Consider the following 57671-nt stretch of genomic DNA (forward strand, 5'->3'; position numbering starts at 1 on the left):
GCCTTCTGGGTGCGTGATGTAGCCTGCCTGTATTTCAATTTTTCTTAATTCGTCGTATTGTCTTTCATCTAATCTCATGTTTTACCTCCGTTACAATATACATTCCGCGCGGGTGTCAGCGGGGTTCTCCTATTAACTTTGACAACCTCGATCCGTTCTAATCGCTTGGAATAAAAAAGAGGCAGCGAATGTGCATGCCTCTTTTTCTCCATTATATCAATGTGTGACGTTAAAAACTACCTGTATTCACTTGTTCTGGTCTTGAAACTGGCTTTGTGAGTTCTGTTCCTTTTTCGTTCACAAGCTCTGCCTTTCCGTTTACCTTCACAGACACGCTTTTCACATCTGGCAGCTCTGTTAATGTCAGCACAATGCTATCAAGAACTTTTTGTGAAATGACCTTTTTCTTTTCATCTGCACTGCCAAAAATGGATTCATTGAAATCTAGTGTCACATGACCGTCTTTTACTTTCGGGACATCATTGAGCTTCACATCTTGATCAAAGTCTGTCAGCAATTGGCTTGTTTTGCTTGGCCCAGAGACGAGCTCATCAATGGCTGCTGTAATTGGATCATCATCGTCTTTTGGCGCTCTTTTGGTCACCGGGACATAGTACGTCTGTTTGTCAGATTCAGCTAAATAGTAGACGGTCACAGGCTTTGTCGATGTCATATCAGCCGCAGCCTCGTGCTGAATATTAATGCCGTCCTCTCTGCTTAAATCATCTGAAATCGGCGTCCCATTCACAGGCATCTCTTTTAATTCATGGCCATTCATCTTTAATTTGACTTTGGCTACTGAATCAAACTGCGTTAATGTCCAAGTGACCGATTGCAAAATGCGCTGTTCGTCTTCTTTTTTATAGTTTTTGAATTCATTTGAGAAATCCACAACCGCAGTGCCATCTTTAATATCGACAGATACGCTCGTGTCCGCCGGCAGCACGGCTCTGAATCCATTTGGCATCAGGTTAGAAATCGGTCCCCCGTCTACGAGGTATTCAAGTGTTTGTTTCGCACTTCCTTCGTTTTTCGGTAGCGGAATGGATTGAGACACAACATACCCATTTTTATCAATTAAATATAATTCTCTCATGACGGTATCTGCTTGCTTCTCTTCTTTTCCTTCTTTCGCTGTTTGTTTCTCTTCTTTATTTTCTTTCACAAACGTGACATTTTGTGGTGGATCAATCTCTGTTTTCGCTTGGTCTGTTTGAAACAATCCGCATCCTGATAAAAGCATGGCTGACGCAATACACGTAACAGCTGCTGTAGTTCCTTTTTTCAGCATACTTCACCCTCCTCTAGTGGTTTGTACTAGTATGTATACGAGCTCCCTCAGAGGATTAGACCCTTTTCATAAAAAAATAACCCACTTCCATGAGAAGTAGGTTATTGCTGATATACGTGTTCAAGCGAAACCGTTTCGACCTTTCCTGGCAGGTAGCCGAACCAGTCTTGAGCGATATTTTGAAAGTTTTGCTGCTGCCCTGTTGTATAAAAAGTATGAACAGGCTCTTCCTTCGAATCATTTAACAGCCCTTTATATGAAAGAATGGTGCTCGCTTCTCTCGCAGTCTCGTCTCCTGAAGAAATGATGTTGACGCCACTGCCCATAAAGCGCTGAATCGGTTCTTTTAAAATCGGGTAGTGCGTGCAACCAAGAATGAGCGTATCAATGCCTGTTTCTTTCATCGGTTCAAGAGAAGCCTTTACGACTTCATCTGCTGTATGATCTAAAAACGTACCACTTTCCACAAACGGCACAAGCATTGGACATGCCAGACTTTGAACAGTTAGTCCTGCTTTTAAAGAAAGCAGTGCTTCTTTATAGGCTTCACTTTTGATCGTATTGGCAGTGCCGATCACGCCAATATGCTGATTGTTTGTCACTTTGATCGCTGTGCGGGCTCCGGGCTGGATCACGCCAATGACCGGGATATCAAGTGTTGCTTTAATTTCATCAAGTGCTATCGCCGTCGCAGTATTACACGCAATGACAAGCATTTTAATATGGTGGTGTCTTAATAGGTAGTGCGCCATTTCCCATGTATATTGAAGAACCTCTTCTTCTGCTCGAGGGCCGTATGGACATCGTTTTGTGTCGCCTACATAAATAATTTTTTCTTTTGGCAGTTGTCTCATGATTTCCTTCGCAACGGTTAAACCGCCTACGCCGGAATCAATCACGCCGATTGGTTGATCCAACAAAATCGCCTCATTTTCTTTTCATTTGCTGCTGTAGTTTCGTTAAAGATTGGTTGAAAACGATGGCTTCTTCTTCTGAGAAAGCCCCTAGAAGTTCACTGACGTATTCTTGGCGTTTGACAATCACTTCTTGAATGATCCGCTCACCTTCAGGTAATAAATGAATGCGAACCACGCGGCGGTCAGACGGATCTTTCACCCGTTCAACAAGTTCACTTTTTTCCATTCGATCAATTAAATCGGTTGTCGTGCTGCAAGCCAAATACATCTTTTGTGATAGCTCACCTATTGTCATATCTCCGAATTCATAAAGCCACTGAAGCCCTACAAATTGAGGAGGTGTAATCGTATATTGATTCAGAATTTCTCTACCTTTTTGCTTAATGATTGCAGCAATATGGCGCAATGATTTTTCAATTTCTGCAACATGGCCTGACTCATTCGTTTCCATTTCATTGATACCTCACTATAGCATCTCACTTTGATTAAAACGTACATTCCTATTTTCCTCGTTTTTCAAAGAAATTGCAAGAAGAGACTCATGGAAACGATATAGAAATAACCGGCTCCTCCCTGGTGCGGAAGGAAAACCGGCTGACGTTAGAGCTCTAGCTCACCCATACGCAGAAGCTCGACTACGGCCTGTGAACGACCTTTAACTCCTAGCTTTTGCATGGCATTCGAAATATGATTTCGAACAGTCTTTTCGCTAATAAAAAGCTCGCTTGCAATTTCTTTTGTTGTTTTATCTTGGACGAGCAATTCGAATACTTCTCTTTCTCTTTTGGTTAATAGCGGCTTGGATTGAAACTCTTTCTCCTTCAAGTATTGTAACCCTCCTTGCTAAGGTGAGAGCTCTAGTCTCTATAGAATGGGATTCTGTATAGTCGAGATATCATATGCCGGGTACTTGAGGTAGGTGACGTTAAAATCGAGAATTCCCGCAGATCAGCGTCCAATTTCCTCGCCTTCAAACCGCACAAAAAAGGACGAGTCCCCTATAGAGACATCGTCCTTTATCAAACAAGCTTTTAAAATATCGAAATGGCTCCTGTTAAAAGAGCAATAAGTGTTGTAAACAGGGCTGTGAGTACGGTCCATAGCAGTGCGTACTTTTGCAAATCACCAATATCTTTATTCAGCATACTCACAAGCAGTAATGTGGAAGCGACAAGCGGACTCAGTAAATGGACAGGCTGTCCGATAATAGAGGCGCGCGCAATTTCCACTGGATCAATTCCGTAAGCTGCACCGGCCTCAGCTAAGATTGGCAGCACCCCGAAATAATAAGCATCATTTGAAAGAACAAATGTAAATGGCATACTCGTCAACGCGACAATGAGTGGAAAAAATGAGCTGTATGAATCTGGAATCATGTAAATGACCAAGTTAGCAATGGACTCCACCATTTTTGTTCCCGAAAAAATGCCTGTGAAAATTCCTGCTGCAAACACAAGGGTAATGACCGTTAAAGCATTTCCTGCATGCGATAAAATCCGCTCACGCTGATCTTCAACTTTTGGATAGTTGATCATAAGCGCAATGACAAAGCCAATGAGAAAGAGTACAGGAATCGGTACGATATCCAATACAAGTGTGGCCATGACAGCAATCGTCAGGAAGAAGTTGACCCAAATCAAGTTTGGTCTCTTCATATCAGCTACGCCATCTTCAATTGATGCCGCCAATTCAGGAGAGATCGAGACCTCTTCTTTATACTGAATCTCGGCAACCCCAATGCGCTTCCGTTCTTTTTTTCCAAGAACATACGCTGTAAAAAGGATAAAAAGACCGCCCCCTATCATCGTCGGGAGTAATGGAATGAAGAATTCCGCTGCATCTAAACCAAGTGCAGCAATCGCACGAGTAGCTGGACCGCCCCAAGGCGTCATTCCACTCATAATGCCTAGTGATAATAATGAAATCGTCCCTAAAATCAGCGGGTTCATCCCAATTCTTAAGAAAAGTGGCAGCATAGCTGATACGGTAATCATGTACGTTGTGGTCCCATCACCATCTAATGCAACAAGCATAGACAAAATCGCTACCCCAAAAGCAATTTTGACCGGATCGCCTTTCACAAGACGTAAAATCAGTTTGATCAATGGGTCAAACAATCCAGCATCCAGCATGACACCGAAGAATAAGATGGCAAATAACAATAAAGCAGCAGATGGTGCAACGGTCTTGAGTCCATCAAGCATCATGTCCCCTAATCCGCTGTAAAATCCACCGATTAATGCAAAGATGATTGGCACAACGGTGAGAGCCACCACCGGATGCATACGTTTTGTCATAATAAGAAATGTAAAAGTCACGACCATCAAGATCCCTAAAATAGCTAGCACTTCATATCCCTCCATCCTCTTCTTTACACGATCCACAAGCGCCCCTTTTGCACTTGCGGCCCGAAATGTTAGCGCTTTCTATTTCAAGGATATAATAGCTTTTTTTATAATGAAAATATCGATTTTTTCGTCTATTCAATAAATTTTTTTTATAATTAGCCTTGCTGACTTCTTAAAAACTCAATGAATGCTTTCACAACAGACAAATGAAGGGAATCCGGCTGGTACATGAGCCATGTATCTCTTAAAACAGGCTGTCCATCTTTATACGAAAGACCTTTTACAAATAGCTCATCACTTGGTCTGAGGCAAATTTCCGGGACAATGGCATAACCTAAACCATGCTTCACCATCTCTTTTGATGTATCTTGCCTGTCTGTCTCCATTGTCACAAGCGGAGGCATCGTGAACGTCTCCTGCCACCATCTGTTAATCAATCGTTTTAATGAACTATCCGTGTGATAGTCAATGAGCGGCAGCTTAGGAAGATCCTTTAGCTGTATTTCTGATTTTGAAATGATACAAAGCCGTTCTTTATCAAGCAAAAATCGCTCTCCATTCCAGTCGTAATCTCCTCTTAAAATCCCTAAATGTACACTTGATGTACCTAATAAATCCATGACTTTTGTGCTCCATCCTGTGTTCACCATAAATTGAACATGTGGATACTGCTTAGAAAACTCTCTTAAAATTTCCGGCAGTTTATATTGAGCAAAGTTACTCGACACCCCTAGTCGGATCGTTCCTTTGACCTTTTTTTGCATATTGAGCATGCCATCTTTCGTTTGCTGGAGCTGCTTGAGCATGTCATTTGCGTATTTAGCCAAGTATTCGCCCTCTGATGTAAATTCAATTCCTCGTTTTCTTTTAAAGAAAAGCTTCATGTCAAATTCCTCTTCAAGCTGTTTCAATCGATAACTTAAGGCAGGCTGCGAGACAAATAATTTTTCTGCCGCTTTTGTGATGTTCTTCTCTTCATATAGCACCTTTAAAAACCGCCAATCTTTCTCATCCATTGTGTGCCCTCCTTTTGACCTTGTTATAAAAATAATTTATCGTTTTCTCTTAAAATAATGTATTTAACTTATTTCTTATTATACTTTACCATTTTGATTAGATAAATAGTAACTAAACAATTGAGGGTGAGATCAATGAGAAAAGTTCCAATCACAATCATGCGAGGCGGTACAAGCAAAGGGGTCTTCATTCAAGCCAATGATGCACCATATGAACACGATGAGCTCGAAGCATTTTTATTAGACATTATGGGCAGCCCTGACCGGCTACAGGTTGATGGAATCGGGGGCGGTAATTCTTTAACAAGTAAGGTGGCCATTATCGATAAAGCCACTCGTCCAGATGTGGATGTGAACTATACGTTTGCACAAGTCAGCATCAATGAAAGATTTGTCGACTTTAAAGGAAACTGTGGGAATATCTCATCAGCAGTTGGGCCGTATGCCATCATTAAAGGACTTGTCGAAGCAGTTGAGCCTGTCACAACAGTACGTATTCTGAATACCAACACGAATAAAATCATTGTGGCAGAGGTAGAAGTCGAGAACGGAGAAGTGAAATTTGAAGGACAGGCAGAAATTCCAGGAGTGAAAGGAACAGGTTCTCCCATTTATTTATCCTTTGAGAAACCTGAAGGCGCTGTCACAGGTAAAACCTTTCCGACTGGAAACAAAATGGATACGATCCAGACAAAGTTTGGAGAGATTCCGATCTCAATCGTTGACATTGCAAATCCAATCGCCTTTGTCCGTGCCAAAGATATTCAATTAAAAGGAACTGAATTGCCTGAGGAGTTTACAGACGAATTGCTGGATGATTTAGAAGAGATTCGTTCCATCGCTGCTGAAATGTGCCACTTTGCACCAAAAGAACTGGCCACATTACAGTCTCCAGCTGTTCCTAAGCTTGCAATTATTAGCGAGCCTGCTGATTATGTAGATACAAATGGAATATTGAGAAGAGCAGCAGATATGGACATCATCGTTCGGATGCTATCGATGCAAAGACCGCACCAAGCACTTGCCATTACCGGATCTGTCTGTGTGTCAGCCAGCTGTTTCATGGATCAAACGCTTCCGGCACAGCTTTTTCAAGGTCAAGATGATACACTTCGAATTGGTCATCCTGCTGGTATTATGCAAACTGAAATTGATATCTCACAAAACAGAGTAAAAGTCATTCGAACCGCAAGAGAAATTCTAGATGGAGTGGTCTTTACAAAAAAAGACTACATGGTTCAACCTCAAATAAAAAGAGAAGCATAAATGAGACGTCATCTTGTCGACAAAGAGCTAAAATAAACTGATTTTAGCTCTTTGTCTTTTTTTCAGTGTGAAGATCTTAAAGCAACTCCGTTCTAACACCGAATGCAACGGTTTGTCTCCACACTAATCGAACAAGAAATTGTCTACTTGGGCGGTGCATCAATATCTCCTGCTGAATGGGCTTTTATATGTCCTTGATCATCTTTTAACTGAATATGACCATAACGGTTCACACCACAGCAAATCCCTTCCTGCCATGTTTGCTTTTCACGATCTAATGAAATACGAAGCGGTTGATTCAGCCGATATAATCGTTTGTTATAGAGGGCTATGAGGGCTTCAAATCCTTCCATTTGCCAGCGTGCATGGTATTTTTCAAAGGCCGCTGCCAAATCTTTCACTAGCTGGTCCGCTTTCACCTCAGTCAGTTCTGATAGGCAAACGGTTTTATACGGAACGTGCTCGGGCTTTGTCTCTACATTGATGCCCACACCGATGTAAATGGCGCTGCGGTCTGCTTCAATTAATGTGCCAGATACTTTCGCTTCATTAATCAATAGATCATTTGGCCATTTGATTGCCAGTTGATCCTCTGCTCTCATGAGTGGTTTGAGTACATCATAAATGGCGAGTGCCGTCAGCGGGGCAATCGTTGATTGGGTGGAGATATCTACTGGCGGTTTTACTGTCATCGTGACAGCTACATTCCCTGTAGGCGTTTCCCACGGTCTGCCAAGCCTGCCTCTCCCTGCTGTCTGTTGCCGGGCATATACAGCAAATGAAGGGGTTTCTCCTTGCTGAATAAGCCTTTTCGCTTCATTATTTGTACTATCAATGGTGTCGTATTGAAAAATCTTCATGTGCTCTCCTTTTGTTTCATCTTCATATGATCTTTTTATTATAACAAAATGAAGCATTCACCCGTGATTCTTTAATGTCGCTGGGCCTGAAAAGTCTCTTTTTCCTCTTCTGTAAACGGTACAGGGGCACCGGTGTCTTTACTTATTTGCACCATGGTGACTGAGCCTGTAAAACACGGTTCTTGCTGTTCATTTTCTCCTAAATAATGAAGGATGAGAGAGCTTGATCCAACCTTTTCTGGCTTTACATACACACGCAGCCTCTCACCGATTTCCACTTGCTTGATGTAATCACATTGAAGGTTTGCCACGACCGTAATCGTCTCTCTCGCTCGCTTCATTCGTTTATCTACAATTCCCGTTTTTTGAAAGAAGGCAATCCGTGCCTCTTCAAAATACACAAACGGGGTGACATTGTTCATGTGACCAAACATATCCGTTTCTGAAAAACGGACGGTTGTTTCCACATAAAATCGAAACGATGCCCTCCACTCTTCAAATGGTTCTTCAATATATGACGGCAGCCTCATTTGATCCACTCCTTATTCGCAAACAAAACGCCTCTCCCGTATTGGAAGAGGCGTTTGTTATGTTTTTGCATCCAGCCTCTTGTAAACACTCATCATGATTGGCAAGGAGGACTGAATGTGATGTTATTCTGCGTGATCGCTTCCGAAGAAGTTACGGAAAGCTTGTAATGTTGTATCTCGGTTAAGTGCTGCAATTGATGTTGTGAGCGGGATTCCTTTCGGACAAGCCTGCACACAGTTTTGAGAGTTCCCGCAGTTTGCAAGACCGCCATCACCCATAATTTCTTCTAAGCGGTCAGACTTATTCATTGCACCTGTCGGATGTGCGTTAAATAGACGAACTTGTGAAAGCGGTGCAGGGCCCATAAAGGAAGACTTATCATTCACGTTTGGACAAGCTTCAAGGCAGACACCACATGTCATACACTTCGAAAGCTCATACGCCCATTGACGCTTTTTCTCAGGCATTCTTGGTCCAGGTCCAAGATCATATGTGCCATCGATCGGCACCCATGCTTTGACTTTTTTCAATGAATTGAACATACGGCTTCGATCAACCTGCAAGTCTCTCACAACCGGGAAAGTTTTCATCGGCTGAAGACGAATCGGCTGCTCTAGCTTGTCAATTAGTGCTGTACATGACTGGCGGGGCGTTCCATTAATGACCATGGAACAAGCGCCGCATACTTCTTCAAGACAGTTCATGTCCCAGTTAATAGCCGTTGTTTTTTCACCTTTTTTATTGACCGGGTTACGTCTGATTTCCATGAGTGCAGAAATGACGTTCATATTCGGACGGTAAGGGATTTCGAATTCCTCATCATAAGGCTTGCCATCTGCTGTATCTTGACGTGTGATAATAAATTGAATCGTGTTTTTTTCACTCATCTTATTTCTCCACCTTTTTCTTCGAGTAATCTCGTTTACGAGGTGCAATTAACGATACATCGACGTCCTCATAGTGGAATGCAGGTTTTTGGTTTTTCCCTTTGAACGTAGCCATCGTTGTTTTTAGGAATTCTTCATCGTTTCTTTCTGGGAATTCCGGTTTATAATGTGCGCCTCGGCTTTCATTCCGGTTATAAGCCCCAATCGTAATGACGCGTGCCAGCTGAAGCATGTTGTCAAGCTGACGCGTGAAGGCAGCGCCTTGGTTGCTCCATGAAGCTGTATCGTTGATGTTAATATGCTTATAGCGCTCCATCAGTTCTTCAATCTTCTCATCTGTTTTTAAGAGCTTCTCATTGTAACGAACGACTGTAACGTTGTCCGTCATCCATTCTCCAAGCTCTTTATGAAGCACATATGCATTTTCTGTGCCATCCATGCTAAGGATGTTGTCCCATTTCTCCTGCTCTTTCTTCACGGCACTGTCGAATGTTGCAGATGATAAATCTTCTGCAGACTTTTCAAGACCGCTAATGTATTTCACAGCATTTGGTCCAGCAACCATTCCGCCGTAAATCGCAGAAAGCAATGAGTTTGCACCAAGTCTGTTTCCGCCGTGCATAGAGTAATCACATTCTCCGGCAGCAAACAAGCCTTTGATATTCGTCATTTGATCATAATCAACCCATAATCCACCCATTGAATAATGAACAGCCGGGAAAATTTTCATCGGAAGCTTACGCGGGTCATCACCCATGAATTTTTCATAGATTTCAATGATTCCACCAAGCTTAATATCAAGCTCTTTTGGATCTTTGTGAGAAAGATCTAGGTACACCATGTTCTCTCCGTTGATGCCAAGCTTTTGCTCCACACATACGTCGAAAATTTCACGCGTTGCAATGTCACGCGGTACAAGGTTCCCGTATGCTGGGTACTTTTCTTCTAGGAAGTACCAAGGTTTTCCGTCTTTGTATGTCCAAACACGTCCACCTTCACCACGAGCTGATTCACTCATGAGACGCAGCTTGTCATCTCCTGGGATCGCTGTTGGGTGAATTTGAATGAATTCTCCATTAGCATAATGAGCACCTTGCTGATAAACGATCGATGCAGCTGATCCAGTATTAATCATAGAGTTCGTTGATTTACCGAATACGATACCAGGACCGCCAGTTGCCATGATGACAGCATCTGAACGGAAGGATTCGATTTCCATTGTCGTCAAGTTCTGCGCGACAATGCCTCGGCATACTTCCTCGTCATCTAAGACAGCGCCAAGGAATTCCCAGCCTTCATATTTCGTCACAAGCCCCGCTACTTCATAGCGGCGAACCTGCTCATCTAGTGCATATAATAACTGCTGACCTGTTGTCGCACCAGCAAATGCTGTACGGTGGTGCTGTGTTCCCCCGAAACGGCGGAAGTCCAGTAATCCTTCTGGTGTTCTGTTAAACATTACACCCATACGATCAAGTAAGTGGATAATGGACGGCGCTGCTTCACACATTGCCTTTACTGGCGGCTGGTTAGCTAAAAAGTCTCCGCCATATACCGTGTCATCAAAATGCTCATAAGGTGAATCTCCTTCACCTTTTGTATTGACCGCTCCGTTAATTCCGCCCTGTGCACAAACAGAATGCGAACGTTTCACAGGTACGATTGAAAATAGTTTAACAGCTGTTCCCGCTTCTGCTGCTTTGATAGTTGCCATGAGACCAGCTAAGCCGCCTCCGACAACGATGATGCTAGAATTACTCATTGTAGCCCCTCTCCCTCTTCTACTAATCTATTTCCTCTTAAACAAAAGCGAAAATTGCTCTTAGCCCTACATATGAAAGCGCTATAAATATACCTAATGTCACATATGTGGAGATTCTTTGTGAGCGTGGTGAAACTGTAATTCCCCAGCTGACAGCAAATGACCACAAGCCATTAGCAAAGTGGAAAATAGTAGATAAAACACCGACAATATAGAAACCTAGCATAAATGGAGAGCTTAAAATATTCGCCATCATGTCATAGTTTACTTCAGCTCCAAGCTGCGCTTGAATGCGTGTTTCCCATACGTGCCAAGTGACAAAAATCAATGTGATGATACCTGTAATCCGTTGCAGTCTGAACAACCAGTTTCTTAAGTAACTGAAGCGAGACGTGTTGTTTTGTGCCGTAAAGGCTATGTACACCCCATAAACAGCATGATAGATCAGTGGTAAGAAAATCACGAACAGCTCAAGTGCATATCTGAATGGAAGCTGTTCCATAAAGTGTGCAGCTTTGTTAAACGCCTCTGGTCCATTCGTCGCAAAGTGGTTAATCACTAAGTGCTGTACTAAAAATAGACCGACCGGAATGACGCCAAGCAAAGAATGCAATCTCCGATAAAAAAATTCTTTGTTCCCCGACATTACTTTACCCCCTAGTAAAAAAAGTGCAATTGCTTGAAAATTGTCTTACCCCCGCTTCTTTCAATTGTAAGCACTTTATTCAAATTTATTGACAATTTCATTTTACTCCTATGTCAAAAAAGCGTCAAGAAACCGCGTACATAAATTAAAATTTTCCGAAATTTAAAAGTTTTAAATCAAAATTCGTTTTACTACAATAAGAATTTCTTAGACTTCAGGGAAAACTCTGTCATCATATGCCCACATAAGCTATAATAAATTGTTGAAAGAGGGGAGCCATACAATGAATAAATTCGAATCTAACTTAGAACAGCTAAAAGAAATTGAAGTCAATGGATTTGCCTACGAGCTGATACGCGAAGTTCTGCTGCCTGACATTCTTGGTCAGGATCATTCATCTATGATGTATTTTGCGGGTAAACTGCTTGCTCGTAAATTTCCTCAAGAGTCATGGGAAAAGATCCCCGAATTTTTCCATGATGCCGGATGGGGAACTCTCACGATGGTCCATTCTAAAAAACAGGAAATTGAGTTTGAGCTCGAAGGTCCACTTGTATCGAATCGACTCAGCTATCAAAAAGAGCCATGCTTTCAAATGGAAGCAGGTTTTATCGCTGAACAGATTCAGCTTCTCAATGAGCACGTGGCTGAATCCTATGAACAAGTAAAAAAGCGTGCTGATAAAGTCATTTTAACCGTTAAATGGGATTTAAGAGACCCTAGCTAACACTGTTTATGAAAGGCGATGACTTCGTGTCACGCCTTTTTTATATACCCTTCTATCATAGCACAGTTGACGTACCGGTTTACGCACGTTTTTCTTTCTTCATATGCTGATGATTTCCAATATAAAAATGAGGTGTATCCTTTCATGGGATACACCTCTTTTGAAGATTTAAGAATGAGCTGCGGCGCTCACCTTTGATAATTCAAACGCATCATGAAGGGCTTCTACCGCTTTCACCATATCTTCACGATCAACGACTGTTGAGACTTTGATCTCAGACGTACTGACCATTTTCACTTGAATGTCTTTTTGAGCTAACACAGCGAACATTTCAGCCGCAACGCCTGGGTTTGAGACCATACCAGAGCCAACGATAGATACTTTGGCTAATTTGCTTTCTGTCTCAATCTGCTCATAACCAAGCGCACCTTTGTATTCTTCTAATACTTCAACTGTTTTAGACAAATCATCCGTTTTCACAGAGAAAGAGATGGAGGTCTGATTGGTGCTTGTGACAGACTGAATGATGATATCGACATTGATATTTTGCTTCGCAAGTGTCGTAAAAATAGTTGACAGCGTTGTTAAACCACTTGAAAGGCCGCATACCGTCACGCGTGTCATCTGATCTTCAAATGCAATGCCTCTTACAATTAAATTTTGTTCCATGGATGATTCCTCCTCAATTAACGTACCCGATTCATTTTCAATGCTAGAACGGACTTCTAGTGGGATTTGATAATTTTTCGCAAATTCGACCGCTCTCGGATGCAGCACACCTGCTCCTAAATTGGCTAACTCAAGCATTTCATCGTATGAAATGCCTGCAAGTTTTCGCGCAGACGGTACATAACGAGGATCTGTTGTAAACACACCTGGTACGTCCGTATAAATATCACATTTGTCCGCTTTGAGTGCCGCAGCTAGTGCCACTGCTGTCGTATCTGATCCACCACGCCCAAGTGTTGTAATATGTAGATCATCCGCAATTCCTTGGAAACCTGCTACAACGACGACTTTTCCCGCACTCAGTTCTTCTTTGATTCTTACTTCATCTATGTCCACGATTCTTGCATTTCCGTGCACCTTCTCTGTTTTCATCCCAGCTTGCCAGCCTGTAAAGGAAATGGCATCATAGCCTTTTGCTTGGAGCGCCATCGCTAATAATGAAATGGTCACCTGCTCACCAGTTGTCAGTAGCATATCCATTTCTCTTTTGCTTGGATCATCTGTGAGTTCTTTCGCTAGGTCTACTAGAACATCCGTTGATTTGCCCATCGCAGACACAACCACGACCACATCATTTCCTGCCTCGCGTTCAGCGATGACTCTCTCTGCGACATTGCGAATTTTTTCTGTCGAGCCAACAGATGTTCCACCAAATTTTTGTACAATTAGTCCCATGTCTACCACCCTTTTTCAAAAGATCACGTGTGAGAGAAGAGGCTGCGGAGACTGCTCTTTTCACTGCAAATAAAAAAGCAATGAGAGAACAAATCTCCCATTGCTTTAAAATCATCATCAAACGATGCAAACAATGAGATAGCCCTCCAAGAAATACATTCTTGACAGCCCTACATTTCTTCAATGTACAGCCAGCGAATAAAATGAGTGGATTTTATTCACTTCGGCGACGCTCCCCTTTCAGCCCTCTTCCTAGATCCCCTCGATCTCTGAAGGCTTACTCTTGAAGTTCGCACCTCTATCTTCAACAAACAACACGTTCATTTATTAAATTAGTCACATCTTAACAGACTTTTGGAAAAAGTACAATCTATTTTTTTAATGCCTCCATTAAAAGTTCAGCCGTTTGTTTCGGAATACCAGCGTCCTGAAAATCCTGGATAGAGGCTTCTTTCATCTTTTTCACAGAGCCAAAATGTTTAAGCAACTGCTTTTTGCGCTTTTCCCCGATACCTGGGACATCGTCTAGAATAGACTGGAATGCATTCTTCCCGCGCAGCTGCCGATGAAAACTAATCGCAAATCGGTGCACTTCATCTTGAATACGCTGCAATAAATAAAAGGCCTGACTATTCCGCTCCAGCGCAACAATTTCAAGCGTATCACCCATCATAAGATTCGATGTCCTGTGTTTTTCATCTTTCACTAGACCTGCCACAGGAACAGACAGATTTAATTCATTTTCGAGCACATCTATGGCTGCGTTGATTTGTCCTTTTCCTCCGTCGATTAAAATCAAGTCAGGAAGCGGCAGTTCATCCTTTAACACACGGGTATACCGCCTTCTAATGACTTCACGCATGGAAGCATAATCATCGGGCCCCTCAACGGTTTTAATTTTGTATTTTCGGTATTCCTTTTTATACGGCTTCCCGTCTTGGAAGACAACCATAGCGGATACGGGGTCTGCTCCTTGGATATTGGAGTTATCAAACGCCTCAATCCGGTATGGCATATAAATATTGAGTGCATCGCCAAGCTGCTCCACTGCACCAATTGTCCGTTCTTCATCACGCTCTATAAGCGAGAACTTTTCTTTGAGAGCAATTTTGGCGTTTTGGTGGGCAAGTAAAAGCAAATCCTTTTTCTTTCCTTTTTTCGGCTGATGAACATTCGTTTCAAGCAATTGCTCAATCATCTCTTGATCGACGCTGTCCGGCACCAAAATTTCTTTCGGCAGAAAGTGGTTGTTTTTTTCATAAAACTGCCCCATAAACGTGAGAAATTCTTCCTCAGGGTCTTGATACATCGGAAATAGGCTGACATCACGTTCGATTAATTTCCCCTGTCTGATGAAGAAGACTTGGACACACATCCAGCCCTTATCATAAGCATAGGCAAACACATCACGATCGGATAAGTCACTCATCGTCATCTTTTGCTTTTCCATCGTTGAGTCAATGTATGCGATTTGATCTCTCAGTTCTTTTGCCCGCTCAAATTCTAATTGTTCGGCCGCTTCTTGCATCTTTTCTGTTAATTCTTTCTTGATTTGCTGATGTCCTCCGTTTAGAAATCTTGTGATTTCGTCGACGAGCTGTTTATTCGTTTCTTCAGAAATGTCATACACACACGGAGCAAGACATTGCCCAAGATGATAATAAAGACAGACTCGGTCAGGGAGTGTCGCACATTTTCTAAGTGGATATAAACGGTCGAGCAGCTTTTTCGTTTCTCTTGCTGCTTGTACGTTCGGATATGGACCGAAGTATTTCCCTTTATCCTTTTTCACATTGCGGGTGACAATCAGCTTAGGGTGACGTTCATTCGTAATTTTAATAAAAGGGTACGTTTTGTCATCCTTGAGCATGACATTGTATTTCGGGTCATATTTTTTGATTAAATTCAGCTCTAAAATAAGTGCCTCAATATTTGAAGAGGTGACAATGTATTCAAAGTCTTCGATTTCACTGACAAGCCGCTGCGTTTTGGCATCATGAGATCCTGTAAAATAAGAGCGGACCCTATTTTTTAATACCTTTGCCTTTCCCACATAAATGATCGTATTTTGTCTATCTTTCATTAAGTAACAGCCTGGTTGATCAGGTAAGACTGACAGCTTTTCTTTGATCAATTTGTTCATTTTTTCATCCGTCCTTGTTTTCCTCTTTCACTCCTTCTAGTGTATCACGAACATTTGTTTTATACCACGATGAAAGAAAAGCGGCTCTCTATACGAGAACCGCTTTTGAGATCATGCCACGTGGGCATAGATCGGTTTATAGATGTTTGTTTACAAGCTCAGCTAGTGCTTCTTTTGGTTTGAAACCAACAGACGTTTCGACGACTTCACCGTCTTTTAAAACAAGAAGTGTTGGGATACTCATAACGCCGTATTTACCAGCAGTTTCTTGGTTATCATCCACATCAATTTTTACAATTTTCATTTTATCGCCCATTTCTTGATCAAGTTCTTCAAGAACTGGAGCAATCATTTTACAAGGTCCGCACCAAGGTGCCCAAAAGTCTGCAAGAACAACACCTTCTGCAGTTTCTTGTGAAAATGTTGCGTCAGTAGCTTTTACGATTGCCATTATTCATTCCTCCAATGTAAATTATGCTTTTTAGTATAGCATCTACCAATGTGACTTGCGAATGAAATGCTTACGAATCATTTTTTATGAAATGAATTAAAAAACAAACCGTATGATCGCACCAATAACAACAATCGCACCGATGATCATCAGAATGGTTCTAAGCATATGACATAACTCCCTTTCCGCTTCATTTACAATGTATGATGCCCCAACATTCTTCTCATCAAACATTGAAATATGCGATCAAGCCAGATCGACGGTCAACATTACAACCGACATAGGCGGCAGATCAATAGTCAGCTCGCCGTGCTTAACAGCAAATTGCCGAAAGTCCGCGGGCTGAATGGAATGAGGATCATCGAACGTGTTGTGCGCATTCATCCGATCAGCAGTCAGCACACGGCCAGCGACCTTCGTTTTTGTATCGATTCCCTCTATCGCAAGAGATACGTCTGCTTTTTCATGGGGATTCACATGACATAAACTAATATGCATCTTGTCAGATGATCGCGAGGCTGACACACTGACTTGAGGGATTTTTTCACCCCGGCGTTCATATGAAGGGGCATTCAATTCTACTTCAAGCGCTTCTTCTTCTTGATGCACTTGAAACATGTGAAATACGTGATAGGTAGGTGTCAGGAGCATCTTTTCGTCCTGCGTTAACACCATCGCTTGCAGCACATTGACGGTCTGGGCAATATTCGCCATATGAATCCGCTGGCAATGGCGATGAAAAATATGAAAATGCAAGGCACAGACTAGAGCATCTCTTAATGTGTTTTGCTGATACAAAAACCCTGGATTTGTCCCCGGTTCTGGATCATACCATGTCCCCCATTCATCAATAATCATCCCGATTCGCTTGTCTGGATCATAACGATCCATGATCTCTCCGTGATCTACAACAAGCCGCTCCATTTCAGACGCCTTTTTCAGCGTTGTAAACCACTCATCCTCATCAAAATCGGTCGCTGACCCTTTCTTCTCCCATGTTCCTGGGACCGTATAGTAATGCAAACTGAGCCCATCCATCCAAGGCGCTGCGCGCTCCATTAATACTTTTGTCCAATTCACATCATTTGAATTCGCACCGCATGCGATTTTGTAAATGCGCTGACCAGCAAATTCTCTCACATACGTTTGGTAGCGTTTATATAAGTCTGCATAATACTCTGGCGTCATATTTCCACCACATCCCCAGCTTTCATTGCCTACACCAACATACGTCAGCTCCCACGGTTCTTGTTTTCCATTTTGAATCCGCCAATCCGACATAGGTGTCCCCTTAGGAAATGTGATATATTCAATCCATTCTGCTAATTCTTGAACAGAACCGCTTCCAACGTTTCCACAAATATAAGGCTCACATTCAAGTAATTCACACAGTCTCATAAATTCATGTGTACCAAACGCATTTGATTCAACGGTGCCACCCCAATGAGTATTCACCATCGGCTTTCGTTCACTCAGATCACCGACGCCGTTTGCCCAATGATACTCGTCTGCAAAACAGCCGCCCGGCCACCTCAGCACCGGGATATGTAAGGCTTGAAGTGCCTTTAGTACATCGGTACGCATCCCCTCAATATGGTCAATCGATGAGTCTTTCCCTACCCAAATGCCGTCATAAATTCCTCTTCCTAAATGCTCTTGAAAGTGTCCATAGATGTGTTTAGAAATGCGTCCAATCACTTCATTCACTTTTACTGTCCCATTCACTTGTAAACCGCTCCTTTGTTTCGTGATGACATACAAAAAAACCCAGAATACCTAGGCATTCTGAGTGTATGAGCGTTAAGAATGGATATTCATCTTTTTTAACTCTTCATTTAAAAGCGGAACGACTTCGAATAAGTCACCGACAATTCCGTAATCGGCAATTTTGAAGATTTCAGCTTCTGGGTCTTTGTTGATCGCAACAATGACTTTACTGTTGGACATACCGGCTAAATGCTGAATAGCTCCTGAAATCCCGCAGGCAATGTAAAGGTCAGGTGTGACGACTTTACCGGTTTGACCAATTTGCAGGGCATAATCGCAGTAGTCAGCGTCACATGCACCACGCGAGGCACCGACTGCTGCGCCAAGCGTTTGGGCAAGTTCTTTCAGCGGTTCAAAGCCTTCTTTGCTCTTGACCCCCCTGCCTCCTGCGACAATGACCTTCGCTTCAGATAAATCTACACCTTCTGATGTTTTTTTAATGACTTCCTTCACGATCGTTCTTAGGTTTTGAATATCGACAGAAACTGGCGTCACTTCTCCGCTGCGTGACGCATCACGCTCCAGCGGTGCCACGTTGTTTGGACGGATAGTAGCCAAAAGCAGACGATCTGTTGAAATGACTTTTTCAAAAGCTTTTCCTGAATAAATCGGTCTAGTGAAAACAAGATGTTCACCGGTAACGCTTACATCTATTGCATCTGAAATTAAGCCTGTTTGCAGGCGTGCAGCTATTTTTGGTGACAAGTCTTTTCCGATCGATGTATGACCGAACAGCACTGCATCAGGATTGACTTGATCTAATATTGCTTGAAGCGCCTGCGCAAAACCATCAGACGTATAATAAGAAAGATGCGGGTGCTCGACGATCATCACATGATCCGCTCCATAATAAAGCAGTTCATCCGCTTGGTCTTTGACGTGATCCCCTATTAAAACGCCAATCACTTCACCGCCATCAGCCACCTCGTGAGCGGCAGCAATCGCTTCAAAAGTCACATTTCTTAATTTACCGTCACGACTTTCTCCAAGTACAACAACTTTTTTACTCATCCTTTAAGCTCCCCCTTGTTCTCGTGATATCGTAAAGTGGATGTTTAGATGACTTTTGCTTCATTTCTTAGCAGGTCTGTCAGTTCCTTGACCTGATCCTGAAGCTCGCCGCTCAGCACCTTGCCACCCTCTTTTTTCTCCGGTAAGAAACGTTCGATTGTTTTGATTTTATATGGCACATCGTCTTCATCTAAATCTAGATCGTCTAATTCTAATGCTTCTAAAGGCTTTTTCTTCGCCTTCATGATGCCTGGTAACGATGGATAACGAGGCTCATTGAGACCTTGCTGCGCGGTGACCACTAGCGGGAGCTCGGCAGAAATCACTTCTACATCACCCTCTGCATCTCGCTCAATTGAAGCTGAGCCGCCGTCGATTTGAATACTTGTAATGGTTGTGACATATGGAAAACCGAGTAATTCAGCAAGACGCGGGGCCACCTGTCCAGACCCGCCGTCAATCGCTACATTCCCTGCTAAGATCAAGGAAGCTTTTTTATCCTTGAGATAGTGATATAGAATCGTAGAAGCGGAAAATTGATCCCACTCCTCCAAATCATCTTCAACATTTAATAAAACGGCTTGATCGCAGCCCATTGCAAGTGCTGTTCTAAGTTGCTTCTCCGCATCTTCATTGCCAACTGTCACGACCGTTACTTCTCCCCCGTGCTCATCCCGAAGCTGAATCGCTTCTTCAATTGCGTACTCATCATAAGGATTAATAATGAACTCTGCCCCATCTTCTTGAATAGCACCAGACTGAATAGAGATTTTCTCTTCCGTGTCAAACGTACGCTTCATTAAAACAAAAATATTCATTCATTTCTCCCCCTTGTGTCGTACTAATCCCTTATTCTCCTTTAAAATTCGGTTTGCGCTTTTCGATAAAAGCCTGGATGCCTTCTTTGGCATCATTCGACTGGAACACCTCAGCAAACTTTTTGGCTTCCAGCTTCATTCCGCCATCATATGAGTACACTTTTGTCGCATTCAATAACTCAAGCACATACTCAAGCGTTTTAGGGCTTTTCGCTGCAAATTTCGCAGCCAATGTTTTGGCTGTTTCCAGCGCTTCTTCTTCTGTTTCCGCAAGTTTTGAAACAAGTCCGCAGGCAAATGCTTCTTCTCCTGTAATCGGCTCAGCTGTTCCCATCATTTCAAGTGCTTTAGCTGATCCAACATAGCGAGGCAGGCGCTGCGTTCCGCCGAATCCTGGGATAATACCGAGATTTAATTCCGGCAGTCCCAGCTTTGCATCTTTTGTTGCGATTCGAATATCACACGACATCGCCAACTCAAGCCCGCCGCCTAATGCTGCCCCGTGAATGGAAGCAATCACCGGTTTTGGACATTGTTCAATTCGTTCAAACACTTGCTGTCCTCTGTCTGCAAGGCTGGCATAATCAGATTCTTCCTGCAAGGTCGTAAATTCTTTAATATCAGCACCTGCTGAGAAAAATCTACCTTCTCCATGAATGACAATAGCTCTCACTTCACTGTTTTGTTCAAGCTGATCAAACATGTCGTTGAGTTCAGTGAGAAGCTGAGAGGATAAGGCATTTGCAGGTGGGTGTTGAATCGTGATGAGTGCTGTCTGTTCGTCTTGGTGTAAGCTAAGTATTTTTTCCATGTCAATCATCCTTTTTCAATTGTCTTTAAGATTGATGTATTCCGTTTAAGAGAAGATCATGTACACTTTCTGCGAGTGCAGGCAGGTCATACTTTTGATCATTCATGACCCATGTTGTAGCGGTTTCATCAATCGTCCCAAATACCATTTGTCTCGCTAAGCGGACATCTAGATTTTGTCTAAATTCTCCTGTCTTCTTTCCTTCGGTTAAAATGGAGTCTAGCATATTTAAATACCCTTTCAGCACCTCATTGATTTTTTGGCGCAGTTCAAGGTTTGACTGCCTGAGTTCAAGCTGTGTCACAAGGGCCAAATGATGGTCTTGCGATAGCAGGCGAAAGTGTTCTCGAATGAGGAGAAGAAGCTTTTCTTTGGCAGACGGTTTCTTTTGAATATCTGTTTCCATCCGTTCGATGAATTGTCCCATTTTTTCTTTGAACAACGAGATCAAAATGTCCTCTTTGTTTTTGAAATAGAGATAAATGGTTCCGTCTGCTACCCCTGCTTGTTTGGCAATCTTTGAAACTTGTGATTGATGGTAGCCGTTCTCTGCAATCACCACAACGGCTGCATCAATAATTTGCATGTACTTCGGTCTTTTCTGCTTCAATGTGCTTCGTCCCTTTCTAAATTGAATGAGCATTCATTCATAACTTTATGTTAAAAAGAAACGAGTGATTTGTCAAGTGATGTTCTTCTTTCTTTTCAACCTTTAGCATACCAGAGCAGACACGTACAATTCAAATCATCCGGCCGCTTGACCGGATGATGCTGGTTCATTCTCTCATCGATCGACTGGTTCTTCTGTTGAAGATGATTGCTTTCTTTTTTCTTCTTCAATTAACACTCTGCGCAAGATTTTCCCTACAGCCGTTTTAGGCAGTGATTCCTTAAATTCGTAGACACGCGGCACTTTAAATGAGGCAATTCTTGTTCTAACAAAACGATCCAGTTCATCCTCTGTTACATAGGCATCCTTTTTCGGGACAACAAAGGCTTTTACTGTTTCCCCTCTATACGGATCTGGAATACCCGCCACAACCACTTCTTGTACAAGCTCATGCTCATAAAGGGCTTCTTCAACCTCTCTTGGGTAAATATTATAGCCGCTCGCGATGATGACATCCTTTTTCCGGTCTACGATATAGAAAAAACCATCCTCATCCATATACCCAATGTCTCCTGTGAAAAACCAGCCGTCTCTTAACACTGCCGCTGTCTCCTCCGGCTGATTCCAGTATCCTTTCATGATTTGAGGACCTTTGACGATAATCTCTCCGTGCTCATATGGCGCTTTGAGTCCACCCGTTTCGTCACAATAAATACCGGCATCTGTATTCGGCCAAGGGCACCCGATACTTCCTATTTTGTTCGCTCCCCATAAGAAATTGGCATGAGTGACAGGAGAAGTTTCTGAAAGTCCATACCCCTCCACCAGCCTTCCTCCTGTTAGTTTTTCAAAACTCTGTTTGACTTCTACAGGAAGAGCGGCCGATCCGCTTAAGCATGCGGTGATGGATGATAGGTCATACTTTTCAATATTCGGATGATGAAGCAGGGCAATATACATCGTTGGTGCTCCTGGAAACAGCGTCGGTTTCTGTTTTTCAATGGTCTTCAAGGCATCCGCTGCATCAAAACGCGGAAGAAGAATCATTTGATGACCTTCTTTGACTGCAAGGTTTAGCACGGTCGTCATGCCGTATACATGAAAGAACGGAATAATCCCAAGAATCCGCTCTTTTCCGCGGTTCGTTTTATACATCCAGGATGCACACATTTCTGTATTGGCTACTATATTTTCGTGTGTGAGCATGACTCCTTTTGGTAAACCGGTCGTTCCGCCTGTATATTGCAAAACTGCGACATCCTCTTTCGGTTGAAAGGATATTTGCGGAATCCGTTCTCCTGACGATTCTTTCATGATCTGTGAGAAATGATGAATGGTCTCACTCTTCTCCACTTGGATGACCATGTTGTTTTTCCTTCGCTGGACAATCGGAAACAATATGTTTTTCGGAAATGGCAAGTAATCTTGTAATTTTGTGATGATCAAATGTTCCATACTTGTCAGCGCTTTCATTTTATAGGCCTTTGGATACAGTAGATCGAGAGTGATCAGCACCTTAGAGCCGCTGTCCTCCATTTGATATTCCAGTTCTTTCTCCGTATAAAGCGGATTGGTTTGAACGACAATGCCGCCTGCTATTAAAACCGCATAATAAGAAATCACCGATTGCGGGCAGTTTGGCAGCATAATCGCTACTCTGTCGCCTTTTTTGACACCGATGTCAATCAAGTGACTGGCTAATTTCAGTGCATCTTCTTGTAACTGCTGGTAGGTGATGTTTTTTCCTAAAAAATGAATGGCTGTATGCTCAGGTGCTGCCTCTGCGGAGCTGAATAAGTAAGATTGCAACGTTTCATTTGGGATGGTGAGTTCGTGGGGAATTTGATTCGGGTAATGCAGAAGCCAACGTTTATCTGACTGCATAAAAACCCTCCTTCCTGAACTTTCGTACTATTTTATTATAGCAAACTTTTCCTTATGGCTGTTTGCTTTTTTCAAATCGAGCTCGTTCCATGACACATCTTCATTTTTTCGCCGGTGTTTCTATAGAGGCTCTTTTCCCTTCATGATGCCACTTTTCGTATAATCCACCGATCTCACGAAATGACTCATGGACTCTCTCCACAATCTGTTTATGGATACTAGGGTCATTAGGTAAATGTGTGTGAATGTTGTCCACTTGATATTGTCTCATCATGTCTAGATGCACAGTTAGAAAGATGGTGTCTTCTAAAATCCAATAAACGACTTCATCCGCCTCTTTTGTTCTTTTATGAAGCACTTTAATCCCTCGTTCATATTGAATAAGAATATAGCCGGCTGGATCAATTTCAATATAGGGGCTCAAATCATCAAAAAAACCAGTCGTTTGAAAAGGACGTGCAATATACGGTTCATATATGTCTTGGGGAAGAGATGTCTTTTTGAGACAACTGTCAATGCGCTTTATGAGTTCGTCTTTTTGCAAGATTTGATTCATTCTGATTCGCCGCCTTTGATGAGTGAAAAGCTGTCAAGGTTTTCCCTGACAGCTTTCTAGAATGTATTCTTCATTTTACAGGAACATGTAAACGGCACCAATAACCGCAAAAGTGCAGGCAACTACAATTAATACTTTGGCTAGTTTTTCCATGTCGTCTCCTTAAATGCCGGCTGCTACTACATAAGACAGCCCAACAGAAATAATGAGTGAAATAAACCCTACCGCTCTATTATCATTCTCAATCTCTTTGTCTACTTTAAATCGTGGTGTTAAAAATTCAAAAATGAAATAGCTGACGAGCAGCATCACAAAGCCGTATACGCCCCATCCGACCATTTGAAGAAGCGAGTTGTGCTGGGCGATGGAATGCTGAAAGACATTGGCAATCCCAAAAATCTTCCCGCCGGTTGCCATAGCAACAGCTAAGTTCCCCCGCTGAATCTCTTCCCAGTTTTTATAGGAGGTCACGAGTTCAAATATGGTAAGAAATAAGACAAGACATAGGACGGCCACGCTGTAATAGGCGGCAATTTCCACAAGTTCATTTTCCCAAAAGGCTTTCATGCGTTTTCTCCTTTTTACTTTAATTCGACGATGGTGACGCCTGATCCTCCCTCGCCTTGTTCTCCAAAACGAGCATTTTTTACACTACGGTGCTGTTTTAATAATTCCTGGACCCCTTTTCTCAAGGCGCCAGTGCCTTTACCGTGAATGATCGACACGCGCGGATAGCCAGCTAAGACGGCATCATCTAAGTATTTCTCGACTCTGCTTAAGGCATTCTCATAACGCTCTCCTCTTAAATCAAGCTCAAGTGATACATGATAGTCTTTTCCTTTGACCGCCGTGATGGCTTTCTCTTGTTTAAATTCCGGTGCTGATTTGATAAATTCCATATCTTTTTCTTTTACTTTCATTTTTAGAATGCCCATTTGGACACTCCATTCTTTGTTACCCGTTTGTTCGATGAGCGTTCCTTTTTGGCCAAACGTCAGCACTTTGACTTCATCGCCTGGCTTTAGCTGTCTTGCTGCTTTTTTCACTGGCTCTGGTTTTTTCTTACGGTCAAACTCAGGGACAGCTTCTTCAAGACGCTTTCTCGCATCAATGAGTTCATGTTCTTTGAATGAACGATGCTCACTTTTAATGGACCGAAGCTCTTGAATAATCTCTTCTGCTTCTTTTGTTGCTTGTTCAATTTTTTCTGCCGCTTTTTGTTCAGCTTCTTCCAGCAGTTTGTCCTTTTGTTCATTCCATTCAAGGATTTGTTTTTGCAGTTCTTTATGGAGCTTCTCTGCTTCTTTTCTATAGAATTCCGTCTCATGCAGTTCTTCTTCTGCTTGTTTTTTGCTGTCTTCTAATGAAGCAATCATCTGATCGACTTCATTATGTTCTGCGTGCATATCTGCTTTTGCACGGTCAATTAAATGATGAGGCAGTCCTAGACGCTTGGAAATTTCAAATGCATTACTTCGTCCCGGCACCCCGATGAGCAAGCGATATGTAGGGGATAAGGTTTCAATATCAAACTCTACACTCGCATTTGTGACGCCTTCTCGGTTATACCCGTATGCCTTCAGCTCAGGATAGTGAGTCGTTGCGATGACGCGCGCATTTGTTTGATGAACTTCATCTAAGATGCTCATCGCAAGTGCTGCACCTTCAGCAGGATCTGTTCCTGCACCTAATTCATCAAATAACACGAGTGAATTAGACGTCAAATGCTTTAAGATATCCACAATATTGACCATATGAGATGAGAAAGTACTCAAGCTCTGTTCAATAGACTGCTCGTCTCCAATATCAGCAAAGACTTGATCGAATACAGCCACTTCTGATCCTTCTTCGACTGGAATATGAAGACCTGCCTGCGTCATCAGCGTAAGAAGTCCGAGTGTTTTTAAAGTGACGGTCTTACCGCCTGTATTTGGACCTGTGATGACGATCGTAGAAAAATCTTTCCCTAGCTCAATATCATTTGCCACAACCTGATCTCGGGGCAATAGGGGATGTCTTGCCCGTTTTAAATAAATCTCCCCTTGGTTATTCACAGTAGGTTTTGTGGCTTTTTCTGCTTTTGCATATTTGGCTTTGGCGAAAATAAAATCTAATGTCTGAAGTTCATTCACATTATGAAGCAATTCATCAATGTGCTCTGACACACTCGCTGTCAGCATTTGCAAAATCTTTTCAATCTCTTGCTTTTCTTTTAGGCGAGTTTGCTGCAAGGTGTTATTTAAATCTACGACCACCTGCGGCTCAATAAAAAGAGTTGCGCCTGAAGAAGATTGATCGTGAACAATCCCTCCATAATTCGAGCGGTACTCTTGTTTTACGGGAATGACAAATCGATCATTACGAATGGTCACAATGGTGTCTGACAGCATTTTCGAGGCAGATTGTGAACGAATCATTGATTCTAATTTATCTCGTACTTTTGATTCTAGTGATCGTAACTGCGTTCGTATGGTGCGGAGGGCTGGCGTTGCATGATCAAGCACTTCTCCATTATCACCAATACAGCTTTCGATTTCTTTTCTCACGTCTGGCAGTAAAATTAGCGATTCTGCATATGTATGAAGACGAGGTATCTCTACTCCGTCCTCATACATAGAGGCGAGAAAGTGCTTCATGTTTTTTGTGGTATATAACAGCGCCGCAATTTCCATCAGCTCAGAAGGGCTTAATATACTGCCTATTTCTGCTCGTTTGACTCCTCGTCTAATATCCGTTAACCCGCCAAATGGCGCAGATCCTTTTAAACGAATCACATCTTGCGCTTCTGCTACCTCTTCTAGCAGATGCTGAATGCTCTCGATATCTGTGAGTGGTATTAAGTCCTGCGCTTTTTCTTTCCCTAAAGTCGAAGCAGTATAGGACATGACTTTTTCTTTTACTTTATGAAATTCTAATGATGCTAACACTTTTTGTTGCAGCATGGTCCAGCCTCCTAACGACTACCTGTCACGCGTTAAAAACTTTTTCATCTCATTGAGTGAAAATGTATTCACGACATTTGCTTTTGGTGTCCAGCCCTTTCTTGCAGCTGTGACACCGACGTCCATATGATCGAGCATAGCGATGTTGTGTGCATCTGTATTGATCATGATGTTCACACCCGCTTCGTTTGCTTTTATTAAATGCTCTGTTTTTAAATCAAGTCTTGACGGGTTGCTGTTGAGTTCCAGTGCAGTGCCCGTTTTTTTCGCAAGCTCTATGAGCTGATCAATATTTAAGGCATAGCCGTCTCGTCTACCGATCAAACGGCCAGTTGGATGAGCAATTAAATCCACATGCTGATTATTCAAGGCATTTTCTAGGCGCTCCATAATGACTTCCTCCGGCTGAGAGAAGCTAGAATGAATAGACGCAATGACAAAATCCATGTCTGCTAGAAAGTCATCATCATAATCTAACGATCCATCCGGCAGAATATCCATTTCGACCCCTTTGAAAATGTGAAAATTTTCGAGTTCTTGATTCAGCTTGTCAATTTCTTTTGCTTGCAAACGCAAACGTTCTTTTGTTAAACCGTTTGCTACTTTTAAATATTGTGAGTGGTCTGTAATGGCCATGTATTCATAGCCTTTTGCGATACATGCCTCTGCCATTTCGCGAATAGAAAAAGCGCCATCACTCCATGTCGAGTGCATATGAAGATCGCCTTTGATATCTTTTCGTTCTACAAATTGCATACTTTCTTTATACGTATCAATCTCTGCTCCGGTTTCACGAATTTCTGGCGGAATGAGCGGTAGTTGGAAATGTGCATAAAAAGCGCTTTCGTCTTCAAATGTTTTCACATCCCCAGTTTCGATCGTTTCAACCCCATATTCACTAATACGCTCACCGCGCTCCTTCGCAAGCTGTCGCATACGAATGTTATGATCTTTTGAGCCAGTGAAATGGTGCAGCGTTGTTGCAAATTGGTCTGTTGTCACAAGCCGGAAATCTACACTGATTTCAAAATCAAGTGCAAGCATGACAGATACCTTCGTATCACCGCTCGCAATGACATCTTTGACATCATCAAGAGCAACAAGTTGTTCTCTCACTTGTTCAGGATTATCAGTCGCAATGATGTAATCTAAATCTTTGACCGTTTCACGCGCACGTCTTAAACTACCCGCTCTTGAAAAACGGATGATTCCCTCCATCTGTTCCAGCGCATGATCAATTCGTTCTGCCACATCTAATGCAAAACCAATTGGCAGTCGTTCTGGCTGCTTCCCTGCCTCCTCAAGAGCGGCAAGAATCTTTTCTTCTGTTTTTCTGCCAAACCCAGCAAGCGTTTGTACTTTTTCCGCTTCACATGCTTCTTTTAAAGACTGTGCATCGTGAACACCAAGCTCTTGGTAGAGCTTAGCAATCTTCTTCCCGCCGAGTCCTTGCAATTTTAAGAGCGGGACAAGTCCTTCAGGCACTTCTTTTTTTAATTGTTCGAGTGTTTCAGACTGTCCTTTTTCGATATACTCTGTGATCACAGCAAAGGTTCCTTTTCCAATGCCGGGTAATGCTAATAGGTCATCTATTTGAGAAAGACTGCGGTCATCTTGTTCCAGTGCCGCAGCTGCTTTACGAAAGGCAGAAATTTTAAAAGGATTATCTCCTTTTAGCTCCATATAAACTGCAATTGTTTCAAGAAGTTTGATTATATCTTTTTTATTCATCTCTCATCCTCCAGCCGCTTTGGCATCTTCCTATATAAATATACAAACTTTCCCTTCATCCTACAACTTTCTGTCATGGAATGAGAAAAAACTTCTCCAAGAAAGGAGAAGTTCTTAAACTCCATACGTCGACCAGAGGTCTTTGACAAGACCGGACAGGTAAGGGGTGCTATTTACGATCACATCTGCTAACATTGATTTGCTCATCATGGTTTGAAGCGCATCGACTGGAAGTAATGCAGCCACAAACAATAGAATAAACACAAATAGATAGGTTTCAAGAAATCCTAAAACAGCGCCAAGCAGTTTGTTGACCTGTTTAATCACAGGGATACTTGCAATGGTTGTGAGCAATCCGCCGATGATAGCGAGCAGGATTTTGGTCAAGATAAACAGAATGATAAACGCAATGGTATTATAATAAGCTGTTTCTAAATTCCCACTAAAGAAAGCGAGCTGCGCTTGACCGCCGCTAAAATTAGGTGCTGGAATCCACGTAAGCTGTGGTGCAAGTGACTGATAAAACAGAGAAGCCACTAAAATAGAAACAACAAAGCTAATCAATTTAATAAATTGAAGAATAAACCCGCGTTTTAGACCGACAAGCGTTCCCATAAGAAGCAAAAACAAAATGATGATATCGATCACGGTAATTTCATTCCTTTTCTTTTAGATGAAGCTCTAGTTTTTCGTATTGCTCTTTTAATTTCAAGTAGTCGTGGACGACATTGACTGCTGTCAGTACAGCTAATTTGTTTATATCAAGGTATGGATTTTTTTCATTGATTTCTCTCATTTTATCATCAACAATTGAAGCAACATGTCGCATATGCATCTTCGTTTCTTGGCCGATGATCGTATAGGACTGTCCGTAAATCTCAACTGTTGTTTTCGTTTTACCGCCGTCAGACAACGTTTCTCCTCCATTCCACGAGAATCCTAGTCTCTATCATAACATGTTTAGACATTGAATGGAAAGACGAGCCCTTCCCTGTTATGGTACACTTTAGAAATCAATGATATCAAGGTAAAAAGGAGTTATCCACTGTGCCCCAATCCGTCTTAAAAGCAACATCAGAAGACATGAAAAAAATGAAGAGGATGTACGCTCAGCATTTAACTGACACTTTGCCACCAGGCGCTCTTTTTCAAGCAAAGGTTCCCGGCTGTACGATTACAGCCTACAAATCTGGAAAAGTACTGTTCCAAGGACAAAAGGCAGAAGCTGAAGCGAGTCAGTTCAACCATTTACAAACAGCTGAAACAAAAAGCAAAAAAACGCCATCCATCACACCGTACAGCCCACCACCCGGCATCGCTTCCATGTCGGTTATTGGCTCAGATGAGGTCGGTACTGGCGATTATTTTGGACCCATTACGGTCTGTGCGGCTTATGTTGATTCCAGTCAGCTTGCTCTCATGAAAGAGCTCGGGGTGAAAGACTCAAAAGGACTAAAAGATCCGCAGATTATCAACATTGCCAAAGACTTGATCAAAACCATCCCGTTCAGCCTTCTCGTGCTTCGGAATGAAAAATACAATACGATGCAGGAAAAGGGCATGAGCCAAGGGAAAATGAAGGCACTGCTTCATAACCAAGTCATCACCTCCGTGCTAGAAAAACTGGATGGCAAGAAACCAGAAGCCATTCTCATTGACCAATTTGCCGAACCAGGCATTTATTTCAGGCACCTTGCGGGGAAAAAGATCATTCGGGAGCGTACATATTTTAGTACGAAAGCAGAAGGCATCCACTTATCGGTTGCTGCAGCTTCTATTATTGCAAGATATGCTTTTTTAATTGAAATGGATAAATTATCAAAAGCAGCGGGCTTTGACATTCCAAAAGGGGCCGGTCCGCATGTTGACAAAGCGGCAGCAAAGCTGATGAAACAGCACGGTGAAGAGGCTTTACGCCAATTTACAAAACTTCATTTTGCCAACACCCAAAAAGCGAAAAAATGGTTATAATCAAAAAAGAGCTATCGCCCATAATGCGATAGCTCTTTTTATTATCCGCGCAAGACGGCTTGATACGTATCTTCTAATGCTTTCAATACGTTTGTATGAACAGCCGTGACTTCTTCCTCGGTCAACGTTTGTTCTGGGTTTAAATATTGCAGAGAGAATGCAACAGACTTTTTGCCTTCTTCCATATGCTCACCCTCATACACATCAAAGACGGAAAGGTCTGTGAGCAATTGGCCGCCAGCTTCATAAATGACTTGCTCCAACTGTCCGCTTGAAATATGCTGATCGACGACAAGTGCGATGTCTCTTGTCACTGCTGGGAATCTCGGAATAGCCGTATATTTCATATCCTCTGTTTCAGACGTCATCACATCTGTTAAATCAAATTCAAATACATACGTTTCTTTCAAATCTAATTCCTTTTCCACTACTGGATGAAGTGCAGCTACAAAGCCAATCACTTTTCCATTTAAATGAACATCGGCTGTACGTCCTGGGTGAAGGCCCTCACGCTCTGCTTGAACATACGTGATCTCTTCTGATACACCAAGCTTTTCAAACAGCCCTTCTGCAATACCCTTCGCAACATAAAAATCGACAGCTTTTTTCTCGCCCTGCCAAAGATTTTTATGCCAAAGACCTGTTAACGCACCTGCCACATGCTCTTTCTCTACTGGTTTTGCGCCTTCCGTTTCCGCTAAGAAAACAGAACCTGTTTCGTAAAAGGCAAAAGAATCAGCTTGCCTTGCTAAGTTATATGCGACAGAATCAAGTAAGTTTGGCAGAAGGCTTTGTCTCAGCACACTGCGTTCCTCACTCATTGGCAGGGAAAGTCTTGTTTGATAAGCTGGATTTAAAGCAAAGGCTGTGGACTTATGCTGATTCGTTAATGAATACGTAATCGCTTGAGAAAGACCTGCGCCCTCTAAGAAACGTCTCACCTTTCTGCGCTTCACTTGGTATGGCGTGAGACCGCCAACGGTACCAGCTGTCGCAGGCAGTGTAGATGGAATATTGTCGTATCCGTATAATCTCGCGACTTCTTCAATGAGGTCCTCTTCAATCGTAATATCCATTCTGCGGGAAGGAACCGTTACGACAAGCACATCATTTGATTCACCCACAGTAAAGCCTAGTTTGTTGAAAATCTGAATCATATCTTCTTTTGAAATGCTCATGCCAAGCACCTTGTTCACACGCTCAGTTGATACGTGGATGACATTCATACTTGTTTCAAGGTGGTTTTCCTCAACTGTACCACTTAGCACTTCGCCACCTGCATACATACTGATCAATTGCGCTGCTCTTTCGGCTGCTGATGTCGTCCGCTGCGGATCGAGCCCTTTTTCAAATCGTGTGCTTGATTCACTGCGAAGCCCTAAGTCTCTAGATGCTTGACGGACGGTTTGACCGTTGAAATATGCCGCTTCTAAAAGAATCGTTGTCGTCTCATCACGCACCTCTGATTCAAAACCGCCCATGACGCCTGCAACAGCATGCGCTTTTGTGCCATTTGTAATGACAAGATGCTTCGAAGACAATGTACGTTCTTGTTCATCCAGAGTTTGAATCATTTCATTTTCAGCCGCTTTACGAACGACCACCTGCTTTGAACCAAACCGGTCATAATCAAAGGCATGTAGAGGTTGACCGTATTCAAGTAAGACAAAATTCGTAATATCCACGACGTTGTTAATTGGGCGGATACCTGCATTCATCAATCTTGTTTGCATCCAAAGCGGTGCTGGTCCAATCTTTACATTTTTAATGATCTTCGCTGCATAAAGTGGATTCGCTTCTTGATCCTCAATTTTAACAGAAATATAGTCTGCTGCTTTTTCAGAAGAAGTGTCATGCGCTGTATCAGGAAGCTTGATGTCTCTCCCTAAAATGGCGGCAACCTCATAAGCCACTCCTAGCATATTAAGGGCATCGGCACGGTTTGGTGTTAAGCCAAGTTCAAGTACCGCGTCATCTAATTGAAGCGCTTGAAGGGCATCATCTCCTGGTTTCACGTCATTCGGGAAAACAAAGATACCTTCTGCATATTCTTTTGGTACGAGCTTGCTCTCTACGCCTAATTCTTGCAGAGAACAAATCATGCCATGAGACTCTTCACCGCGCAGTTTTGCTTTTTTAATTTTAAAGTTTCCGGGAAGGACTGCACCAACCGTTGCGACGGCCACATGCTGTCCTTTATCCACATTTGGAGCCCCGCATATAATTTGCACCGGTGCGTCTTCGCCGATATCAACAAGACATTTGTTTAATTTATCCGCATTCGGATGCTGTTCACGTTCAATGACGTGTCCAACGACAACGCCTTTGATGCCTTCGCTTTTATACTCAACGGCTTCCACTTCAATTCCGCTTCTTGTGATTTTCTCTGCTAATTCATCCGGCTGAATGCCTTCTAAATCGACATAGTCCTCTAACCATTTATATGAAACAAACATGTTGATTTCCTCCTCTTAGTCCTGCTTAAATTGCTTCGTGAATCTAATATCATTTGTGTAGAAATGACGTATGTCATCTATGCCGTATTTCAGCATCGCAATACGTTCAACACCCATTCCAAAAGCAAAGCCTTGATAACTATCTGGATCAAATCCGCTCATTTTTAATACATTCGGGTGAACCATTCCTGCACCTAAAATTTCAATCCAGCCTGTTCCTTTACATACAGAACAGCCTTTCCCGCCGCATTTAAAGCATGACACATCAACTTCAACGGAAGGTTCTGTGAATGGGAAAAAGCTTGGGCGCAGTCTAATTTCACGATCTTCACCAAACATTTTTCTTGCGACTGTCTCAAGCGTTCCTTTGAGGTCACTCATGCTAATATTGTGATCGACCACAAGTCCTTCAATTTGCATGAATTGATGGGAGTGAGTGGCATCATCGCTGTCACGTCTATATACCTTACCAGGGCAGATGATTTTCACAGGGCCTTGGCCTTTATATTTCTCAAGTGTACGTGCTTGAACGGGTGATGTTTGCGTTCTCATGAGTGTGTCTTCAGTAATATAGAAGCTGTCCTGCATATCACGTGCCGGATGTTCTTTTGGAAGATTGAGCGCTTCAAAGTTATAGTAATCTGTTTCCACCTCTGGGCCCTCTTCAACGGTATAGCCCATGCCGATAAATAAATCTTCAATATCTTCTACGACAATCGTTAATGGATGTCTTGCCCCGATTTTGATCGGACTTGCTGGTAATGTGACATCAATGGTTTGAGAAGCCAGTTTCTTTTTCACTTCTTCTGCTTCTAGCTGCTCATTTTTTTCAGCAATGGCACCAGCAATCTGCTCTCTCACTTCATTTGCAAGTGCGCCCATTTTTGGTCTTTCTTCAGCGGAAAGCTTGCCCATTCCGCGCAGCACTTCTGTAATCGGACCTTTTTTCCCTAAATATTGAACACGAATATCATTGACTTCTTTGAGCGAGCTGGCTGCTTCTACCTTCGCTATCGCTTCTGTTTCAAGCTGTTTTAACGTTTCTTGCATGAGTGTTATCCTCCTTTTAATATACAAAACCGTCTGAATAAACGGGTGTTTGATTGTTTGAAGACAATAAAAAAACCCGCCCCTCCAAAAAAGAAGGGACGAGTTGTGGTCGCGGTACCACCCTTGTTAAGCACAAATATATGTGCGAATAAGCTTCATTGACATAACGGAATCAAACGAATCCGGTCCACCTTTACGCAAAACCTGCGGTCCCGGTGACAACTCCAGAGGTGAATTCCTGTTTCAGCATTCCTTAAATGCACTTTCAGTCTACGATGCATTCTCCCTATTAGGACGCTCCGTGAAACAATCTTCCTCTATCATGGTTTTTAAAATATTAGTTTCATTATAGTGAAAAATAGGACGTGATGCAACACTATCCGCGCAAATGATAGACAAGAACCGCTGCTGCCACAGCCACATTTAATGATTCCGCTTGTCCGTACATTGGAACATATAAATTTTGATCTGTCATTTGAAGAATCTCTGGATCAATACCTGCTCCCTCGTTGCCTACAATTAACGCAAATGGACCTTCTGATGCTATGTGTCTATACTCTTTCGCATCTTTCAAAGCACTGCCATATACAGGTATGCCTTGCGCCTTTAATGCTGGAATTGTCTGTTGTAGCGTTTGTTTTAAGATAGGCAGGTGAAAATGAGACCCTTGTGCTGAACGGAGCGTTTTTCCGTTAAACGCATCAACGGTTCCATCCCCTAGAATCACAGCATCAAGCCCCGCTGCATCTGCTGTCCGAATGAGTGTGCCTAAATTCCCCGGATCCTGCACTGCATCTAACAGAAGCATTCGTTCATACTTTTTCTCCTCAAATACAGGAATTGTACAAACCGCTGCGATTTGCTGAGGTGTTTCCGTTTCCGTCATCGCAGTAAAAGCCTCTTCACTTAATTCATACAGCTCAATGTCAGGCTCGATGTCAGCAGGGAGCATGTCAGGCGTTGCGACCATTAACTCTTTTACAACCCCGCTTTTCAATGCTTCTTCTACTAAGTGTTTTCCTTCAACAAGGAACAGCCCTGTTTTCGTTCGTTCTTTTTTTGTATGGAGCTTTTTCCATTGTTTAATGTGTGCGTTTTTAGCTGATTCTATATATTTCAAGCGACTTTAACTCCTTTAAATATCATGAATTTATTATATCTCAAGCACACTACATAATAAACCTGTCTTTGAGACAGAATAGGGCTATCACCATCAAAAAAGGAGTGTGGGCAATGGATTTTAATTTAAGAGGCGCAGTGATTCAAAATATTACTGGCCATAATCAAGAGCAGCTTGAGCATACGATTTTAGATGCGATTCAAAGTGGCGAGGAAAAAATGCTGCCAGGGCTTGGCGTTTTGTTTGAGGTGTTATGGCAAGAGGCATCAGAAGATGAAAAAAATGAAATTCTTGAAACATTAGAGCAGGGCTTAAAGCCTGAGCATCAGCAATAACAAGAAGCCGGTTTGCTTATCTATGAGCAAGCCGGCTTTGTTCATTTAGCCAGTGATTGGTGTCTCCATTCGAAGAGCTGGATCGCGCCAAATCTCGATCCATTTTTTAATAGCGAACACAATAATGACAAAACCTAAAATCAGCATAATCATCGAAAGCACGGCGTTCAGTACACTGTAGCCAGATGCTTCAGGATTGAGATAGACATTTGCAACCATCCAATAACCAGCATAATTCACCGTCACATATAAGTAAGCAAGTGGAATTAAACAAGTCAACATATACCGCCTTTTATCCGCAATTTTTAATACAACCGTCGCCCCAATGATTAATCCGACCGAAGCCATTAATTGGTTTGACACGCCAAAGAGTGCCCAAATGGACCCAATGTCTCCAGAGTAAAGCAAGTATCCCCACATAAAACAAGCAAGTGCACTTGCAAAGACTGACCCTGGTACCCAGTCATTTCGTTTCAGCGGTTTATATGCTTCTCCAAAGAAGTCTTGGATCAAATATCGCGCGACACGGGTTCCTGCGTCAATCGCCGTTAAAATAAAGACGGCTTCAAACATAATCACGAATTGGAAGAAATAAGAGGCCAAATGACTAAAGAACGGAATACCCGTAAAGATGTACGCCATCCCTACAGCTAATGTAACAGCTCCACCTGTTCTTCCTTCTAAGTCAAGACCGATTTCTTTGCTTAGTTGAGGAAGATTCTCGACACTCATACCAAGCGTACGGAACACTTCAGGTGTACTATTAATTGCAAAATAATCTCCCGGATGAAGCGCAGTAGCGGCAATTAACGCCATGATTCCCACTAAACATTCTACGAGCATCGCGCCAAACGCCACCGGCTTCATATCACTCCAACGATCTAGCATTTTTGGCGTTGTGCCAGAGCCAACAAATGCATGAAAACCAGAAATCGCGCCACAAGCAATGGTAATCGAAATAAAAGGCCATACAGGTCCAGCTAAGACAGGCCCTCCTCCATTTACAAACTCCGTAAACGCCGGAAATTGGATGGTTGGATTAACCACAAAGATTCCCGCAATCAGCGCGATGAAAACACCAATTTTCATAAAACTGCTTAAATAGTCTCTTGGTGCCAAAAGCAACCAAACCGGCAGGGCCGCAGCAAAAAAAGCATAGATTGGCAGGGCAAGGGCAAGCGTTTTTGTATCAAGTGTTAACAAATCTCCAAGTGCTGTTCCTTGAATATTCGGTCCAAGGAATACCCCCAACATCAGTAATATGAATCCCGCAGATGTCGCCAGCTTTAAATTGCCAGTCTTTTTATAATAAAGGCCGACTCCCATCGCTATTGGAATGGTAATACCAACTGCAAAGGTTCCCCAAGGATTTCGTTCTAAAGCATGAAGCACAACCATGGACAGTCCTGCCATTGTAATTGTAATAATAAATAACATGGCGAGCCCTGTGCAAAATCCTGCCACAGGACCAAGCTCCTCTTTCGCTACCTCGGATAGTGATTTCCCCTTTTTTCGCATCGAAGCAAACAAGACCACAAGATCATGAACAGCTCCGCCAATCACCGCTCCAATTAAGAGCCAAAGGAGACCAGGTAAATACCCAAATTGTGCGGCTAAAATCGGACCAACTAATGGACCAGCAGCGGCAATTGCAGCAAAGTGATGCCCAAATGTGACCCATTTGTTTGTTGGCACATAATCTTTCCCATCCTCGAGTGCATGAGCCGGTGTAGGATGATCATCTGTGACCTTTAATACCTTCACCATCATAAACGTGCCATAGAGGCGATAGGCAATCGCTAAAATACACATCGATCCTATCACAATTGAAACCGCATTCATTTAACCATCCCCTTTTTATAAACAATTTGTTACAAATATAACATAAATTGATTGATTTTTCTTTCTTTTAAAACCCAGTTGACAAATAGGAATAATTGATTTAATCTAAATTAAGCTTCACCTACTTCCATAAACTCTCTTTTGACAGAGCCTCAATTGGCTCTGTCCTTTTTATTGATTTCATCTTACATAAATACAAGATGGATCACATGTGCCTTCCTCACTAGAAAAATATCACTTCATTTTCTGAAAACAGTTCTTTTGACACAACTTACATTCCAAAGTTCATTTCCTGGGAAATTCAACGCAATTAAAAAACCTTTCCCCATACTGAGGAAAGGTTTCATCATTAAGAACCGTACGTAATTTGTTCGACCGTTTTTTGATCAAGTCTTTTGATGACTTCTGTTAAAAGCTTCACCGCATTTTCATAATCATCTCGATGAATCATGGCTGCATGGGTATGAATATATCTGCTTGGAATCCCGATGGATAGTGATGGAACGCCATGACCTGTTAAGTGAATACCTCCAGCATCTGTTCCTCCACCTGGCATGGAATCATATTGATAAGGAATGTTTAATTCATCTGCAGTTTGGACAACAAAATCGCGAAGCCCTTTATGAGAAACCATGGAAGCGTCGAATACAACAATCGTTGGTCCTTTGCCAAGTTTGCTTGTTGCTTCTTTTTCAGTAATACCTGGTGTATCACCTGCTACTCCAACATCAATAGCAAATCCAATATCAGGCTGGATGGTAGCTGCAGCTGTTTTAGCTCCGCGTAAGCCAACTTCCTCTTGGACAGTTGCTACACTGTATGCAATATTTTCATGCTGAGTATCCTTTAAATTCTTCATGACATCAATCGCTACTGCACAGCCGATACGGTTGTCCCAGGCTTTTGCAAGAAGCATTTTTTCGTCATTCATTACCGTAAACTCAAAGTAAGGTACGATTTGATCTCCAGGGAGGACGCCCCATTCCATTGCCTGTTCTTTGCTCGAAGCCCCAATATCAATGAACATATCTGTGATTTCGATTGATTTCTTTCGTGCTTCTGGTGATAAAACATGTGGCGGTTTAGAACCAATCACACCTGTAATGTCTCCTTTTTTCGTCACAATGGTGACACGCTGCGCCAGCATAACTTGAGACCACCAGCCACCGACCGTTTGAAAACGAATATAGCCTTTGTCATCGATTTTTGTCACCATGAATCCTACTTCATCTAAGTGACCAGCAAGCATCACTTTAGGCCCATTTGCATTTCCTTCCTTCTTAGCAATTAAGCTGCCAAGGCGGTCTGTAGAGACTTCATCCGCATATGTTTCTATGTATGACTGCATGACTTTTTTTACATCACGTTCATTTCCTGGAATCCCTTTTGCATCCGTTAGGTCTTTCAGCATAGTTAATGTTTGATCTAGTTTTGTCATTCTGTGTATCCTCCTTTTTCTTCATGGTGCATTCTTATTATACAAAACCTCTTTCGTTCAATACGATCTTTTTATGAATATTTTTTCGTTAATCGAAATATTTTTTTAAAAAAAGTTGAAACCTTTTGTCTTTCTCATTCGTAGTACATCAGATAACGGTATTGGAGGTGCATCCTGTCATGTTTGTCATCCTCATTAGACTTGCTCTTGTTGCATTGCTTGTCTATATTTTCTACATGGCGGTAAAATTCTTCTCAAACCCGAGAAGAAAGCTGAAACAAGCACAATTAAAAGAAGGCTTTTATTTTATGGACGAACAGCAAAATGCCCGTAAAAATTTTAATTTCGTCTATAAAGGTGTCTTGTTTGAAGGGGAGAAGCATGTTCCTTCTAAGGATCATCCTCTGTTTGTCCACTCCATTTACGTTTGGACGGAGTCACCTGAGAAGCTAAATGAATTCACATTAGAAGACTTTGAAAAACTTGAGGAAAACATCATTGAACGGTATCCTCAAACAAAAATTGATTGGGATCAGCCCATCAAAAAAATCAAACAAAAAAAGGGAGCAGACACGCCGACTTAACGGCGTCTGCTCCCTTTTCAGATGAGATTGAGATAGACCAATATCACCAATTGGACAACAATTAAAGCAGGCATACCCATTTGAAAAGCAGGATGCTTCGTTTTATGACGGAAATACTGCATGCCAAGAAATGACCCAGCAGCACCAAAAAGTACTGCAGCACTCCATAAGTGCGCTTCTGATATTCTCCATTTGTGTGCTTTCGCCCGGCGTTTATCCTCTCCCATGAGACAAAACCCATAGACATTGACCAAGATGAACAGCACGATCAGAGCGATATTCATTGATTTCACCTCACATGATGAGAAAAAAAGATCACTCCTTGGCGGAATGATCTTTTATATGACTTACTTGTCTAGTTGTGCTTTTGCAGCATCAGCAAGCTGGTTGAATGCGTTTAGGTCATTCACAGCAAGATCAGCAAGCATTTTGCGGTTTACTTCGATACCAGAAAGCTTTAAGCCATGCATTAAACGGCTGTAAGAAAGACCGTTCATACGAGCTGCAGCATTGATACGAGTGATCCATAGTTTACGGAAGTCACGTTTTTTCTGACGACGGTCACGGAAAGCGTAGTTTCCAGATTTCATCACCTGTTGGTTTGCTACTTTATATAATCTATGTTTTGAACCGAAATAACCTTTTGCTAATTTAAGAACCTTTTTACGACGCTGACGCGACACAGTTCCGCCTTTTACTCTTGGCATTGTAATTCCCTCCTATGTTTCCTATTCCAGATTACTTGATGTTTGCAAGTTGTTGTTTGATACGTTTGAAATCTCCAGCACTTACGATTGCGCTCTTACGCAATTTACGTTTTTGCTTTGTAGATTTGTTAGCGAACAAGTGACTTGTGTACGCATGAGAACGTTTAAGTTTACCAGAACCTGTTTTTTTGAAACGTTTAGCAGATCCGCGGTGAGTTTTCATTTTTGGCATTGGATGTTTCCTCCCTCTGTTACTTTTACTTTTCGACTTTTGGTGCAAGCATGAGGAACATGCTGCGTCCGTCCATCTTAGGTTTTGTTTCTACTGTTGCTACTTCAGCGCAAGCTTCAGAGAAACGGTCTAACACGCGCTGTCCGATTTCTTTATGCGTAATCGCACGGCCTTTAAAGCGGATAGAAGCTTTCACTTTATCTCCCTTTTCAAGGAATTTGATTGCATTACGGAGCTTCGTGTTAAAATCATGTTCATCGATTGTCGGGCTCAACCGAACTTCTTTTAAGCTAATGATTTTTTGATTCTTACGTGCCTCTTTTTCCTTCTTCTGTTGTTCGAATCGGAACTTACCGTAGTCCATGATTCGGCAAACAGGTGGTTTTGCATTTGCAGCAACTAACACAAGGTCAAGATTGGCTTTCGTAGCAATTTCCAGAGCTTCCTGGCGGGTTTTAATCCCCAGCTGATCGCCATTTTGTCCGATCAAACGAACTTCACGCGCACGAATACCTTCATTAACTAATTGATCTTTGCTAATAGTGAGCCACCTCCATGAGATTTTGAATTGAGTTCACAATTCATTTTGACCATTTCGTTGTATGTTTTACAGGCAAACAAAAAGTGTGGGCATATAAAACACCCACACTGCGAACATTTGCATGAAAAAATAAATGTACGGTCAACCTGTCAACTACAAACATGTGTCAATCAGGTGAGAAGCGGGTGCTTCTGCTTGTGATATCTATTCAATTCGTTAACTATTCTACACAATTTTCATTTGTCCGTCAAGTAACCGAACTCTTGAAACAACTTTTTCATTTTAGCATGACGAAACGTTTTGGGCAAGCTTTTTTCAAACAATGCTGCGATTAAAGAATCAATTGCAAGAAGATTGGGATGACAATTACGGTGACAACCCCTACTACCACCACAGCGATACTCGCCATTGCCGCTTCCACTTCCCCCATCTCAATCCCAACAGAAACGCCAAGCGCATGTCCAGAAGTACCAAGTGCAAGGCCTTTGGCCACTGGGTTTTTAATCCGAAACAATTTTAAGAAGAAGGCACCTAGCGCATAGACAATCACCGCATTAAAAATGACTGCAAAGGCTGTAATATCTGCAATTCCGCCAATATCTTTTGCAATTGGCAAAGCAATCGCTGTCGTCGCTGCTTGTGGGAGCATGCTTTTCATAACAGCAACATCAAGATGAATCCCTTTTGCTACTACATAAACAATCGTAATAGAACAAAGTGAGCCGACAAAAATAGCGGATAAAATTTGCCACCAATATTTTTTCAGCAAAGCTCGCTGTTTATAAAGAGGAATCGCAAACGCGATGGTCGCAGGCTCTAAGAAAAACTTGATAATCTTACCGCCTTCATTATAATCTGCATAGGAAAAACCGCCAATTTTCAAAAATAAAATGCCTAACACCATGGCAACAAATAGCGGGGTGAATAAGAAGAAACCTTTAGACTTTTTAAATAAAAATGTGCCAATCCCAAAGGCCACTAATGAGACGACAATGCCAAAATAAGGACTCATAGTACTTGTACCCATCTTACACCTCTCCTTTAATGCGTAGTTGAAGCTGGTTTATTTGAATGAGAAGGAGTGGATTTGCTCTCCTTTGTCTTTTGTCGCTGCTGTGGTCTTTCTGATAACTGCATCAGAAGCTGAGAGAACAGCCCAGTGGCGGCAAGTAACATAATGGTTGCAATGATAATCACACCCACTACCTGTACCCCTACTTCTTGCATGACACCTAATGATTGAATGACCGAGATACCAGAAGGAACAAATAGAAAACTAATAAGACCTGTCAATGAGCTACCTAATTGCTCTACCTGCTCTAGTTTCACAATCTTTGTTGTTAATAAAATAAATAAAAGAACCAAACCAATAACAGATGCTGGCATCGGAATCGGTAAATACATTGAAATGAGATTAGAAACGAACATTACCGTTGCAAAGATAAATGCTTGAGATAGAAATCCATATACTTTTGTGGCACTCATGCCCTTTCACCTCTTTCTTCGACTGCCCTCAGTATATGGCATGAAACAAACAAATGAAGCGTTTACAATAAAACTCACCTCATATCCTGACTGAAATGCAAAAAATGAGGATTGAAATGCAAATGAAAAAAGCCGCCCTATTCTAATAGGAGCGACTTCTTTAGTTCTTTCGCATATGTTCGGCTGACAGGGACGATAGACCCGTCTGTCATATGAAGATTATACGTTGAATTAAACCAAGGCTGCACTTCTTTCATATGAGACGTGTTGACGATATAGCTTCGGTGAACTCTCATAAAATAAGCCTCAGGTAATTTCTTTTCAATGACCACAAGCGGTTCTGTCACCTCATACATTTGATCTCTTGTTTTCACAACCTTTTTTCCTTCACTAAGCCCTATATACATAATCTCGTCAACCTGCAAGATCACAATAGACTCATCGACAGAGATCGCTAATTTTTGGTTGTGAGAAAATTTGTCTTCTGAAAGAGACGGCTCCTGCGTCTCAATAGCTTTCCACTTCTTAAACTTTTGCATCGTTTGCAACAGCCGCTCTTCATCAAAAGGCTTTGTTAAGTAATCTAGTGCACTCACCTCAAACGCCTTCAGCGCATATTGATCAAATGCTGTAGCAAATACAATCGCCGGCGGATCAGACATTCGGTTGAGTCTTTTGGCAATATCAAATCCATTCTCACCTGATAAATCGATATCTAAAAAGAGCAAATCGGGCTTATGATCGACCATCCGGTCAAAAGCAGATTCTATATTTTCCGCTTCCTCCATTTGAACATTCTCTTTTGTTCTTTGTAACAAATATTTTAATTCGTCTCTTGCTAAAACTTCATCATCTACAATCAATACCTTTATCAACGAGAATCATCCTTTTTTACATAATCCATTGGAATGCGAAATGAGATGTCAGTGCCATTGCCGCTATGAATGGATAAAGCAGCTGGCTGGCCAAAAATTCCTCTTAGCCGCTGGTCTAAATTATAAAGTGCTGTACCTGTTCCTTCTTTTGATTCAACTGGCGATTTTAATAATTGAGCCATCTTGTCGTCTTCAATCCCCTGGCCATTATCTGTGACTTTCATATAGACATGCCCATCTTTTATCAAAGCGGATACGATGACTTCACAATTTGTTTGATGTTTAGGAAAAGCATGTCTCACTGCATTTTCAACAAGCACTTGAAGCACAAAGGGAGGGATCATCACCTGTTCCAGCTCTTTTTCAATTTGAAAGGTCACTAGATATTTATTTGGAAATCTCGCTTGCTCCAGTGATAAATAAGCCTCCACATGCTGAATTTCTTTATGCATTGGAATAAGCAGCTGGCGAGCACCTTGTAAATTCGATCGAAAATAAATACTCAGCTGTAGTAGCAACTTCCTTGCCATCTCTACATTCGTTCTACACAAAACGGAGATGGTGTTAATGGCGTTAAATAAAAAGTGCGGATTCACCTGGGCCTGAAGCGCCTTGATCTCTGCATCTTTCAGCAGACGGCTTTGGGTCTCAGCCTCCCCAAGCTCAAGCTGTGTGGAAAAGAGCATCGCCAAACCTTCTGCAAGCTCTTCTTCTACTCTGCTTAATCCGACTGGAGAATTGAAATACATTTTTAATGTTCCAATTGTTTGACCATTAGACGTAAGTGGAAGCACTATGGCTGCTTCAAGCGGGCAGTGGGCGACTGAACAATTGATTTCATCTTTTGAGTGCGCCTTCATAATCTTCCCACTTATCAACACTTGCTTAGACAGTCCTGTAATCAGGCTTTTCGATGGAATATGATGATCAGTTCCATCTCCGACATGCGCTAAAATCTTTTCTGTATCTGTTAAGGAGACAGCATCTGTTTCTGTTAAACGATGAATGATTTCTGCCACACTTTTACATGATTGTTCGTTTAGCCCTTGCCGGAAATAAGGAAGTGTCTGATCTGCGATAGAAAATACCCGATGCGTCTGCATCGCTTTTGCCTGCTCTTCCTGACGAATCACTGACTGTAAAATAGATAAAAAGATAAAACTCCCGATTCCATTCACAAAGATCATCGGCAGCGCAATAATACTCACAAGGCCCCAAGCATCAGCAAATGGCTTCGCAAACAGAAGGATAATGACCATTTGTAAAGATTCCATCGCTACACCAAAAATCGCTGCTTGTCGCGGTGTGACCATTCGATTCTTCCGCTTAAATAGCCTGCCGACATAGCCTGCAATCACACCGGCTAAAATGGAAGAAATTGCACAGCTAAGCGCGGTGCTCCCTCCTAGTGAATAGCGATGAATGCCAGCTAAAAGCCCAGCACCAATCCCTACAAACGGCCCCCCTATTAAGCCGCCCATTTCGATCCCCATAATTCTCGTATTGGCGATAGAACTTGATGAGCCTAAGTGATATGAAAATTCGTGGTTCATCACAATCTGCTGCTGGATTTCAATTCCAGTGTAATTGCTGATGATACTAAAAGAAGCAAAAATAAAGACAAGGATTGCCTTTTTTCGAAACCCTTGATTATGTAGTAAGAGATTGCGAAAGCCCTTGACATGGGCAAGCACAAATCCCAAAATAACGATGATTCCTACACGCTCAATCATCATAATAATTAAATGAAGCAAACCGGCCACCTCAATTGATGTATGTGATATCTACTGTCTATCTATTCTATCATGCACGGTCAATGCACAAAAATCTCTCAAATCTTTTCTTTATTGCCCTCTCCTTCTATTGTAAAATGAACATGAGCCTGTCACATGCAATTGAGGGTAACTACATACATAACAAGGGAGAAGATCATGAAAGCCGTATTTTTCGATTTAGATGATACTTTGCTTTGGGATGAAAAAAGCATTCATACCACTTTTCAGGAAACATGCAGGGAAGCGGAAAAGAAATATGGACTTGATCCAGAATCGTTTGAACAGATCGTGCGTGAAGAAGCAAGAAAGCTGTACTCTTCTTATGAAACATATGATTATACTGTTATGATTGGCATTAATCCTTTTGAAGGACTGTGGTCTAATTTTAGTGAGCCGATTAGCGAAGGCTTTCAAAAGCTGAACGCCCTTGCACCAGAGTATCGCAAAAACGCTTGGACGAACGGCTTAAAAGAGGCAGGCATTGACGATGAAGCATTTGGTCAATACTTAGCAGATTTCTTTGCAGCAGAGCGTAGAAAACGCCCGTATGTTTATGAAGAAACGTATCCTGTTTTAGAGCGCCTGAAGGGCACCTATGAATTACTCCTTTTAACAAATGGAGATCCTAGTCTGCAAAAAGAAAAACTTGCAGGTGTTCCGGAACTTGCCCCTTATTTTAATGAAATTGTGATTTCAGGAGATTACGGAAAAGGAAAGCCTGATCCTGGCATCTTTGAGCACTGCCTTCAGCTGTTAAATCTCACAAAAGATGACGTCATCATGGTAGGAGATAATCCAAAAACAGATATTCTCGGCGCTTCTCGCGCTGGCATCCAAACCGTTTGGATCAATCGTCATGGCAAGAAAAATGAAACAGATGTGACACCAGATTATGAAATTAAAGACTTACACGAATTGTTTGATATTTTAAAATAAACCATAGGAAAAACACCCTTCTCCTGATCGAGATTGGGTGTTTTTTCGTTTTCGGCTATACAATTGCTGCTAAACTTTGTGCTTGACGATCTAAGCCTCGTGCTGCTTCTCCTACATTCATGAATTCCTCGCTTGCTTGCTTGACAAGATCCCGGTTTGTAAACACGCTTGTCTTTGCACGGCTTGTTCCGGTGCTGACCTTTTCAACTTCTAAATGGATCGCCTTCACATAACGATCCACCTTTACGATCGCTTCCTTTGAATCTGTCGCAAGCTTACGGATTTCTGCCGCGACGACACTAAAGCCATTTCCATAGGAACCCGCATGCGCAGCTTCTATGGCCGCGTTCAATGCGAGCAGCTGCGTTTGGGAAGCGATACTGTTAATCGTTGTAGCAATTGAGCTGATCGACTCCACCTGCTCTGTTAGCCCTTCTAGCAAACTCATGTTTTGATCCGTTTCACTCGCAATATGTTCAAAAGAAGCATTTACACTTTGACTATGCTGGATGCCGATTTCCGCTCGCTCCATTAATTTTGCAGACATATCCTTTAGGTCTTCTACTACCTGCTTCATTGTGTTTTCTCTCTCCGTAATATCTGTTGCCACTTTCACGACGGCCACTACGTTCCCCTCTTCATCGAGCACTGGTGTATACGTCGCTTCAAGCCATAAGGTGTCACCGTACTTCGTGATCCGCTGCACCTTTTCCTGAAACACTTGACCATTCTTCAAACGCTTCCAAAACATTTGATAACTTGCGTCTTCTGCAATATGCGGAGGACAAAACTGTCTATGCTTTAAACCAATCATTTCTTCCTTTGAATATCTCATGGCTTTTGCAAAAATATCATTGACCCATAGGACCTTACCTGTGACATCAAATTCAATCATCGCCAGTGAGTGCTCTAGCGCACGAAGCACAGCTGATTGCTCCAATACTTGTGTTGATGAAGTGTTTGTTGTTTGAATCATCGCTTTCATTCCCCCAATTTGCCTCTATCTAATAGTACATACTTACCCATACTTTAGTACTATCTAAACGTATCATTTGCGCACTTGGATCACCAGTGGAGAATTTTTTTCCATAAGAAAAAAGCCAGCAACCTCAAGAGATGAGATCACTGACTGTTTCGTTTGCCTTCATTATTTTTTTGCTTCTGCGACTGCATGTTTCACAAAAGCTTCGAGGTCCATTGTTTCTGAATCTTGTTCCCCATATTTTCTTACATTGACCGCGCCATTTTCTGCTTCTTGATCACCGACAACCAGCATGTACGGAATCTTTTGCATTTGCGCTTCTCTAATTTTGTACCCTATTTTTTCATCACGACTGTCTAGTTCTACACGCAGTCCTTCAAGCTGCAAACGTTCTTGCACTTTTTTCGCGTAATCTAGATGGACAGATGGTGAAACCGGGATGACTTGGAATTGTACAGGTGCCAGCCATGTTGGAAGAGCTCCTTTGTATTCTTCAATTAAGAAGGCAACGAAGCGTTCCATTGTGGACACAACTCCTCTATGAATGACAACTGGACGATGGTGTTTTCCATCTTCTCCGATATATGTGAGATCGAAACGCTCTGGAAGTAAGAAGTCTAGCTGTACAGTAGACAAAGTCTCTTCTTTTCCAAGAGCTGTCTTTACTTGGACGTCAAGCTTCGGACCATAAAATGCCGCTTCGCCTTCTGCTTCATAGTAGTCATGTCCAAGCTCGTCCATTGCATCTTTCAGCATAGACTGTGCTTTATTCCACATCGCATCATCGTCAAAATACTTCTCTGTATCCTCTGGATCACGGTAAGATAAGCGGAACGTATAATCATTTAAGCCGAAGTCTTGATACACTTCTTCAATTAAACGAACTGTACGGATGAACTCATCTTTGATTTGATCTGGACGAACAAAGATATGGGCATCGTTTAATGTCATCCCGCGAACACGTTGAAGGCCGGATAAAGCGCCTGACATTTCATAGCGGTGCATTGTTCCAAGCTCTGCAATCCGAATTGGCAGTTCACGATAGCTATGCGGTTCATTTTTATAAATCATCATATGGTGCGGGCAGTTCATTGGACGGAGAACAAGATCTTCATTGTCCATTTCCATCACAGGGAACATGTCTTCTTGATAATGCGCCCAGTGGCCTGATGTTTTATACAATTCTACACTCGCAAGAACGGGTGTATACACATGCTCATAACCAAGGCGTACTTCTTTATCAACAATATAACGCTCAATGACGCGGCGAATTGTGGCCCCTTTTGGCAGCCAGAGCGGAAGACCTTGGCCCACCTTTTGAGAGTTCGCAAACAGTTTCAATTCTTTGCCTAATTTACGGTGATCACGCTCTTTTGCTTCTTCAAGCAGACGTAAATGCTCGTTTAATTCTTCTTTGCTGAAGAAAGCTGTTCCGTAAATACGCTGAAGCATTTGGTTGTTACTGTCGCCTCTCCAGTAAGCACCTGCAAGGCTTAACAGCTTGAATTCTTTGATTTTCCCTGTAGACGGCAAGTGAATACCGCGGCATAGATCGAAGAATTCACCTTGCTCATAAATTGTGACGGCTTCGCCTTCTGGGATTGCTTCTAACAGCTCTAGCTTCAATTCATCGCCAATTGCTTCAAAGCGTGCTTTCGCTTCTTCTCTTGAAACTTCAATGCGCTCAATCGGCAAATTGCTGTTAATGATTTTTTTCATTTCTTTTTCAATCTTTGGTAAATCTTCAGGTGTAATCGCTACATCGATATCGACATCATAGTAAAAGCCATTTTCAATGACAGGGCCTACGCCAAACTGGACGTGATGCTCTTTTCCATAAATGCGTTTGATTGCCTGTGCAAGCAAATGCGCTGTGCTGTGTCGCATAATATCGAGCGCTTCTTCACTCTTATCTGTGATGATCTCGATTGTTCCACTTTCTAACAGCGGCGTACGCAGATCTATTTCTTTGCCGTTCAATTTACCGGCAAGCGCTTTTTTCTTTAGGCCTGGGCTAATTGATGCCGCGATGTCTTCTGTTGTAGCTGTTTTGTCAAACTCCTTGACTGCTCCATCTGGAAATGTAAGTTGAATTTGTTCTGACATCTCTAGTCACTCCTTTTTTTGGCAATATAAAAACCCCGCCCCCTGGAAAGGGACGAGGTTGAATAAACGGAATCGTGGTTCCACCCTTTTTCCCGTATTTGCAGCTTGCTTTGTCAAAAGCAAATACGGCTTGTGGTTCAATAACGGGAATTCCCGTCAGCTATTACTAAACAGTTCACAGCTGATGTTCAAAGGTGGTAAAGCAAATGGTCCTCTGCTAGGAAGCTTTCAGCCACGGCTTCCCTCTCTTTAAGCGGGTGTTCATTTGTTCATGTCCTTATCAATACGGTCTCTGTATGAAGTTACACCGTATTATAAAACGTTTTTTCGTGAAAATCAAGAAAGCTTTTCACTTTTCTTTTCCAAATGACTAGGAACAAATTGAACATGCTGTTCCTGAAACGAATGAGGCGGGAATACCTCAACTCTTTCTTGAAAAATATTTTGAATGGTTTGCACCATCGAGTGACCTGTATCATCTGTAAATAGGTCAATCTTTTGTGGCGCAATGGATACAAGCGGTGCAATCAACTGCGAATCAATATACATTGGATGCTCTCTTACAAACTGTCTGTCTATGTATTGTTTTTGATCACGCTCAGAAGCGTACCGAAATTCCCAAATCATCAGGCGGTCCTGATGCACAACATGTACTTTTTCAAGCTTAGGTTCTCTTGACATCACATAGTCTCGAAGGGATTGAATAAAGTTTTGATATTCTTGTTCCATTTTATATTCTTCGATGGATACTTCAACATAGTTCTTCAGCCTTCTGTCATACGCTGAGAGCCTAAATGTCATAAATGAACCAATGGAAAAAACACCTTTCTGTAAAGAAATCGTCTCAAGCTCTTTTTTTAACAGATCCTCCCTCGGTGGGTCTTGATGAATTCCAGGAATGTCATCTAGATCCCCTTTCATGATGCTATGGGCGATTGAAAGAATTTGGTGTTGCTCTTCTGGATCTTTAAATAAGTATGTGTTTTCAAGGATGCTGCGCATGCGTTCATTTTCTTTGCATTCCAAAAAAAAGTGAATCAGCAATGTCCGCACAATGTGCTCTATGGCTTCTCCTGATTTCTTCGCTTCTATGAGAAGCCGGTCTTTCCCTTGTTGAATCGAAATGTGATGCCGACTGTCAAAGTGTTCAGCAAGATGTAAAAAAGCGGCGGTATCATATTCATCTTCAAAGATTATTTCAAGCATGTTTGTCCCCCCTAACGACATCTGTTACATATATATGGGGAGAACATAAAAAATAGACGCCTAAAATAAATCAGGCATCTTTCTTTTTAAAATCAGTGGCACTGAGATAAAGATCAAATAAATCAAACAAACAATCGCTAAGGCGGCATAATTTCCGCTCACAAAGCTTGATCCAAGGACATTTAACGCCACAGTACCAGGTATTAATCCTAAAAAAGTCGCTGCCGCAAATGCACGATAATTCGCACGTGAAGCTGCTGCGGCATAACTGACAAAATCAAAGTGAATGGGCGCAATGCGTAATAAGAGGATATAAATAAATCCATGCTCTTGAATACGGGACGTCACCGCTTTTAGCTTCCGATTGCTTGATTCGGTTTCCTGCTTGTTTGAACGGAAGGTTGAGGCAAGCAGGAAAGACCCTGTTGCACCTGCTGTCGCACCAGCTAAGGCATAAATGGTCCCAAGGACACTGCCGAATGCCAAACCTGCTGCTAGCGAAAAGACGGTGAGAGGGACAAGCACAAATGGACGAAAAAGTGATAAGAAAAGAAAGACAAAGGGAGCTAGCATCCCAAATTGAAGAATCCAATTCTTCACATCTTTCGGCGACAGTTGAAAATGCTGTTTGTTGAGCCACCATAGCACAGCAGCTAGGACGCCAATCACGAGGAAAAGCAGCCATTTTCTTTTATTCATTTCATCCGCTCCCCTTCACGTGACCTATCTTTTTATAAATGACGGCGATTTTCCCCTTCAAGCAGAACTGGTTCAGCTAGGTAGAGAATGCGTTCCATTAATCGAGCTGCCTTCACCTCTTCTTTTTCCCCGCGCTGTGAGTACGTAAAGTGATGCTTTAACTCATTCGGTGAGAAATTAGAAGAGAAAAAAGTCGGCAGCTGCTCTGCCATGCGGTATTGCAAGATTGTTCCTAAAAGTTCATCTCGTACCCAGCTTGTCATCGACTCTGCTCCGATATCATCAAGCATTAAAATTGGTGTAGATTTGACCATATTCAGCTTCTCTTCGAGTGTATGATCGGCTAACGAATTTTTTAACTCTCTCACAAATTCAGGCACGTATACAAGGAGAGATGGATACTCTTTTACCGCTAGCTGCTGCGCAATCGCTGCCAGAATAAATGTTTTTCCGACCCCAAACTTTCCATGTAAATAGAGGCCTTTTCCCTTACCTGTTTCATCATAACTTTGCAGGAATTGACCTACTTTTTGAATGACTTCTTGTCTTCCAACCACATTTAAATCAGCAAACGTCGCTTGAAGAACATTCTGCGGAATATACATGCTTTTCATGAGTTCTTGCTGTTTTTTCTGTCTATCAAGCCGCAGTTTGACAGGACAAGGGGAATATTCAATATCAATGCTCTGACCTTTGATCACAAGCTTCGGGTGATACCCGTCTAAAATGACATTTACACTCTCTTCCTCTAAGCAGTAAGAACAACCCTTTGATTGCTGTACATATTCAAAGAGCCTGTTCAAGCTGCGATTGATCATGTCTTCTTGGATGTCCTCTTGATGCTCCTTTAAAAAAGCTTTTACATCTTCATCAGCTAGGACACTTTCTTTAATCTGATTGTATCTCACGCGAAAATCTACCCGTCCTTTTAGCTGATCAAATGAACGACCGATCGGTTTCATCTCCATCTCACCTCACATTAATGTGCATTGTACTTTTTCATATTATTAAACTGATCTAACAATTTTTCTTTTTCTCGTTCGAGGTCCTCTGTAGACAAGTTATCTGTCTGTTCTTTTGGCTGTTCTTTCGTTTCAGCTTCCTTCATCCAGTCAGGCAGCTTCTCCTCGCGGATCACTTTTCCTGATCCATATGATTGACGCTTATTTTTTTGCTGCGCCCATTCTGTCATTTGCCTATTTTCTTCTTTGGCAATTTTCATTGCAGCTGCCACGGTTTTGATTTTCTTTCGCACCCAGTGAGCGGCGATTTTCTGCATATATGTTTTGGACAGTTTCATATCGGTTTTTAGCAGTGTATAGTAGATCAGGACATTCATGACCCCAGGCTCTAGCTGCTGCTCAAGCATAATATCTTCAACAATTCTTAAGTCTGCATACGTCGGCTCAATGCCATCTGCCATATCTTTTAGAAGCTCTCTAGGCGAAATATGATCAAGCTTTTCAATCAATTTCGCATCAGGCGCATCTGCACCTGGCTGCTGCGTGACATTGTGACGTAAATGCCTTGGCTGTTTTTGATCAATCAGCTTCGGCTGTTCGCCTCTGTATTCAATTTGATACCAGTCTCTCGCTGCTTTTCGCAGATCCTCAGTTGATATCATCTGATCTGAACCACAGGCACCTGCGACAATATTTTGCATTTGCAGCGGGGTGATGCCATAGACGACCGCTAACTTCTTAATTGTCTCTTTCACTTGCTTTGTCAAAGCTTTTCTTGGAATCATCATGTCCGACATGCCTGCTAACAATAGATCAAAATCAAAAGATTCATCTGAAAGCGGTGCAGGCTGACTTGAGCCAACTGTCACATATTCGTAGCCCTCGTCAAGCGATGACGCCTGATTGATTTCCTCTGTCATCTTGCGCTCTCCTGGCTGCAAGACGTGAAACACTTCTTCAAACGATCGGGAGATGTTCTTTGCATCAGCAGGAACTCCTGGATAAGAAAAATAATCACGAAGCTGCATATATTTTGCTTTCTCTACCCGATGATACAAAAGGACATTCAGCATACCGTCTTGGAAAAATTCATCCGGTCTCAGCGGCGGCACGAGCTCATATGTAAACAGTCTGCCTTCTTCCGTTTCCTGTTCATATGTGCGGAGTAATCCGATCGCTTCAAGCTTTAAGCGCTCCTCAAAAATATCATTTAAATTCGTTTGCAGCATCACCATCAGCTGACGGTGAGGTGCGGGTTTCCCCCACATTCGATTTTGTTCCAGCTCTCCCCACAGCGTCATGTATAAACTGAAAGCGGACATGCCAATAAGCGGCTGATATAAAAGAGTAATAAGCTGTCTATCGATGTCACCGAGCAATGAAGCGCTTTTGACGACATACGGATCGACGGCTAGCACTTCCTTCCAATGCTCTGTCATATGCTGATCCTCCCTTAATACGGTTGTCTTCATTGTACACTCTTTTTGCGTTTTACGCTTTACGCAGGAAAAAGAGCATGAAGAATCTTCAGCTCTTTTTTAGCGTTCTTTCTTTAATAAATCTTTTAATTCATCAATAAATACATTGATATCTTTAAACTGACGGTAAACCGAGGCAAACCTGACGTAAGACACTTCATCAATTTTCGCCAGCTCGTCCATCACCATTTCCCCAACAAGCTCGCTTTTTACCTCTGACATGCCTTGGTTACGCAATTCCTTCTCAATGTTAAAGCAGACATCCTCGAGCTGTTTTAAAGCGACAGGACGTTTTTCACACGCTTTAATGAGGCCTCTCAGCATCTTTTCCCGGCTGAATTCTTCTCGAATTCCTTCTTTTTTCACCACAATCAATGGCAATTCTTCTAATTTTTCAAACGTCGTGAAGCGATATTGACAGCTTTCACACTCTCTTCTCCGACGAATGGACTTCCCTTCATCTACTGGTCTTGAATCAAGCACCCTTGTGCCAAGGTGCTGACAAGTGGGACATTTCATTTCATCAGCTCCGATCTCTTCTTGGAAGTTGTTTGTCTAGTTCTTTATAGAGGGACAAAACAGCCTTTTGACTGTAGCCAAAGTCTGTTGGCAGCGCTGTTTCTGTTGTCACATTAAAATCGACAGCTGTTTCAAAAGGACGAATTGAAATGACAGTCGCCACGAGAAAGGCTTTTTTCGGCGTTCGTATGTTTGCGCTGATTTCACCTCGTTCTGCTGAAACAGATGTCACTTGATAGGAATCGTTTCTTGAAAGAACGGCTTCTACCGCTTGGAAAACTTGAGTTTGTGTCGATTTGTAGTAATGGCTTTTCAGCTCTGACACTGGATGATGGTCAGATGTTTCTGTATGATTTGAAATGAATCGTTTTAGCTTTTGTCCTAAAGTCATACACGTATCCCCTTTGTCATAAACCCTCTTCTTTATTTTATAAAAAAAACCTTTGTTTTCCTAGAACAAAAGTATAGACAGGTTGGATCATGCTGGATGTCGTGTATGGAACAAATATAAAAAGGAGCATAACACAAAGGCATTTAATGCTTTTGGCCAGCTCCCATTGCAATCTTTTTTATGTTTACAGTGCTTTGGCTTGCGCCTGTTTCACTTGTACAGGTCCCATGCCTCGAGGAATTTCGATGTTTTCTCTTGTTTCAGCACCTAGTTCATCTCCGATATGATCTGCTGCAATATTCGGATCTAGATCGCCGCAAGTATAAACATCTATGCTCGCATAACCATGTTCAGGAAAGCTGTGAATTGTCAGATGAGATTCAGAAATAATGACAACTCCACTTACTCCTTGAGGTGCAAATTTGTGAAAAGCAACCTCTCTTACTTCAGCTCCTGATTTCAAAGCTGCATTTACAAACGTTTTTTCAATAAAATCCATGTCGTTCAGTTTATCACAGTCGCATCCCCATAACTCGGAGATAACGTGACGTCCGATTGTTTCCATCATGGACCCCCCTTAAACAAGAATGAAAGAGTGAAGTTCTAAGCAGCCGGACCGGACATATACCACGGGGGAAAGTTAGTCCAAAGAGGTCCTAACCCTTTAAGTATACCCGAATGAGTCTGCGAACAAGAAGTTCACGAAAAATAGTATACTTTGTTTAGACCCATTTTGCAAGCTGTGTTTTTAGTGGGATTTTCTCTCATTTCTTGAAAAGGGACGTTCAGTCTTCTTCATTTCAAACAGCTGAAAGCTCTTTCATCTGGGAACCAACAAACTTTACAAGATCAACCACTCTGCAAGAATAGCCCCATTCATTGTCATACCATGCAAGAACTTTTACTTTTCTGCCTTCCATCACCATCGTTGTAAGTCCATCAACGACAGCAGAATAAGGGTTTGTGTTAAAGTCTGTGGAGACAAGTGGTTCATCTGTGTAGTCTAATATGCCAGCAAGAGATGTTTTTGAAGCCGTTGCAAAGGCAGCATTGACCTCTTCTGCTGTAACATCTTTTTTCAAGTCGACCACAAGATCAACCATCGATACATTAGAAACTGGCACTCGAAGTGCAAGTCCATGTAATTTCCCTTTCATGTGCGGCAGCACTAAAGAAAGCGCTTTAGCGGCACCCGTCGTCGTTGGAATGATGGACTGGGCACATGCTCTTGCCCGGCGCAAATCCTTGTGGGGGTTGTCGATATTTTTTTGATCATTTGTATAAGCATGAACCGTTGTCATTAAGCCGTTGTCGATGCCAAATTCATCATCTAACAATTTGACAACTGGTGCTAAGCAGTTTGTTGTACAAGATGCGTTTGAAATAACGACGTGCTTTTCAGGATCAAGATCATCCTCATTGACACCCATTACAATTGTAACGTCTTCATTTTTACCTGGAGCTGTGAGTACGACCTTTTTCGCTCCGGCATCTATATGGCCCATCGCTTGATCTTTTGAATTAAATTTCCCTGTTGCTTCGATCACGATATCAATCCCAAGCTCTCCCCATGGAAGCTGCTTTGGGTCTCTATTATTGAGCAAAAGCACTCTTTTGCCATTGACAATCAACGCGTCATCTTCTGCTGTCACATCGCATTCGTAACGTCCATGATTTGTGTCATATTTAATTAAATGTGCTAGCGTTTCGGCAGGATAGCTTGCGTTCACCGCTACAATTTGAATTTGATCATCAAGCATTGCTTTTCTGAAGACCATGCGTCCAATTCTGCCAAACCCATTAATCGCTGCTTTTACCTTCATGAACAGGTCACTCCTCTATTATGTGTTATACTCAATAAATTTATTTATGAAATTAGTATATCACATTAGAATGTAATTGCCAGTATATAAACGTATATTTTCAAAAAAGGGCTGTTCTTTGCAATGAAATTGACGAAAAAAGCATAAAAAAAGAAGAGTACTGTATGTACTCTTACTTATCTGTATGTTCCCATTCGTTTAATATGTTCTCTAATTGCTTTCTAATAAAAGCAAGATCTTTTGTGTTTTCTATCACGCGGTCTGCTTTTTGGCACTTTTCCTCAAGAGGCTGCTGGGAGTGAATGCGATTCAGTGCTTCTTCCTCGCTCAGGTCGTTTCGATTCATGAGCCGCGACAGCTGCAATTCAGGCGTCGTGTACACAACGATGATGCGGTCGACTAGCCCTTCCAGCTTGCTCTCGAATAGGAGCGGGATATCAAGCACAACGAATGTTTCATTGTTGCTCACCCCTTCATCACGCTGCTCGAGCATTTCCTTTCTGACTTCAGGATGAACGATGGCATTGAGCTTTTTTCTTTTCTCTTCATCAGAAAAAATGATCGCTCCAAGCTGCTGCCGGTTCAGTTCACCATTTGGCAGAAGAACCTCTTCACCAAAAGTTTGAACGATTTGATGAAGGGCAGCCGATCCTTTAGAAACCGCTTCTTTTGCAATGATATCAGCATCCACCACCCGAATGCCTTTCTCTTTTATCATCTGCGAGACTGTGCTTTTTCCGCTAGCAATCCCGCCTGTTAATCCAATGACGAGCGTCAATTCGTTTCCTCCTTTACAGCTTCCACACCCCAATTAAAATGAGTAACAGCCCTGGTAAGCATGCGAGTTTATCGATCCAGCGCCAATTGGCCAAATAATGACCCGCACGCAGTCCGATGCATACAAAAAGAGAACTCATCACAGCGACCGTGATGCTCATGACAATTGGAGAAAAACCAAGAATCGCTGCACCAATCCCTGCACCAAATGCATCGATGGATAAAGCAATTCCAAGAAGCACCGCTTCCATTCCATTAATGGTGCCAGAGCGGTCAATATCTGCGCTTGTAGGCTTTCGCAAAATATGAATGACAAGCCCAAGAGACTGCACTTCTACATTGAGAAGTGTTTTTTCATGAAGGAGCAAATCACGCTCTTTCGCTGGTTTATAAAATTGATACAGAACCCAAAGTCCGATGGCAATTAAGATGCCTCCACCCAGTTTATCTGTCACTGAGACAGGGAGGAATGTCGTGAGCAGGCTGCCAATCAGCATGGAAATGAGCAACACAATTCCTGAACAGCAAGCAATAATAACGATGGCTTTAAATGGAATCCTCATCTTGCGAAGACCATACGTAAAACCTACAGAAAAGCTGTCAATGCTGACGGCAATAGCTAAAAACAGAAGCGAAAACGAAATCATACCTGTACTCTTCCTTTCTGTTCATGCAACGATGATCAAGAGTCTCTAGGCGTCCTTAGACTCTTCTTCACTATATGAAGAGCAGGTGGGCTGTGTGTCAGTCTACACCTTGCTGAAAAAAGAATGTTTTTTATCGTATGCATGGCAAAAAGGAAGCATGCTGACGGCTTACCTTTATGAAGGGCGTTTTTGGCAGGTCACACAAAAATGAGTGCCGCGCCCTCCCACCACTGTTTTCTCTATGATACTGCCGCACGTCTGGCAAGGTTCTCCCCGCCGGTCATATACAAGAAGCTGTAATTGAAAAGTCCCAATATCACCTTGTGAATTGATGTAGGAGCGAATGGTGCTACCT

59 protein-coding genes, 1 riboswitch and 2 other annotated features (2 of these 62 only partly in view) are annotated in these 57671 nt (G+C 42.2%); of the genes, 6 read left to right on the forward strand and 53 right to left on the reverse strand.

What is annotated here, in order from left to right; all coding sequences use genetic code 11:
• From rph to MHI58_RS13560, 7 genes are all read right to left on the reverse strand, one after another.
• Positions 1-78: the 5' end (the start) of a ribonuclease PH gene (rph, locus tag MHI58_RS13530; protein ID WP_024718627.1), read on the reverse strand. 651 nt of this gene lie to the left of the window's left edge; only the first 78 of its 729 coding nucleotides appear in the window; it begins with the start codon at positions 76-78; its stop codon lies off the left edge, out of view.
• A 151-nt stretch (positions 79-229) separates the two neighbouring features.
• Positions 230-1291, reverse strand: coding sequence for a GerMN domain-containing protein (locus tag MHI58_RS13535; protein WP_035701809.1), 1062 nt, complete (start codon positions 1289-1291; stop codon positions 230-232).
• A gap of 101 nt (positions 1292-1392) precedes the next feature.
• Entirely contained in the window at positions 1393-2211 is an 819-nt protein-coding gene (racE, locus tag MHI58_RS13540) for a glutamate racemase (protein WP_089374140.1), read from the reverse strand.
• Between the two features lie 7 nt (positions 2212-2218).
• Positions 2219-2659, reverse strand: a complete 441-nt coding sequence (locus MHI58_RS13545) for a MarR family winged helix-turn-helix transcriptional regulator (protein WP_007501606.1) — start codon at positions 2657-2659, stop codon at positions 2219-2221.
• A gap of 149 nt (positions 2660-2808) precedes the next feature.
• On the reverse strand, positions 2809-3033 hold the full coding sequence (gerE, locus tag MHI58_RS13550; protein ID WP_003184172.1) for a spore germination transcription factor GerE: 225 nt from the start codon (positions 3031-3033) through the stop codon (positions 2809-2811).
• A 206-nt stretch (positions 3034-3239) separates the two neighbouring features.
• Entirely contained in the window at positions 3240-4556 is a 1317-nt protein-coding gene (locus MHI58_RS13555) for a CitMHS family transporter (RefSeq protein ID WP_024718630.1), read from the reverse strand.
• Positions 4557-4711: 155 nt separating this feature from the next.
• Complete coding sequence (locus tag MHI58_RS13560; RefSeq protein ID WP_007501609.1) at positions 4712-5572, reverse strand: LysR family transcriptional regulator; 861 nt, start codon at positions 5570-5572, stop codon at positions 4712-4714.
• Between the two features lie 135 nt (positions 5573-5707).
• Between MHI58_RS13560 and MHI58_RS13565 the strand changes: the two genes are divergently transcribed.
• Complete coding sequence (locus MHI58_RS13565; RefSeq protein ID WP_041506759.1) at positions 5708-6838, forward strand: 2-methylaconitate cis-trans isomerase PrpF family protein; 1131 nt, start codon at positions 5708-5710, stop codon at positions 6836-6838.
• A 143-nt stretch (positions 6839-6981) separates the two neighbouring features.
• Here the strand turns inward: MHI58_RS13565 and MHI58_RS13570 are convergent, their stop codons facing one another.
• The 5 genes from MHI58_RS13570 to MHI58_RS13590 form a co-directional block, all read right to left on the reverse strand.
• Positions 6982-7698, reverse strand: coding sequence for a biotin--[acetyl-CoA-carboxylase] ligase (locus tag MHI58_RS13570; protein WP_041506811.1), 717 nt, complete (start codon positions 7696-7698; stop codon positions 6982-6984).
• A gap of 71 nt (positions 7699-7769) precedes the next feature.
• A complete protein-coding gene (locus MHI58_RS13575; RefSeq protein ID WP_007501614.1) occupies positions 7770-8228 on the reverse strand; it encodes a thioesterase family protein in 459 nt (152 codons plus the stop codon).
• A gap of 123 nt (positions 8229-8351) precedes the next feature.
• Positions 8352-9116, reverse strand: coding sequence for a succinate dehydrogenase iron-sulfur subunit (gene sdhB, locus MHI58_RS13580; RefSeq protein ID WP_008345969.1), 765 nt, complete (start codon positions 9114-9116; stop codon positions 8352-8354).
• 1 nt (position 9117) lies between these two features.
• Positions 9118-10878, reverse strand: coding sequence for a succinate dehydrogenase flavoprotein subunit (gene sdhA, locus MHI58_RS13585; protein ID WP_007501620.1), 1761 nt, complete (start codon positions 10876-10878; stop codon positions 9118-9120).
• Between the two features lie 37 nt (positions 10879-10915).
• Positions 10916-11524, reverse strand: coding sequence for a succinate dehydrogenase cytochrome b558 subunit (locus MHI58_RS13590; protein ID WP_007501622.1), 609 nt, complete (start codon positions 11522-11524; stop codon positions 10916-10918).
• Between the two features lie 283 nt (positions 11525-11807).
• Here MHI58_RS13590 and MHI58_RS13595 point away from each other — a divergent pair, with 283 nt between their 5' ends.
• Positions 11808-12251, forward strand: coding sequence for a YslB family protein (locus MHI58_RS13595; protein WP_008345974.1), 444 nt, complete (start codon positions 11808-11810; stop codon positions 12249-12251).
• A gap of 168 nt (positions 12252-12419) precedes the next feature.
• Here MHI58_RS13595 and MHI58_RS13600 read toward each other — a convergent pair whose 3' ends face one another.
• The 15 genes from MHI58_RS13600 to zapA all read right to left on the reverse strand — a co-directional run bounded on the left by MHI58_RS13600 (position 12420) and on the right by zapA (position 29292).
• A complete protein-coding gene (locus MHI58_RS13600) occupies positions 12420-13655 on the reverse strand; it encodes an aspartate kinase (RefSeq protein WP_045034136.1) in 1236 nt (411 codons plus the stop codon).
• A gap of 131 nt (positions 13656-13786) precedes the next feature.
• A riboswitch (Lysine riboswitch) is annotated at positions 13787-13964 on the reverse strand.
• Positions 13965-14025: 61 nt separating this feature from the next.
• A complete protein-coding gene (uvrC, locus tag MHI58_RS13605) occupies positions 14026-15798 on the reverse strand; it encodes an excinuclease ABC subunit UvrC (RefSeq protein WP_041506756.1) in 1773 nt (590 codons plus the stop codon).
• Positions 15799-15934: 136 nt separating this feature from the next.
• Entirely contained in the window at positions 15935-16249 is a 315-nt protein-coding gene (gene trxA / locus MHI58_RS13610) for a thioredoxin (protein WP_007501629.1), read from the reverse strand.
• Positions 16250-16495: 246 nt separating this feature from the next.
• Positions 16496-17974, reverse strand: coding sequence for an alpha-N-arabinofuranosidase (locus tag MHI58_RS13615; protein ID WP_045034137.1), 1479 nt, complete (start codon positions 17972-17974; stop codon positions 16496-16498).
• 75 nt (positions 17975-18049) lie between these two features.
• Positions 18050-19027 (reverse strand): electron transfer flavoprotein subunit alpha/FixB family protein, encoded by a 978-nt coding sequence (locus MHI58_RS13620; protein WP_017358243.1) that lies wholly within the window; start codon positions 19025-19027, stop codon positions 18050-18052.
• 44 nt (positions 19028-19071) lie between these two features.
• Positions 19072-19845: an electron transfer flavoprotein subunit beta/FixA family protein gene (locus MHI58_RS13625; protein WP_045034138.1), complete on the reverse strand. Its 774-nt coding sequence runs from the start codon at positions 19843-19845 to the stop codon at positions 19072-19074.
• A 31-nt stretch (positions 19846-19876) separates the two neighbouring features.
• Positions 19877-20656, reverse strand: coding sequence for an enoyl-CoA hydratase (locus tag MHI58_RS13630; protein ID WP_017358245.1), 780 nt, complete (start codon positions 20654-20656; stop codon positions 19877-19879).
• 25 nt (positions 20657-20681) lie between these two features.
• Positions 20682-21266: a TetR/AcrR family transcriptional regulator gene (locus MHI58_RS13635; protein ID WP_017358246.1), complete on the reverse strand. Its 585-nt coding sequence runs from the start codon at positions 21264-21266 to the stop codon at positions 20682-20684.
• Between the two features lie 174 nt (positions 21267-21440).
• Positions 21441-23150 carry an AMP-binding protein gene (locus tag MHI58_RS13640; RefSeq protein WP_045034139.1) on the reverse strand — a complete coding sequence of 570 codons (1710 nt, stop codon included), beginning with the start codon at positions 23148-23150 and terminating at the stop codon, positions 21441-21443.
• 100 nt (positions 23151-23250) lie between these two features.
• Positions 23251-23706: an Imm63 family immunity protein gene (locus tag MHI58_RS13645; protein WP_045034140.1), complete on the reverse strand. Its 456-nt coding sequence runs from the start codon at positions 23704-23706 to the stop codon at positions 23251-23253.
• A 162-nt stretch (positions 23707-23868) separates the two neighbouring features.
• The gene (locus tag MHI58_RS13650; protein ID WP_007501637.1) at positions 23869-24273 is read right to left on the reverse strand and encodes a DUF350 domain-containing protein; all 405 of its coding nucleotides are present in this window, start codon (positions 24271-24273) and stop codon (positions 23869-23871) included.
• Between the two features lie 14 nt (positions 24274-24287).
• Positions 24288-26645 (reverse strand): endonuclease MutS2, encoded by a 2358-nt coding sequence (locus MHI58_RS13655; protein ID WP_024718639.1) that lies wholly within the window; start codon positions 26643-26645, stop codon positions 24288-24290.
• A 21-nt stretch (positions 26646-26666) separates the two neighbouring features.
• Entirely contained in the window at positions 26667-28379 is a 1713-nt protein-coding gene (polX, locus tag MHI58_RS13660; protein WP_045034141.1) for a DNA polymerase/3'-5' exonuclease PolX, read from the reverse strand.
• Between the two features lie 114 nt (positions 28380-28493).
• On the reverse strand, positions 28494-29027 hold the full coding sequence (locus MHI58_RS13665) for a CvpA family protein (RefSeq protein ID WP_025207758.1): 534 nt from the start codon (positions 29025-29027) through the stop codon (positions 28494-28496).
• A 7-nt stretch (positions 29028-29034) separates the two neighbouring features.
• Positions 29035-29292 carry a cell division protein ZapA gene (gene zapA, locus MHI58_RS13670; RefSeq protein WP_008345998.1) on the reverse strand — a complete coding sequence of 86 codons (258 nt, stop codon included), beginning with the start codon at positions 29290-29292 and terminating at the stop codon, positions 29035-29037.
• A 134-nt stretch (positions 29293-29426) separates the two neighbouring features.
• Between zapA and rnhC the strand changes: the two genes are divergently transcribed.
• Positions 29427-30350 (forward strand): ribonuclease HIII, encoded by a 924-nt coding sequence (rnhC, locus tag MHI58_RS13675; protein WP_041506750.1) that lies wholly within the window; start codon positions 29427-29429, stop codon positions 30348-30350.
• Between the two features lie 41 nt (positions 30351-30391).
• Here the strand turns inward: rnhC and pheT are convergent, their stop codons facing one another.
• From pheT to MHI58_RS13690, 3 genes are all read right to left on the reverse strand, one after another.
• Entirely contained in the window at positions 30392-32806 is a 2415-nt protein-coding gene (gene pheT, locus MHI58_RS13680; protein ID WP_041506749.1) for a phenylalanine--tRNA ligase subunit beta, read from the reverse strand.
• A gap of 15 nt (positions 32807-32821) precedes the next feature.
• On the reverse strand, positions 32822-33856 hold the full coding sequence (pheS, locus tag MHI58_RS13685; RefSeq protein WP_041506748.1) for a phenylalanine--tRNA ligase subunit alpha: 1035 nt from the start codon (positions 33854-33856) through the stop codon (positions 32822-32824).
• Between the two features lie 376 nt (positions 33857-34232).
• Complete coding sequence (locus MHI58_RS13690; protein ID WP_041506747.1) at positions 34233-34976, reverse strand: RNA methyltransferase; 744 nt, start codon at positions 34974-34976, stop codon at positions 34233-34235.
• A gap of 113 nt (positions 34977-35089) precedes the next feature.
• On the opposite strand from MHI58_RS13690, the gene sspI reads away from it, so the two are divergent.
• Positions 35090-35311, forward strand: a complete 222-nt coding sequence (gene sspI / locus MHI58_RS13695; RefSeq protein WP_008346010.1) for a small acid-soluble spore protein SspI — start codon at positions 35090-35092, stop codon at positions 35309-35311.
• Between the two features lie 45 nt (positions 35312-35356).
• On the opposite strand, the gene cstA is transcribed toward sspI, so the two are convergent.
• The gene (gene cstA, locus MHI58_RS13700; protein ID WP_039168858.1) at positions 35357-37153 is read right to left on the reverse strand and encodes a carbon starvation protein CstA; all 1797 of its coding nucleotides are present in this window, start codon (positions 37151-37153) and stop codon (positions 35357-35359) included.
• Between the two features lie 349 nt (positions 37154-37502).
• A complete protein-coding gene (locus tag MHI58_RS13705; protein ID WP_017358255.1) occupies positions 37503-38591 on the reverse strand; it encodes a M42 family metallopeptidase in 1089 nt (362 codons plus the stop codon).
• A gap of 179 nt (positions 38592-38770) precedes the next feature.
• On the opposite strand from MHI58_RS13705, the gene MHI58_RS13710 reads away from it, so the two are divergent.
• Entirely contained in the window at positions 38771-39175 is a 405-nt protein-coding gene (locus MHI58_RS13710; RefSeq protein ID WP_008346017.1) for a hypothetical protein, read from the forward strand.
• A gap of 17 nt (positions 39176-39192) precedes the next feature.
• Here MHI58_RS13710 and MHI58_RS13715 read toward each other — a convergent pair whose 3' ends face one another.
• The 8 genes from MHI58_RS13715 to MHI58_RS13750 all read right to left on the reverse strand — a co-directional run bounded on the left by MHI58_RS13715 (position 39193) and on the right by MHI58_RS13750 (position 44769).
• Entirely contained in the window at positions 39193-39459 is a 267-nt protein-coding gene (locus MHI58_RS13715; RefSeq protein WP_039168864.1) for a DUF1294 domain-containing protein, read from the reverse strand.
• Positions 39460-39522: 63 nt separating this feature from the next.
• The gene (rplT, locus tag MHI58_RS13720; RefSeq protein WP_007501659.1) at positions 39523-39882 is read right to left on the reverse strand and encodes a 50S ribosomal protein L20; all 360 of its coding nucleotides are present in this window, start codon (positions 39880-39882) and stop codon (positions 39523-39525) included.
• Positions 39883-39913: 31 nt separating this feature from the next.
• Positions 39914-40114 (reverse strand): 50S ribosomal protein L35, encoded by a 201-nt coding sequence (gene rpmI, locus MHI58_RS13725; protein WP_003216324.1) that lies wholly within the window; start codon positions 40112-40114, stop codon positions 39914-39916.
• Between the two features lie 25 nt (positions 40115-40139).
• Positions 40140-40655: a translation initiation factor IF-3 gene (gene infC / locus MHI58_RS13730; protein ID WP_024718649.1), complete on the reverse strand. Its 516-nt coding sequence runs from the start codon at positions 40653-40655 to the stop codon at positions 40140-40142.
• A 71-nt stretch (positions 40656-40726) separates the two neighbouring features.
• Positions 40727-40858, reverse strand: a sequence feature (ribosomal protein L20 leader region).
• A gap of 128 nt (positions 40859-40986) precedes the next feature.
• Complete coding sequence (lrgB, locus tag MHI58_RS13735; RefSeq protein ID WP_173408176.1) at positions 40987-41682, reverse strand: antiholin-like protein LrgB; 696 nt, start codon at positions 41680-41682, stop codon at positions 40987-40989.
• Positions 41683-41696: 14 nt separating this feature from the next.
• Positions 41697-42140 carry an antiholin-like murein hydrolase modulator LrgA gene (gene lrgA / locus MHI58_RS13740; RefSeq protein WP_035391171.1) on the reverse strand — a complete coding sequence of 148 codons (444 nt, stop codon included), beginning with the start codon at positions 42138-42140 and terminating at the stop codon, positions 41697-41699.
• 137 nt (positions 42141-42277) lie between these two features.
• Positions 42278-43015: a LytTR family DNA-binding domain-containing protein gene (locus tag MHI58_RS13745; protein WP_045034142.1), complete on the reverse strand. Its 738-nt coding sequence runs from the start codon at positions 43013-43015 to the stop codon at positions 42278-42280.
• Positions 43012-44769, reverse strand: a complete 1758-nt coding sequence (locus MHI58_RS13750; RefSeq protein ID WP_045034143.1) for a sensor histidine kinase — start codon at positions 44767-44769, stop codon at positions 43012-43014. The genes MHI58_RS13745 and MHI58_RS13750 overlap by 4 nt, the downstream gene beginning before the upstream one ends.
• 177 nt (positions 44770-44946) lie before the next feature.
• Here MHI58_RS13750 and MHI58_RS13755 point away from each other — a divergent pair, with 177 nt between their 5' ends.
• Positions 44947-45726 carry an HAD family hydrolase gene (locus MHI58_RS13755; RefSeq protein WP_024718651.1) on the forward strand — a complete coding sequence of 260 codons (780 nt, stop codon included), beginning with the start codon at positions 44947-44949 and terminating at the stop codon, positions 45724-45726.
• A gap of 55 nt (positions 45727-45781) precedes the next feature.
• Here the strand turns inward: MHI58_RS13755 and MHI58_RS13760 are convergent, their stop codons facing one another.
• The 13 genes from MHI58_RS13760 to mutM all read right to left on the reverse strand — a co-directional run.
• On the reverse strand, positions 45782-46702 hold the full coding sequence (locus MHI58_RS13760) for a methyl-accepting chemotaxis protein (protein ID WP_052659624.1): 921 nt from the start codon (positions 46700-46702) through the stop codon (positions 45782-45784).
• A 171-nt stretch (positions 46703-46873) separates the two neighbouring features.
• Positions 46874-48814 (reverse strand): threonine--tRNA ligase, encoded by a 1941-nt coding sequence (gene thrS, locus MHI58_RS13765; RefSeq protein WP_007501674.1) that lies wholly within the window; start codon positions 48812-48814, stop codon positions 46874-46876.
• Positions 48815-48859: 45 nt separating this feature from the next.
• Positions 48860-49107 (reverse strand) — a binding site (T-box leader).
• A gap of 43 nt (positions 49108-49150) precedes the next feature.
• The gene (gene ytxC, locus MHI58_RS13770; protein ID WP_045034145.1) at positions 49151-50020 is read right to left on the reverse strand and encodes a putative sporulation protein YtxC; all 870 of its coding nucleotides are present in this window, start codon (positions 50018-50020) and stop codon (positions 49151-49153) included.
• Between the two features lie 60 nt (positions 50021-50080).
• A complete protein-coding gene (locus tag MHI58_RS13775; protein WP_045034146.1) occupies positions 50081-50719 on the reverse strand; it encodes a TVP38/TMEM64 family protein in 639 nt (212 codons plus the stop codon).
• Positions 50720-50751: 32 nt separating this feature from the next.
• Entirely contained in the window at positions 50752-51681 is a 930-nt protein-coding gene (gene dnaI / locus MHI58_RS13780) for a primosomal protein DnaI (RefSeq protein WP_045034147.1), read from the reverse strand.
• Between the two features lie 17 nt (positions 51682-51698).
• A complete protein-coding gene (locus tag MHI58_RS13785) occupies positions 51699-53120 on the reverse strand; it encodes a replication initiation and membrane attachment family protein (RefSeq protein WP_045034148.1) in 1422 nt (473 codons plus the stop codon).
• A gap of 99 nt (positions 53121-53219) precedes the next feature.
• Positions 53220-53678, reverse strand: coding sequence for a transcriptional regulator NrdR (gene nrdR, locus MHI58_RS13790; RefSeq protein WP_003216720.1), 459 nt, complete (start codon positions 53676-53678; stop codon positions 53220-53222).
• A gap of 4 nt (positions 53679-53682) precedes the next feature.
• The gene (locus tag MHI58_RS13795) at positions 53683-54069 is read right to left on the reverse strand and encodes a hypothetical protein (protein ID WP_017358264.1); all 387 of its coding nucleotides are present in this window, start codon (positions 54067-54069) and stop codon (positions 53683-53685) included.
• 184 nt (positions 54070-54253) lie between these two features.
• Positions 54254-54634 (reverse strand): adenosylmethionine decarboxylase, encoded by a 381-nt coding sequence (gene speD / locus MHI58_RS13800; RefSeq protein WP_003216492.1) that lies wholly within the window; start codon positions 54632-54634, stop codon positions 54254-54256.
• A 235-nt stretch (positions 54635-54869) separates the two neighbouring features.
• The gene (locus MHI58_RS13805; RefSeq protein ID WP_008346043.1) at positions 54870-55892 is read right to left on the reverse strand and encodes a glyceraldehyde-3-phosphate dehydrogenase; all 1023 of its coding nucleotides are present in this window, start codon (positions 55890-55892) and stop codon (positions 54870-54872) included.
• A 172-nt stretch (positions 55893-56064) separates the two neighbouring features.
• Positions 56065-56670: a dephospho-CoA kinase gene (gene coaE, locus MHI58_RS13810; RefSeq protein WP_024718656.1), complete on the reverse strand. Its 606-nt coding sequence runs from the start codon at positions 56668-56670 to the stop codon at positions 56065-56067.
• Positions 56671-56683: 13 nt separating this feature from the next.
• On the reverse strand, positions 56684-57316 hold the full coding sequence (gene ytaF, locus MHI58_RS13815) for a sporulation membrane protein YtaF (RefSeq protein WP_007501684.1): 633 nt from the start codon (positions 57314-57316) through the stop codon (positions 56684-56686).
• 174 nt (positions 57317-57490) lie between these two features.
• A protein-coding gene (gene mutM / locus MHI58_RS13820) for a DNA-formamidopyrimidine glycosylase (protein ID WP_017358266.1) crosses the window boundary here: on the reverse strand, positions 57491-57671 show its final stretch. The gene runs 653 nt beyond the window's last position; only the last 181 of its 834 coding nucleotides appear in the window; its start codon lies beyond the right edge, outside the window; its stop codon occupies positions 57491-57493.

It is taken from the genome of Bacillus sp. FSL K6-2869 (assembly GCF_040869405.1).
GTDB classification, from domain to species: Bacteria; Bacillota; Bacilli; order Bacillales; family Bacillaceae; genus Bacillus; species Bacillus altitudinis.

What these genes read in the sequence shown, in the direction of transcription:
- MHI58_RS13775 (WP_045034146.1), bottom strand. Translation starts at nt 50,719, where the DNA reads ATGAATAAAAGAAAATGGCTGCTTTTCCTCGTGATTGGCGTCCTAGCT.
- uvrC (WP_041506756.1), bottom strand. Translation starts at nt 15,798, where the DNA reads ATGAACAAATTGATCAAAGAAAAGCTGTCAGTCTTACCTGATCAACCA.
- MHI58_RS13620 (WP_017358243.1), bottom strand. Translation starts at nt 19,027, where the DNA reads ATGAGTAAAAAAGTTGTTGTACTTGGAGAAAGTCGTGACGGTAAATTA.
- MHI58_RS13710 (WP_008346017.1), top strand. Translation starts at nt 38,771, where the DNA reads ATGTTTGTCATCCTCATTAGACTTGCTCTTGTTGCATTGCTTGTCTAT.
- MHI58_RS13560 (WP_007501609.1), bottom strand. Translation starts at nt 5,572, where the DNA reads ATGGATGAGAAAGATTGGCGGTTTTTAAAGGTGCTATATGAAGAGAAG.
- MHI58_RS13570 (WP_041506811.1), bottom strand. Translation starts at nt 7,698, where the DNA reads ATGAAGATTTTTCAATACGACACCATTGATAGTACAAATAATGAAGCG.
- lrgB (WP_173408176.1), bottom strand. Translation starts at nt 41,682, where the DNA reads ATGGGTACAAGTACTATGAGTCCTTATTTTGGCATTGTCGTCTCATTA.
- pheS (WP_041506748.1), bottom strand. Translation starts at nt 33,856, where the DNA reads ATGCAAGAAACGTTAAAACAGCTTGAAACAGAAGCGATAGCGAAGGTA.
- MHI58_RS13600 (WP_045034136.1), bottom strand. Translation starts at nt 13,655, where the DNA reads ATGGGACTAATTGTACAAAAATTTGGTGGAACATCTGTTGGCTCGACA.
- cstA (WP_039168858.1), bottom strand. Translation starts at nt 37,153, where the DNA reads ATGAATGCGGTTTCAATTGTGATAGGATCGATGTGTATTTTAGCGATT.
- lrgA (WP_035391171.1), bottom strand. Translation starts at nt 42,140, where the DNA reads ATGAGTGCCACAAAAGTATATGGATTTCTATCTCAAGCATTTATCTTT.
- pheT (WP_041506749.1), bottom strand. Translation starts at nt 32,806, where the DNA reads ATGTTTGTTTCATATAAATGGTTAGAGGACTATGTCGATTTAGAAGGC.
- MHI58_RS13785 (WP_045034148.1), bottom strand. Translation starts at nt 53,120, where the DNA reads ATGACAGAGCATTGGAAGGAAGTGCTAGCCGTCGATCCGTATGTCGTC.
- sdhB (WP_008345969.1), bottom strand. Translation starts at nt 9,116, where the DNA reads ATGAGTGAAAAAAACACGATTCAATTTATTATCACACGTCAAGATACA.
- sdhA (WP_007501620.1), bottom strand. Translation starts at nt 10,878, where the DNA reads ATGAGTAATTCTAGCATCATCGTTGTCGGAGGCGGCTTAGCTGGTCTC.
- MHI58_RS13705 (WP_017358255.1), bottom strand. Translation starts at nt 38,591, where the DNA reads ATGACAAAACTAGATCAAACATTAACTATGCTGAAAGACCTAACGGAT.
- ytaF (WP_007501684.1), bottom strand. Translation starts at nt 57,316, where the DNA reads ATGATTTCGTTTTCGCTTCTGTTTTTAGCTATTGCCGTCAGCATTGAC.
- rplT (WP_007501659.1), bottom strand. Translation starts at nt 39,882, where the DNA reads ATGCCAAGAGTAAAAGGCGGAACTGTGTCGCGTCAGCGTCGTAAAAAG.
- MHI58_RS13630 (WP_017358245.1), bottom strand. Translation starts at nt 20,656, where the DNA reads ATGGAAAAAATACTTAGCTTACACCAAGACGAACAGACAGCACTCATC.
- nrdR (WP_003216720.1), bottom strand. Translation starts at nt 53,678, where the DNA reads ATGAAATGTCCCACTTGTCAGCACCTTGGCACAAGGGTGCTTGATTCA.
- MHI58_RS13715 (WP_039168864.1), bottom strand. Translation starts at nt 39,459, where the DNA reads ATGAATATCGCTCTGATCGTGCTGTTCATCTTGGTCAATGTCTATGGG.
- ytxC (WP_045034145.1), bottom strand. Translation starts at nt 50,020, where the DNA reads ATGCTTGAAATAATCTTTGAAGATGAATATGATACCGCCGCTTTTTTA.
- thrS (WP_007501674.1), bottom strand. Translation starts at nt 48,814, where the DNA reads ATGTCAGAACAAATTCAACTTACATTTCCAGATGGAGCAGTCAAGGAG.
- MHI58_RS13755 (WP_024718651.1), top strand. Translation starts at nt 44,947, where the DNA reads ATGAAAGCCGTATTTTTCGATTTAGATGATACTTTGCTTTGGGATGAA.
- MHI58_RS13535 (WP_035701809.1), bottom strand. Translation starts at nt 1,291, where the DNA reads ATGCTGAAAAAAGGAACTACAGCAGCTGTTACGTGTATTGCGTCAGCC.
- MHI58_RS13590 (WP_007501622.1), bottom strand. Translation starts at nt 11,524, where the DNA reads ATGTCGGGGAACAAAGAATTTTTTTATCGGAGATTGCATTCTTTGCTT.
- polX (WP_045034141.1), bottom strand. Translation starts at nt 28,379, where the DNA reads ATGAATAAAAAAGATATAATCAAACTTCTTGAAACAATTGCAGTTTAT.
- MHI58_RS13625 (WP_045034138.1), bottom strand. Translation starts at nt 19,845, where the DNA reads ATGAATATTTTTGTTTTAATGAAGCGTACGTTTGACACGGAAGAGAAA.
- dnaI (WP_045034147.1), bottom strand. Translation starts at nt 51,681, where the DNA reads ATGAAACCGATCGGTCGTTCATTTGATCAGCTAAAAGGACGGGTAGAT.
- MHI58_RS13640 (WP_045034139.1), bottom strand. Translation starts at nt 23,150, where the DNA reads ATGCAGTCAGATAAACGTTGGCTTCTGCATTACCCGAATCAAATTCCC.
- MHI58_RS13645 (WP_045034140.1), bottom strand. Translation starts at nt 23,706, where the DNA reads ATGAATCAAATCTTGCAAAAAGACGAACTCATAAAGCGCATTGACAGT.
- MHI58_RS13650 (WP_007501637.1), bottom strand. Translation starts at nt 24,273, where the DNA reads ATGAAAGCCTTTTGGGAAAATGAACTTGTGGAAATTGCCGCCTATTAC.
- MHI58_RS13795 (WP_017358264.1), bottom strand. Translation starts at nt 54,069, where the DNA reads ATGACTTTAGGACAAAAGCTAAAACGATTCATTTCAAATCATACAGAA.
- MHI58_RS13565 (WP_041506759.1), top strand. Translation starts at nt 5,708, where the DNA reads ATGAGAAAAGTTCCAATCACAATCATGCGAGGCGGTACAAGCAAAGGG.
- MHI58_RS13805 (WP_008346043.1), bottom strand. Translation starts at nt 55,892, where the DNA reads ATGAAGGTAAAAGCAGCGATTAATGGGTTTGGCAGAATTGGACGCATG.
- MHI58_RS13760 (WP_052659624.1), bottom strand. Translation starts at nt 46,702, where the DNA reads ATGATTCAAACAACAAACACTTCATCAACACAAGTATTGGAGCAATCA.
- speD (WP_003216492.1), bottom strand. Translation starts at nt 54,634, where the DNA reads ATGGAAACAATCGGACGTCACGTTATCTCCGAGTTATGGGGATGCGAC.
- rpmI (WP_003216324.1), bottom strand. Translation starts at nt 40,114, where the DNA reads ATGCCAAAAATGAAAACTCACCGCGGATCTGCTAAACGTTTCAAAAAA.
- trxA (WP_007501629.1), bottom strand. Translation starts at nt 16,249, where the DNA reads ATGGCAATCGTAAAAGCTACTGACGCAACATTTTCACAAGAAACTGCA.
- MHI58_RS13545 (WP_007501606.1), bottom strand. Translation starts at nt 2,659, where the DNA reads ATGGAAACGAATGAGTCAGGCCATGTTGCAGAAATTGAAAAATCATTG.
- MHI58_RS13595 (WP_008345974.1), top strand. Translation starts at nt 11,808, where the DNA reads ATGAATAAATTCGAATCTAACTTAGAACAGCTAAAAGAAATTGAAGTC.
- MHI58_RS13575 (WP_007501614.1), bottom strand. Translation starts at nt 8,228, where the DNA reads ATGAGGCTGCCGTCATATATTGAAGAACCATTTGAAGAGTGGAGGGCA.
- sspI (WP_008346010.1), top strand. Translation starts at nt 35,090, where the DNA reads ATGGATTTTAATTTAAGAGGCGCAGTGATTCAAAATATTACTGGCCAT.